Annotated in this window: 51 protein-coding genes and 1 pseudogene; 30 read left to right on the forward strand and 22 right to left on the reverse strand. The window is 72.6% G+C overall.

What is annotated here, in order from left to right; translation table 11 throughout:
- Window positions 1-477 precede the first annotated feature (477 nt).
- On the forward strand, window positions 478-1941 hold the full coding sequence (locus ABZY91_RS18435; RefSeq protein WP_355403537.1) for a DUF6350 family protein: 1464 nt from the start codon (window positions 478-480) through the stop codon (window positions 1939-1941).
- Between the two features lie 195 nt (window positions 1942-2136).
- Here the strand turns inward: ABZY91_RS18435 and ABZY91_RS18440 are convergent, their stop codons facing one another.
- Entirely contained in the window at window positions 2137-2796 is a 660-nt protein-coding gene (locus ABZY91_RS18440; RefSeq protein ID WP_329885328.1) for a hypothetical protein, read from the reverse strand.
- 346 nt (window positions 2797-3142) lie between these two features.
- Here ABZY91_RS18440 and purN point away from each other — a divergent pair, with 346 nt between their 5' ends.
- Complete coding sequence (gene purN / locus ABZY91_RS18445; protein WP_355403539.1) at window positions 3143-3802, forward strand: phosphoribosylglycinamide formyltransferase; 660 nt, start codon at window positions 3143-3145, stop codon at window positions 3800-3802.
- Complete coding sequence (purH, locus tag ABZY91_RS18450; RefSeq protein WP_355403541.1) at window positions 3799-5379, forward strand: bifunctional phosphoribosylaminoimidazolecarboxamide formyltransferase/IMP cyclohydrolase; 1581 nt, start codon at window positions 3799-3801, stop codon at window positions 5377-5379. Before purN ends, purH begins: the two co-directional genes overlap by 4 nt.
- 112 nt (window positions 5380-5491) lie before the next feature.
- On the opposite strand, the gene ABZY91_RS18455 is transcribed toward purH, so the two are convergent.
- The gene (locus ABZY91_RS18455; protein WP_329885325.1) at window positions 5492-6244 is read right to left on the reverse strand and encodes an RDD family protein; all 753 of its coding nucleotides are present in this window, start codon (window positions 6242-6244) and stop codon (window positions 5492-5494) included.
- A 694-nt stretch (window positions 6245-6938) separates the two neighbouring features.
- On the opposite strand from ABZY91_RS18455, the gene ABZY91_RS18460 reads away from it, so the two are divergent.
- The 6 genes from ABZY91_RS18460 (at window position 6939) to ABZY91_RS18485 (ending at window position 12547) form a co-directional block, all read left to right on the forward strand.
- Window positions 6939-7793 (forward strand): bifunctional methylenetetrahydrofolate dehydrogenase/methenyltetrahydrofolate cyclohydrolase, encoded by an 855-nt coding sequence (locus ABZY91_RS18460; RefSeq protein ID WP_329885324.1) that lies wholly within the window; start codon window positions 6939-6941, stop codon window positions 7791-7793.
- Between the two features lie 18 nt (window positions 7794-7811).
- Window positions 7812-8231 carry a DUF3017 domain-containing protein gene (locus tag ABZY91_RS18465; RefSeq protein WP_329885323.1) on the forward strand — a complete coding sequence of 140 codons (420 nt, stop codon included), beginning with the start codon at window positions 7812-7814 and terminating at the stop codon, window positions 8229-8231.
- Window positions 8232-8457: 226 nt separating this feature from the next.
- On the forward strand, window positions 8458-9450 hold the full coding sequence (locus tag ABZY91_RS18470) for a malate dehydrogenase (RefSeq protein WP_329885322.1): 993 nt from the start codon (window positions 8458-8460) through the stop codon (window positions 9448-9450).
- A 149-nt stretch (window positions 9451-9599) separates the two neighbouring features.
- Entirely contained in the window at window positions 9600-10925 is a 1326-nt protein-coding gene (locus ABZY91_RS18475; protein WP_355403544.1) for a hemolysin family protein, read from the forward strand.
- A 30-nt stretch (window positions 10926-10955) separates the two neighbouring features.
- The gene (gene trpS / locus ABZY91_RS18480) at window positions 10956-11996 is read left to right on the forward strand and encodes a tryptophan--tRNA ligase (protein ID WP_355403546.1); all 1041 of its coding nucleotides are present in this window, start codon (window positions 10956-10958) and stop codon (window positions 11994-11996) included.
- Window positions 11997-12058: 62 nt separating this feature from the next.
- Window positions 12059-12547 (forward strand): 2'-5' RNA ligase family protein, encoded by a 489-nt coding sequence (locus ABZY91_RS18485; protein ID WP_329885319.1) that lies wholly within the window; start codon window positions 12059-12061, stop codon window positions 12545-12547.
- Here the strand turns inward: ABZY91_RS18485 and ABZY91_RS18490 are convergent.
- Window positions 12532-15039 carry a CDP-glycerol glycerophosphotransferase family protein gene (locus tag ABZY91_RS18490; protein ID WP_355403548.1) on the reverse strand — a complete coding sequence of 836 codons (2508 nt, stop codon included), beginning with the start codon at window positions 15037-15039 and terminating at the stop codon, window positions 12532-12534. The genes ABZY91_RS18485 and ABZY91_RS18490 overlap by 16 nt on opposite strands.
- 185 nt (window positions 15040-15224) lie before the next feature.
- Complete coding sequence (locus ABZY91_RS18495) at window positions 15225-18800, reverse strand: CDP-glycerol glycerophosphotransferase family protein (protein WP_329885317.1); 3576 nt, start codon at window positions 18798-18800, stop codon at window positions 15225-15227.
- Window positions 18801-18950: 150 nt separating this feature from the next.
- Here ABZY91_RS18495 and ABZY91_RS18500 point away from each other — a divergent pair.
- Window positions 18951-19805: pseudogene (locus tag ABZY91_RS18500) on the forward strand (glycosyltransferase); the annotation flags it as partial.
- Between the two features lie 233 nt (window positions 19806-20038).
- Window positions 20039-21127 carry a YihY/virulence factor BrkB family protein gene (locus ABZY91_RS18505; RefSeq protein WP_355403550.1) on the forward strand — a complete coding sequence of 363 codons (1089 nt, stop codon included), beginning with the start codon at window positions 20039-20041 and terminating at the stop codon, window positions 21125-21127.
- A gap of 21 nt (window positions 21128-21148) precedes the next feature.
- Here ABZY91_RS18505 and ABZY91_RS18510 read toward each other — a convergent pair whose 3' ends face one another.
- On the reverse strand, window positions 21149-22234 hold the full coding sequence (locus ABZY91_RS18510; protein ID WP_355403612.1) for a D-alanyl-D-alanine carboxypeptidase: 1086 nt from the start codon (window positions 22232-22234) through the stop codon (window positions 21149-21151).
- Between the two features lie 336 nt (window positions 22235-22570).
- Here ABZY91_RS18510 and ABZY91_RS18515 point away from each other — a divergent pair, with 336 nt between their 5' ends.
- Together ABZY91_RS18515 and ABZY91_RS18520 are read left to right on the forward strand one after the other, a co-directional pair.
- The gene (locus tag ABZY91_RS18515; RefSeq protein ID WP_355403552.1) at window positions 22571-22828 is read left to right on the forward strand and encodes a hypothetical protein; all 258 of its coding nucleotides are present in this window, start codon (window positions 22571-22573) and stop codon (window positions 22826-22828) included.
- Between the two features lie 108 nt (window positions 22829-22936).
- Window positions 22937-24610 carry a hypothetical protein gene (locus tag ABZY91_RS18520; protein ID WP_355403554.1) on the forward strand — a complete coding sequence of 558 codons (1674 nt, stop codon included), beginning with the start codon at window positions 22937-22939 and terminating at the stop codon, window positions 24608-24610.
- Window positions 24611-24681: 71 nt separating this feature from the next.
- Here the strand turns inward: ABZY91_RS18520 and ABZY91_RS18525 are convergent, their stop codons facing one another.
- From ABZY91_RS18525 to sdhC, 4 genes are read right to left on the reverse strand one after another with little or no spacing between them, the layout of a single operon-like run.
- Window positions 24682-25455 carry a succinate dehydrogenase iron-sulfur subunit gene (locus tag ABZY91_RS18525; protein ID WP_329885313.1) on the reverse strand — a complete coding sequence of 258 codons (774 nt, stop codon included), beginning with the start codon at window positions 25453-25455 and terminating at the stop codon, window positions 24682-24684.
- Window positions 25455-27197, reverse strand: coding sequence for a succinate dehydrogenase flavoprotein subunit (gene sdhA / locus ABZY91_RS18530; protein WP_329885312.1), 1743 nt, complete (start codon window positions 27195-27197; stop codon window positions 25455-25457). Before sdhA ends, ABZY91_RS18525 begins: the two co-directional genes overlap by 1 nt.
- 39 nt (window positions 27198-27236) lie before the next feature.
- Window positions 27237-27728, reverse strand: a complete 492-nt coding sequence (locus ABZY91_RS18535; RefSeq protein WP_329885311.1) for a succinate dehydrogenase hydrophobic membrane anchor subunit — start codon at window positions 27726-27728, stop codon at window positions 27237-27239.
- Between the two features lie 8 nt (window positions 27729-27736).
- On the reverse strand, window positions 27737-28117 hold the full coding sequence (gene sdhC, locus ABZY91_RS18540; RefSeq protein ID WP_093861779.1) for a succinate dehydrogenase, cytochrome b556 subunit: 381 nt from the start codon (window positions 28115-28117) through the stop codon (window positions 27737-27739).
- Window positions 28118-28484: 367 nt separating this feature from the next.
- Here sdhC and ABZY91_RS18545 point away from each other — a divergent pair, with 367 nt between their 5' ends.
- The gene (locus ABZY91_RS18545; protein ID WP_355403557.1) at window positions 28485-29219 is read left to right on the forward strand and encodes a hypothetical protein; all 735 of its coding nucleotides are present in this window, start codon (window positions 28485-28487) and stop codon (window positions 29217-29219) included.
- A gap of 74 nt (window positions 29220-29293) precedes the next feature.
- Here ABZY91_RS18545 and ABZY91_RS18550 read toward each other — a convergent pair whose 3' ends face one another.
- From ABZY91_RS18550 to ABZY91_RS18560, 3 genes are all read right to left on the reverse strand, one after another.
- Window positions 29294-29779, reverse strand: coding sequence for a 2-oxo-4-hydroxy-4-carboxy-5-ureidoimidazoline decarboxylase (locus ABZY91_RS18550; RefSeq protein ID WP_329947748.1), 486 nt, complete (start codon window positions 29777-29779; stop codon window positions 29294-29296).
- Window positions 29780-30135: 356 nt separating this feature from the next.
- A complete protein-coding gene (locus ABZY91_RS18555) occupies window positions 30136-31803 on the reverse strand; it encodes an alpha/beta hydrolase (RefSeq protein WP_355403559.1) in 1668 nt (555 codons plus the stop codon).
- Window positions 31804-31960: 157 nt separating this feature from the next.
- Window positions 31961-32704 (reverse strand): SDR family oxidoreductase, encoded by a 744-nt coding sequence (locus ABZY91_RS18560; RefSeq protein ID WP_329885307.1) that lies wholly within the window; start codon window positions 32702-32704, stop codon window positions 31961-31963.
- A gap of 119 nt (window positions 32705-32823) precedes the next feature.
- On the opposite strand from ABZY91_RS18560, the gene ABZY91_RS18565 reads away from it, so the two are divergent.
- The 8 genes from ABZY91_RS18565 (at window position 32824) to ABZY91_RS18600 (ending at window position 43437) form a co-directional block, all read left to right on the forward strand.
- Window positions 32824-34425, forward strand: coding sequence for a methylmalonyl-CoA mutase family protein (locus ABZY91_RS18565; protein WP_355403561.1), 1602 nt, complete (start codon window positions 32824-32826; stop codon window positions 34423-34425).
- Between the two features lie 231 nt (window positions 34426-34656).
- Window positions 34657-35934 carry an amidohydrolase gene (locus ABZY91_RS18570; protein WP_355403563.1) on the forward strand — a complete coding sequence of 426 codons (1278 nt, stop codon included), beginning with the start codon at window positions 34657-34659 and terminating at the stop codon, window positions 35932-35934.
- A 264-nt stretch (window positions 35935-36198) separates the two neighbouring features.
- Window positions 36199-37257, forward strand: coding sequence for a BMP family ABC transporter substrate-binding protein (locus tag ABZY91_RS18575; RefSeq protein WP_329885304.1), 1059 nt, complete (start codon window positions 36199-36201; stop codon window positions 37255-37257).
- 343 nt (window positions 37258-37600) lie between these two features.
- The gene (locus ABZY91_RS18580) at window positions 37601-39163 is read left to right on the forward strand and encodes an ABC transporter ATP-binding protein (protein WP_355403614.1); all 1563 of its coding nucleotides are present in this window, start codon (window positions 37601-37603) and stop codon (window positions 39161-39163) included.
- 4 nt (window positions 39164-39167) lie between these two features.
- Window positions 39168-40325: an ABC transporter permease gene (locus ABZY91_RS18585; RefSeq protein ID WP_329885303.1), complete on the forward strand. Its 1158-nt coding sequence runs from the start codon at window positions 39168-39170 to the stop codon at window positions 40323-40325.
- Window positions 40322-41587 carry an ABC transporter permease gene (locus tag ABZY91_RS18590; protein ID WP_329885302.1) on the forward strand — a complete coding sequence of 422 codons (1266 nt, stop codon included), beginning with the start codon at window positions 40322-40324 and terminating at the stop codon, window positions 41585-41587. The genes ABZY91_RS18585 and ABZY91_RS18590 overlap by 4 nt, the downstream gene beginning before the upstream one ends.
- Complete coding sequence (locus ABZY91_RS18595; protein WP_329885301.1) at window positions 41584-41982, forward strand: cytidine deaminase; 399 nt, start codon at window positions 41584-41586, stop codon at window positions 41980-41982. The genes ABZY91_RS18590 and ABZY91_RS18595 overlap by 4 nt, the downstream gene beginning before the upstream one ends.
- Window positions 41983-42159: 177 nt before the next feature.
- The gene (locus tag ABZY91_RS18600; RefSeq protein ID WP_329885300.1) at window positions 42160-43437 is read left to right on the forward strand and encodes a thymidine phosphorylase; all 1278 of its coding nucleotides are present in this window, start codon (window positions 42160-42162) and stop codon (window positions 43435-43437) included.
- Between the two features lie 40 nt (window positions 43438-43477).
- Here the strand turns inward: ABZY91_RS18600 and ABZY91_RS18605 are convergent, their stop codons facing one another.
- The 3 genes from ABZY91_RS18605 to ABZY91_RS18615 all read right to left on the reverse strand — a co-directional run bounded on the left by ABZY91_RS18605 (window position 43478) and on the right by ABZY91_RS18615 (window position 46448).
- On the reverse strand, window positions 43478-44032 hold the full coding sequence (locus tag ABZY91_RS18605) for a Uma2 family endonuclease (RefSeq protein ID WP_355403566.1): 555 nt from the start codon (window positions 44030-44032) through the stop codon (window positions 43478-43480).
- Between the two features lie 54 nt (window positions 44033-44086).
- Window positions 44087-44758, reverse strand: a complete 672-nt coding sequence (locus ABZY91_RS18610) for an alpha/beta hydrolase (RefSeq protein WP_329947720.1) — start codon at window positions 44756-44758, stop codon at window positions 44087-44089.
- A 211-nt stretch (window positions 44759-44969) separates the two neighbouring features.
- Complete coding sequence (locus ABZY91_RS18615; protein ID WP_355403569.1) at window positions 44970-46448, reverse strand: MFS transporter; 1479 nt, start codon at window positions 46446-46448, stop codon at window positions 44970-44972.
- 155 nt (window positions 46449-46603) lie between these two features.
- On the opposite strand from ABZY91_RS18615, the gene ABZY91_RS18620 reads away from it, so the two are divergent.
- The 3 genes from ABZY91_RS18620 to ABZY91_RS18630 all read left to right on the forward strand — a co-directional run bounded on the left by ABZY91_RS18620 (window position 46604) and on the right by ABZY91_RS18630 (window position 49385).
- On the forward strand, window positions 46604-47521 hold the full coding sequence (locus ABZY91_RS18620; protein WP_355403617.1) for a LysR family transcriptional regulator: 918 nt from the start codon (window positions 46604-46606) through the stop codon (window positions 47519-47521).
- 131 nt (window positions 47522-47652) lie between these two features.
- The gene (locus ABZY91_RS18625) at window positions 47653-48801 is read left to right on the forward strand and encodes an adenosine deaminase (RefSeq protein WP_355403571.1); all 1149 of its coding nucleotides are present in this window, start codon (window positions 47653-47655) and stop codon (window positions 48799-48801) included.
- Window positions 48802-49034: 233 nt separating this feature from the next.
- A complete protein-coding gene (locus tag ABZY91_RS18630; RefSeq protein ID WP_355403573.1) occupies window positions 49035-49385 on the forward strand; it encodes an ATP-binding protein in 351 nt (116 codons plus the stop codon).
- Between the two features lie 176 nt (window positions 49386-49561).
- Here the strand turns inward: ABZY91_RS18630 and ABZY91_RS18635 are convergent, their stop codons facing one another.
- The gene (locus ABZY91_RS18635) at window positions 49562-49744 is read right to left on the reverse strand and encodes a PspC domain-containing protein (RefSeq protein ID WP_329885295.1); all 183 of its coding nucleotides are present in this window, start codon (window positions 49742-49744) and stop codon (window positions 49562-49564) included.
- A gap of 348 nt (window positions 49745-50092) precedes the next feature.
- On the opposite strand from ABZY91_RS18635, the gene ABZY91_RS18640 reads away from it, so the two are divergent.
- On the forward strand, window positions 50093-50701 hold the full coding sequence (locus tag ABZY91_RS18640; protein ID WP_355403575.1) for a hypothetical protein: 609 nt from the start codon (window positions 50093-50095) through the stop codon (window positions 50699-50701).
- Between the two features lie 81 nt (window positions 50702-50782).
- Here ABZY91_RS18640 and ABZY91_RS18645 read toward each other — a convergent pair whose 3' ends face one another.
- A complete protein-coding gene (locus tag ABZY91_RS18645) occupies window positions 50783-51715 on the reverse strand; it encodes a zinc-binding dehydrogenase (RefSeq protein ID WP_355403620.1) in 933 nt (310 codons plus the stop codon).
- A 98-nt stretch (window positions 51716-51813) separates the two neighbouring features.
- On the opposite strand from ABZY91_RS18645, the gene ABZY91_RS18650 reads away from it, so the two are divergent.
- Entirely contained in the window at window positions 51814-52245 is a 432-nt protein-coding gene (locus ABZY91_RS18650) for a MarR family transcriptional regulator (RefSeq protein WP_355403577.1), read from the forward strand.
- A gap of 120 nt (window positions 52246-52365) precedes the next feature.
- On the forward strand, window positions 52366-52839 hold the full coding sequence (locus tag ABZY91_RS18655; RefSeq protein ID WP_329885292.1) for an Lrp/AsnC family transcriptional regulator: 474 nt from the start codon (window positions 52366-52368) through the stop codon (window positions 52837-52839).
- Between the two features lie 78 nt (window positions 52840-52917).
- On the opposite strand, the gene ABZY91_RS18660 is transcribed toward ABZY91_RS18655, so the two are convergent.
- The 5 genes from ABZY91_RS18660 to ABZY91_RS18680 all read right to left on the reverse strand — a co-directional run bounded on the left by ABZY91_RS18660 (window position 52918) and on the right by ABZY91_RS18680 (window position 54733).
- Window positions 52918-53517, reverse strand: a complete 600-nt coding sequence (locus ABZY91_RS18660; protein ID WP_355403580.1) for a hypothetical protein — start codon at window positions 53515-53517, stop codon at window positions 52918-52920.
- Window positions 53518-53734: 217 nt separating this feature from the next.
- Complete coding sequence (locus ABZY91_RS18665) at window positions 53735-53887, reverse strand: hypothetical protein (RefSeq protein WP_329947716.1); 153 nt, start codon at window positions 53885-53887, stop codon at window positions 53735-53737.
- Window positions 53884-54123, reverse strand: a complete 240-nt coding sequence (locus ABZY91_RS18670; RefSeq protein WP_355403582.1) for a hypothetical protein — start codon at window positions 54121-54123, stop codon at window positions 53884-53886. The genes ABZY91_RS18665 and ABZY91_RS18670 overlap by 4 nt, the downstream gene beginning before the upstream one ends.
- Window positions 54111-54371 (reverse strand): hypothetical protein, encoded by a 261-nt coding sequence (locus ABZY91_RS18675; protein ID WP_355403584.1) that lies wholly within the window; start codon window positions 54369-54371, stop codon window positions 54111-54113. The genes ABZY91_RS18670 and ABZY91_RS18675 overlap by 13 nt, the downstream gene beginning before the upstream one ends.
- On the reverse strand, window positions 54368-54733 hold the full coding sequence (locus tag ABZY91_RS18680) for an ATP-binding protein (RefSeq protein WP_355403586.1): 366 nt from the start codon (window positions 54731-54733) through the stop codon (window positions 54368-54370). Before ABZY91_RS18680 ends, ABZY91_RS18675 begins: the two co-directional genes overlap by 4 nt.
- 289 nt (window positions 54734-55022) lie before the next feature.
- On the opposite strand from ABZY91_RS18680, the gene ABZY91_RS18685 reads away from it, so the two are divergent.
- Window positions 55023-55916 (forward strand): helix-turn-helix transcriptional regulator, encoded by an 894-nt coding sequence (locus ABZY91_RS18685; RefSeq protein ID WP_355403589.1) that lies wholly within the window; start codon window positions 55023-55025, stop codon window positions 55914-55916.
- Between the two features lie 10 nt (window positions 55917-55926).
- Complete coding sequence (locus ABZY91_RS18690) at window positions 55927-56127, forward strand: DUF397 domain-containing protein (RefSeq protein WP_355403591.1); 201 nt, start codon at window positions 55927-55929, stop codon at window positions 56125-56127.
- The last annotated feature ends 12 nt before the right edge of the window (window positions 56128-56139 follow it).

Consider the following 56139-nt stretch of genomic DNA (forward strand, 5'->3'; position numbering starts at 1 on the left):
CGACCGTCGAGGGGGCCGGGATACCGAGGTACTTCGGGAAAACCTCCTCGACGGTCGAGCGCACCACCGGGCACGGAGACTTGCAGTGGGCCAACCTGACCGGCCGGCCGCGAGGTGGGCGAAGGCCTCGGCCTCACGGGCCGTCAACCGGCCGAGCAGCCGGGCGGCCTCCTCCTGCGGCGCGGTTCCCGGGGGCGTCTCCTTCGGCGGGGCCTTGGCGGTCCCGGACCGGCCGCGTCCGGCCTTGGCCTTGCCGGGGCGGCCTTTCGCGCCGGCGTTCTGCGGTGCGGGTGGGGGGGTCGGCTGGCTGGCGGGGCGCTCGGCGGTCGGGGGCTTGGTCATCAGACGCTCCGGGCCGGGTCGGTGGCGGCGGCGTGAGGGCAGGGTCTGAAAATGCGCATAAGCCAATAATCTGGGACACCCCGGCGGTTTGCCTCTTCACGGAGCATGGCGAGTCGCCTTGGCACGATGAGCCGCATGACGCAGCTGATGGGCCGTCCGATTCTCGAAGTGCCGGGCGAACTGGGCGCCAGACCGGTGTTGTCCGCCCTGCTGGCGGGGGTCCGGACCGCCCTGATCGGGCTGGCCGCCGTCGCCGTCCCGGTGCTCGGGCTCTGGGTGGTGACCCCGTACGCGGACGACGGTGCGACCGGGGCGGTGCGACTGGCGGGGGCGCTCTGGCTGCTCGGACACGGGGCGCCGGTGCTGCGCGGGGCGGCCGAGGCGCCGCTGACGGTGACCCCGCTGCTGCTCGGACTGCTGACGACGGTCCAGCTGTACCGCGCGGGTGCGCGGGTGGGGAGGCGGACGGGAGCCGGCGGGGCGGGGCGGAGCCGGCGGGGCGGCGCGTTCGCGGTCTGGGCCGGTTACTGCGCGGTGGCGGTCGGGGTGGTGGCGCAGTGCGCGGGTGCGGGGGAGTTCCGCGCGCGGGTGCTGCCGGATCTGCTGGTCGTCGCGGCACTGGCCGGAGCGGCGACGGCGGCGGGTGCCCGTCGCGGGGAGCCGGTGCGGCTGCCGTCGGGTGCGTGGGAGCGCGTGCTGGCCCGGTTGCCGGGGCCGGTCCGGCCGCCGGCGGTGATTCGTCCGGTGGGGGGAGCGGAGACGGTCCGGGTGGCGGTGCTGGCGGCCGGGGCGGGGCTGCTGGCGGCGGGCTCGGCGGTGCTGGCCGGGGCGGCTCTGTTGGCAGCGATGGACGGCGGCGATCGTCCGGCGGCGGCACTGGCGGGTGGCCCGGCGGCGGTCGCGGGGACGGTGCTGCTCGGCGTGCTGCTGCTGCCGAACGCGGTGCTGTGGGGTGCGGCGTACGCGCTCGGGCCGGGGTTCGCGGTGGGCACGGGAGCGGTGGCCGCGCCGACGCGGACGGTCCTCGGGCCGGTGCCGGAGTTCCCGCTGCTCGCGCTGCTGCCGGACCCGGGGGCGGGCGGTTGGCGGCTGCTGGTCTGCCTGCTGCCCGTGGCGGCGGGGGTGGTGCCGGGGCTCCTGCTGGGCCGGGTGGCGGCGGCCGGCGGACGCCCGGAGGGCCCGGCGGAGGCCGAGGCGGCAGCGGGGGCGCCGGAACGGAGGCGGGGCGAGGAGACCGGGCCGGGTCCGAGGCCGCCGTGGCACGCGTCCGCCACGGTGACGGCGGTGCTGGCGGTCGCACTGCTGACCGGCGGCGGGGCGGCGCTGCTCGGCTGGCTCTCCGGCGGGGCGCTGGCGGGCGGGCGGATGGCCTGGCTCGGCCCGGTGCCGTGGTCGACGGGGTTGGCCGCGACGGTCTGGGTGGCGGTGGTGGCGGGTCCGATCGCGTTGGTGACCCGGGGGCGCGCCCTGCGGGCGTCCGCCGGGCGGACCGGGACCGGCGCGCTCGTCCTCACCGCGCGCCGGGGCGCGCTGCTGCTGCGCGCCCGGTCGTACGCCGCGGTGGTCCGGTTGTCCGGCCGGGCGGGCCGCACGGAGTGAGTCGCGGCAGGGACCGGCCGGAACGGGCCGGTGCCGGCGTCCCGGCATCGACCCCCTGCCGCCGGACGCCGACCGCGGACGGCCGTCCGCCCTCCGACCGCCGGGCCCTCCGACCGCCGGCCCTCGGACCTCCGACCGTCCGACCTCGACCGAGGGCCGCGCCGCAACGAGCGCCGGCCGCCGGCCGGGTGCCGCCTACTCGCTCGTCTTGGTGATGTCCACGTACCACTGCGGTGCGAGCTTGTCGCAGCCGTCGACCGCGCTGGAGGTCAGCGAGTCCTGGACGCAGGTGACGTAGTCGTTGTAGTAGACCGCGAGACCGAGCACCGAGGAGACGAAGACCACCGTCATCGCCCCGGTGAGGATGCCGGCCAGGGCGGCCGGGGTCAGGGGGTTGGGCGTGGAGGGCTCCGACGGCGCCTGACCGGCCGATCCCCCGCCCGCCGTACCCGCGCCGGAGCTCTGCTTGGGGGCCCGCATGGCGGAGACGCCCCAGAAGACGGCGAGCGCGCCGACGAACAGCGCGACGTAGTGCAGCGACGCGAAGGCGCAGACCAGCGAGATCATGCCGGCCAGGGCGGCGTTGCGGGCCCGGCGCTGGGCCGGGTCGTTCGGGTCGAGCTTGGGCGGCTGGGGTGCCGACGGGCGGGGGTTCCGGCCGCCGCCCTGGTAGCCGGGGCTCCACGGGTGCGGCGGCGGGACGAGCGGGCGCTCGTCCGGCTCGCCGTCCTGGCCGTCGGGCCGGTCGGCGCCCCCGTTCGGGCGGGGAGCTCGCGGCCGCCACGGCTGGTCAGGGGCATCCGCCGGCGGCGGCGCGAAGGGGTTGCGCTCGCCGGTGTCGTCTCCGCTGCTCATGGTTCGGCCATTCCTTCTCGGTCGGTGGGCGGATGCCCGCGCCACCCTATGATCCCGCAGGCGTACGCGGGAGGCTTCGGCGGCCTGCCGTCGGAGGCCGACCGGGCCGGGCGGGCGGCCCGGCGAGATCCCGGTCTCAGCTACGCGCGTAGCCCGAGTGGGCGTTTCGGAGGCCGTCCGACCAGCCGTTATCGTGGTGACGGTCAGCAGCTCGCACGGGTTCCCCGGGCTCCCGCGTCGCGGCGGGTTTTCTCGGAGTTCCCCCTCGCTCGACCTGCCGTTCGTAGTGGCCCCACCGCCGGTGGACGTACCAGCGGACGGCGACCGACCTACGGAGAATCGCGCAGTGGCCGCCGCCCCCGCTCAGCTCTTCCCGCCCCGCACGCCCGGACCGGCCCGTCTGGTGGTGCTGGTCTCGGGCTCCGGCACCAATCTGCAGGCCCTGATCGACGCCGCCGCCGACCCGCAGTTCGGCGCCGAGATCCTCGCCGTGGGTGCGGACCGCGACGGCATCGCCGGGCTGGAGCGTGCCGGGCGTGCCGGTCTGCCGGTCTTCGTGCACCGGGTGAAGGACTTCGCGGACCGGGCCGGCTGGGACCGCGCGCTGACCGACTCGGTGCGGGCGTACGAGCCGGACCTGGTCGTCACGGCCGGCTTCATGAAGATCCTCGGCCCCGAGTTCATCGCGGCCTTCGCCGGGCGGATCGTCAACACCCACCCCGCGCTGCTGCCCGCCTTCCCCGGCGCCCACGGCGTCACCGACGCGCTGGCGTACGGGGTGAAGGTCACCGGCTGCACCGTCCACTTCGTCGACGCCGGCGTCGACACCGGGCCGATCATCGCGCAGGGCGTCGTGGAGGTTCTCGACGCCGACCACGCCGATGGCGGCGACGCGCTGCACGAGCGCATCAAGACTGTCGAGCGCAAGCTGCTCGTCGACGTCGTGGGCCGGCTGGCCCGCGAGGGTCACCGCATCGAGGACCGAAAGGTATGGATTCCGGCATGAGCGCCGCTCCCACCACGCCCGTTGTCTCCGAGGACGTCCGTCCGATCCGCCGCGCCCTGATCAGCGTGTACGACAAGACCGGTCTGGAGGAGCTGGCCCGGGGCCTGCACGCCGCCGGGGTCGCCATCGTCTCCACCGGTTCCACCGCCGGCCGGATCGCCGCCGCGGGCGTCCCGGTGACCGAGGTCTCCGAGCTGACGGGCTTTCCGGAGTGCCTGGACGGGCGCGTGAAGACGCTGCACCCGCGCGTGCACGCCGGCGTGCTGGCCGACCTGCGGCTGGAGTCGCACCGTGAGCAGCTGGTCGAGCTGGGCGTCGAGCCCTTCGACCTGGTCGTGGTGAACCTCTACCCGTTCAAGGCGACCGTCGCCTCCGGCGCCACCCCGGACGAGTGCGTCGAGCAGATTGACATCGGCGGCCCGAGCATGGTCCGCGCCGCCGCCAAGAACCACCCCTCGGTGGCCGTCGTGGTCGACCCGGCCCGCTACGCCGACGTGCTCGCGGCCGTGCAGTCCGGCGGCTTCGACCTGCTGACCCGCAAGCGGCTGGCCGCCCGGGCCTTCGCCCACACCGCGGCCTACGACGTCGCGGTGGCCGACTGGTTCGAGACCTCCGGCTACACCGAGACCGAGGACGCGTTCCCGGCCTTCCTCGGCTCCACCTTCGAGCGCCAGAACGTGCTCCGCTACGGCGAGAACCCGCACCAGGGCGCCGCGCTCTACACCGACGGCACCGGCGGCCTGGCCGGCGCGCAGCAGTTGCACGGCAAGGAGATGTCGTACAACAACTACGTCGACACCGATGCCGCCCGCCGCGCCGCGCACGACCACGCGGAGCCGGCCGTCGCGATCATCAAGCACGCCAACCCGTGCGGCATCGCGGTCGGCGCCGACGTCGCCGAGGCGCACCGCAAGGCGCACGAGTGCGACCCGGCCTCGGCGTACGGCGGCGTGATCGCCGTGAACCGCCCGGTCACCGTGGCGCTGGCCGAGCAGATCGCCCCGATCTTCACCGAGGTCGTGGTGGCCCCCGGTTACGAGGACGGCGCCGTCGAGGTTCTGGCCCGCAAGAAGAACCTGCGGGTGCTGCTGGCCCCCGAGGCCCCGGCCGTCCGCCAGGAGGTGCGCCAGATCTCCGGTGGCGTGCTGCTCCAGGACGCCGACCGGGTGCACGCCGAGGGCGACGACCCGGCGACCTGGACGCTGGCCACCGGCGAGGCGCTCTCCGAGGCCGAGCTGGCCGAGCTGGCCTTCGCCTGGCGGGCCTGCCGGGCCGTCAAGTCGAACGCGATCCTGCTGGCCAAGGACGGCGCCTCGGTGGGCGTGGGCATGGGCCAGGTCAACCGGGTGGACTCCTGCAAGCTCGCGGTCGAGCGGGCCGGCGAGCGGGCCAAGGGCTCGTACGCGGCCTCCGACGCGTTCTTCCCGTTCGCGGACGGGCCGGCGATCCTGATCGCCGCCGGTGTCCGGGCGATCGTCCAGCCGGGCGGTTCGATCCGGGACGAGGAGGTCGTCGCGGCGGCCGCCGAGGCGGGCGTGACCATGTACCTCACCGGTACCCGGCACTTCTTCCACTGACGCCCCGGCGCGTGACGCCGCGCCACCGGGACGGCTGACGGAACGGCAGAGCGGCCCGGCCCCCTCCGGTGAGGGGGCCGGGCCGCTCCGTCGTGCGTGGTGCGGGCGCGCGTTACTTCTTGATCACCAGGGTGCCGGCGGCACGGTCGTGCCAGCCCTGCAGCTTCCCGGAGTTGTCGAAGAACGGCGACAGGTAGACCAGCACGGCGCCGATGTAGCAGAGGAAGGCGCCGACGATCGGGATGATGAAGCGGATGAAGCCGCCGCCCAGGCCGGGGACCTGACCGGTGTTCTCCTTGACCACGCGCAGGCCCAGGGCCAGCTTGCCCAGGGTGGCGCCGGCGAAGGAGACCATCAGCCACTCGTACAGCAGGTTGAACACCGACAGCACGCCGATCATGATCATCATGGTGGCGAGGAAGCCGGCGGCGGCGTCCTGGTTCTGCTGGAGGCAGTCGTTGTACGAGGCGCTGCCGTAGCGGTAGGTGCTGCAGTCGTCGGCCTCCTTGGCGATGCCCAGCGCGCTGGCCAGGCCGAGCGCCATCACCAGCGCGATGACCGCGCCGATCGCGAGGCCGTCGATCAGGCGGGCGAGGAACCGCTGGCCCATGGTGGCGAGCTTCACCGTGCCCAGCTGGGCGATGCTGATGTAGCCGTTGTTCGCCTGGAGGGTGCCCGGCGCCGGCGCGTACGCGTACGCCTGCTGCTGCGGCACGCCGTAGGCCGGCTGCTGCGGCGGCTGCTGCGGGTAGCCGTAACCGGCGGCCGGCGGGGCCTGCTGCGGGTAGCCGTAACCGGCCTGCGGCGGCTGCTGCGGCTGCTGGGGCTGGTTGTACGGGTTGTTCGGGTCGGGCGGGTAGCTCATCGATGCCTCCGGGCAGATGGGGACGGTGGGGACGGGACAGCGGAGGACCCGGATCGGACCGGTGGATCGGGTGGCCGGTCGGACGGGACGCTAGCGGAGCGCACTGACACCGGGGGCGTGAACAGCCCGGCGTGCGCCCCGATTCAGGACCGGGGGGACGGTGCGAACAGGGGGCGTGACGGCCCTGCGGCGGGCTGCGGCCCGCGTCGGCGGTAGGTCGTCGTCGGCGCGGTGCGATCTGGTCGGCTCACTCTGTTCTTCCCCCGGGTACGCCCCCGCCGGGTCTGTCCGTCGGCCCGTCACCGGGCCGGATGCGGCGGGGAATGCCCGCTCATCGTCAACCGGGCGGCCGTGCGCTGTCCAGCCGCGCCCGCGCGTCGGACCGGACTGTGGCGGAACCGCAATGTGACCCGCACGTTCCGTGCCCGTCCCGGGCCCGCGGGAGCGCGGGACGGGCCCGCCGCGGGCCTGCCGAGGGGCCGCCCGGGGCCCCGACGGCCCGGGTCCGAGTCACCGGCGGTGCCGCGGCCACGGCGCGGACGGGGCCGGACGGGGCCGGACGGGACCGGACCGGTGCCCGGACCGATGTCAGGGGCGGTGCCGGGGGCGGTGCCGCCGGCGGCTCGGGAGCCGTGGGCCGGACGGCGACGAGGCCGTGGCGCGGACGGTTGCGGGGATCCGGGAGAATGGGGCCATGACTGCGCAGATTCTCGATGGCAAGGCCACCGCGGCCGCGATCAAGTCCGAACTCGCCGCCCGCGTGGCGGTCCTCAAGACGAAGGGCGTCACGCCGGGCCTCGGTACCGTCCTGGTCGGCGACGACCCGGGCAGCCGCTGGTACGTCAACGGCAAGCACCGCGACTGCGCGGAGGTCGGCATCGCCTCGATCCAGCGCGAGCTGCCCGCCACGGCCACCCAGGAGGACGTCGAGAACGTCGTCCGCGAGCTCAACGCCGACCCGGCCTGCACCGGCTACATCGTCCAGCTGCCGCTGCCCAAGGGCCTCGACCAGAACCCCGTCCTGGAGCTGATGGACCCGGACAAGGACGCGGACGGCCTGCACCCGACCTCGCTCGGCCGGCTCGCGCTCGGCATCGAGGGCCCGCTGCCGTGCACCCCGCTCGGCATCGTCGAGCTGCTGCGCCGCCACGACGTGGCCATCGACGGTGCCGAGGTGGTCGTGATCGGCCGCGGCGTCACCGTCGGCCGTTCGATCGGCCTGCTGCTGACCCGCCGCTCCGAGAACGCCACCGTCACGCTCTGCCACACCGGCACCCGTGACCTGGCCTACCACCTGCGGAAGGCCGACATCGTGGTGGCCGCCGCGGGCGTGCCGCACCTGGTCAAGCCGGAGGACGTCAAGCCCGGCGCGGCCGTGCTGGACGTCGGTGTCAGCCGCAGCGAGGGCAAGATCGTCGGCGACGTGCACCCCGGCGTGGCCGAGGTGGCCGGCTGGATCTCCCCGAACCCCGGCGGTGTGGGGCCGATGACCCGCGCCATGCTGCTGAACAACATCGTCGTGGCGGCCGAGCGCCGCGCCGGCAGCTGACCCCGAGGGCGGAGAACGATGAGCGAACCGCGGCGGACCAGGCGCAGGCCGGTCAAGACCACCGGCACCCTGCCCCCCGAGGGCTCGGCGGCCGCGCTGGGCCGTGAGCACGCACTGCCGGTCCGGCAGTGGCCGATAACACTGGTCCTGCTGGTGGTCGGCGCCGGCCTCGCGGTCACCTGGTTCGCGGACTTCGAGGACGGCTTCAAGTACGGGCTGCTGATCATCGGCGGCGGGGTGCTGCTCGGCGCGCTGCTCCGGCTGGCGCTGCCCGAGGTCGGCATGCTGGCGGTCCGCAGCCGGTTCACCGACGTGATCGTGCTGACCTTCCTGGGTCTGTCGATCGTGCTGCTGACCCTGGTGGCCCAGCCCAACCCGTGGCTGGAGCTGCCGCTGCTGGACAACATCGGCCAGCTGATCGGCCGTCCACGACGCTGAGCCGTCCACCGCGCCGAGCCGCCCGCAGGGCGGCGTCACGGCCCCCGCCCGACCCGTCGGGCGGGGGCCGTCGTCGTCCGTGACCCACCAGCCGGGACCGCGACCGCGGCGTACGCTTCCCTTTGCGATACCCTGACGCCGGTTCTCTCGATGTCGAGAGACCGTCCTCGGCTCCGGCGCGCCGAACGTGCCTGGGGCACCTGGCGATTTGCTGGAGAAGGTAGAAATGACCCGCACCCCCGTCAATGTCACCATCACCGGAGCCGCCGGCCAGATCGGCTACGCGCTGCTCTTCCGCATCGCCTCGGGCCACCTGCTCGGTGCCGACGTACCGGTGAACCTCCGCCTCCTGGAGATCCCGCAGGGCCTCAAGGCCGCCGAGGGCACCGCCATGGAGCTCGTGGACTGCGCGTTCCCGCTGCTGCGCGACATCAAGATCACGGACAACCCGAACGAGGCCTTCGACGGCGCCAACGTCGCGCTGCTGGTCGGCGCCCGTCCGCGCACCGCCGGCATGGAGCGCGGCGACCTGCTGCAGGCCAACGGCGGCATCTTCGGTCCGCAGGGCAAGGCCATCAACGACAACGCCGCGGACGACATCAAGGTCCTGGTCGTCGGCAACCCGGCCAACACCAACGCCCTGATCGCCCAGCGCAACGCCCCGGACGTGCCGGCCGAGCGCTTCACCGCGATGACCCGTCTGGACCACAACCGGGCGGTCGGCCAGCTGTCGGCCAAGACCGGCACCCTGGTCTCCGACATCAAGCGCGTCACCATCTGGGGCAACCACTCCGCCACCCAGTACCCGGACATCTTCCAGGCCGAGATCGCCGGCAAGCCGGCCTTCGAGGCCGTCGGTGCCGACCAGGCCTGGCTGGAGAACGACTTCATCCCGACCGTCGCCAAGCGCGGCGCGGCCATCATCGAGGCCCGTGGCGCCTCCTCGGCCGCCTCGGCCGCCAACGCCGCCATCGACCACGTCCACACCTGGGTCAACGGCACCGCCGCGGGCGACTGGACCTCCATGGGTGTCGTCTCCGACGGCTCCTACGGCGTGCCGGCCGGTCTGATCTCGTCCTTCCCGGTCACCACCAAGGACGGCGCGTTCGAGATCGTCCAGGGCCTGGAGATCTCCGACTTCTCCCGTGGCCGGATCAACGCCTCGGTCCAGGAGCTGGTCGAGGAGCGCGACGCGGTCCAGGAGCTCGGCCTCATCTGAGTCCGCCCCGCAGTGCTCCGCGACGGCCCGCCCCCTCCGCACCGGAGGCGGCGGGCCGTCGCGCGTCCGGCCGTCGCGCCTCCGGCCGCCGCCCGGGAGGCGGCGCGACGCGGCCGTCCCGGCGCCGCCCGGTCCTACACTGACCCGCTGTGAACGAAACCATCGAGGACGCCGCGCTCGTCCTCGTCTTCATCGCCCTGGGCGGCCTGTTCAACGTCGCCGAGATCTCGCTGATCTCGCTGCGCGAGGGCCAGATCCGGACGCTGGGGGCCCGGGGCACCCGGCGGGCCGCCCGGGCCGCGCACCTCGCGGCCGACCCGAACCGCTTCCTGGCCGCCGTCCAGGTCGGCGTCACCTGCATGGGCTTCCTCTCGGCCGCGTTCGGCGCCGACACGCTGGCCGGCAAGGTGGCTCCGCTCTTCGTCCGGGCGGGGCTCTCCGCGGGGGTGGCCGACGCCACCGCGCTGGTCGGTCTCACCCTGCTGATCAGCTACGTCTCGCTGGTGCTCGGCGAGCTCACCCCGAAGCGGATCGGCCTCCAGCGGGCCGACTCCATCGCGGTGCTGGCCGCGCCCGTGGTGGACGTCATGTCGGTGGTGCTGCGGCCGGTGATCTGGCTGCTCGGTCACTCCACCGACCTGATGGTCCGGCTGTTCGGCGGCGATCCGACCGCGGGGCGCGGCTCGATGAGCTCCGAGGAGCTCCGTGGCCTGGTCGCGGCCAACACCGAACTCGGCAGCGACGAAAGGACGTTGATCGCGGACGTGTTCGCCGCCGGCGAGCGCCAGCTGCGCGAGGTGATGGTCCCGCGCACCGAGGTGACCTTCCTGGACGCCGAGCGCCCGCTGGCCGAGGTCCGCGAGCAGGCGGGCACCTCCCCGCACTCCCGCTACCCCGTGGTCGAGGGCAGCTACGACGCCGTGACCGGCTTCGTCCACGTCCGCGACCTGTACGGCGCCCGCGGCGAACGGGCCGCCAAGGTCCGTGACCTGGCCCGCCCGGTGAAGCTGCTGCCCGGCACCAAGCGGGTGCTGGCGGCGATGGGCGAGATGCGTCGCGAGGGCCACCACCTGGCGATCGTGGTCGACGAGTACGGCGGCACTGCCGGCATCGTCACCCTGGAGGACCTGGTGGAGGAGGTGATCGGCGAGATCCGTGACGAGTACGACAGCCAGGAGCCGACCACCACCCGCCGGCTGGCCGGCGGCGGCATGGAACTGGACGGCCTGCTGAACCTGGGCGACTTCGCCGAGGAGACCGGCGTCACGCTCCCCGAGGGCCCGTACGAGACGGTGGCCGGCTGCCTGGTGGCCGCGCTGGGCCGGCTGCCCGTCGACGGCGACGCGGTCCGGATCCCGGCCGGTCCGGGGGAGGAGGTGCTGCTGACGGTGGCCAAGGTGGAGGGCCGGCGGATCGCCCGGGTCGGGGTGAGTGCGGTCACACTGACGGAACCGCCGGGGGCAGAGGTTTCCTGACCGGTCGGTGGAACTGGAACAATGGCCCGCATGGTCAACGCAGCGGTCACTGGTCCGGTCAAGGACCGTCCCCGGGTTCTCTCCGGGATCCAGCCCACCTCCGGCTCGTTCCACCTCGGCAACTACCTCGGCGCGGTGCGCCAGTGGGTCGACCTGCAGGAGGACAACGACGCCTTCTACATGGTGGTCGACCTGCACGCGATCACGGTCGAGCAGGATCCGGCGACGCTGCGCGAGAACACCCGGGTCTCCGCCGCCCAGCTCCTCGGCGCCGGGCTGGACCCCGAGCGCTGCACCCTGTTCATCCAGTCGCACGTGCCCGAGCACGCGCAGCTCGGCTGGGTGATGAACTGCCTCACCGGCTTCGGCGAGGCCTCCCGGATGACCCAGTTCAAGGACAAGTCGGCCAAGCAGGGCGCCGCCGGCACCTCGGTCGGCCTCTTCACCTACCCGGTCCTGCAGATCGCCGACATCCTGCTCTACCAGGCGGACGCCGTCCCGGTCGGTGAGGACCAGCGCCAGCACCTGGAGCTCACCCGCGACCTCGCCGAGCGGTTCAACACCCGCTACAGCCCGACCTTCACCGTGCCGAAGCCGTACATCCTCAAGGAGACGGCCAAGATCCTGGACCTCCAGGACCCGGGCGCCAAGATGAGCAAGTCCGCCTCCTCCGCCAAGGGCCTGGTGAACCTGCTCGACGAGCCGAAGGCGAGCGCCAAGAAGTTCAAGAGCGCCGTCACCGACACCGGCACGGTCGTCTCCTACGACGAGGAGGAGAAGGCCGGCGTCTCCAACCTGCTGCGGATCCACTCGGCGCTCAGCGGCCAGTCGATCGACCAGCTGGTCGCGCACTTCGAGGGCAAGATGTACGGCGCCCTGAAGACCGAGCTGGCGGAGCTGTTCGCCGACTGGGTGACGCCGTTCCAGCAGCGCACCCGGGGCTTCCTGGACGACCCGGCCGAGCTGGACCGCGTTCTCGCGCTGGGCGCGGAGAAGGCCCGTGACGTGGCGTCGCGGACGCTGGAGACGGTGTACGACCGGATCGGCTTCCTTCCGGCCACCAAGCGGTGACTCCGCTGACGAGCCTGCCCGGTGGTGGCGGTCTTCCCGGGACCGTCACCATCGGCGTGTCCGTGAGCGTCCCGGATCCGTACGGCTCGGCGATCCAGGACGCGCGGGCCGGGCACGGCGACCCGCTGGCCCGGTCGATACCCACGCACGTCACCCTGCTGCCGCCGACGGAGGTGCCGGCCGAGGCGCTGCCGAAGATCGAGGAGCACCTGGCGGCGGTGGCGGGCGCGCACCGGTCGTTCCGGATGGTGCTGCGCGGCTCCGGCTCCTTCCGCCCGGTCTCCCCGGTGGTCTTCGTCCGGGTCGAGGAGGGCGAGCAGGAGTGCCGGCTGCTGGAGGCGGACATCCGCTCCGGCCCGCTGGCCCGGGAGCTGGCGTTCCCGTACCACCCCCACGTGACGGTGGCCCACGGGCTCGCCGACGACGTGCTGGACCAGGCGTACGAGCAGGCGCGGTCGTTCCGGGCGGCGTTCCCGGTGCCGGGGTTCAGTCTCTCCCGCTTCGACGACGACGAGGTCTGGCGGCCCTGGCGGGCCTACGACTTCGGCTGAGCGCGTCCGAGTCCGAGCATCCGGTCGACCACCCGGCCCGCGGCGCCGCCGTCGTCCAGCGCGCAGTGGACGTCCCGGAAGCGCCGGTGGCGCTCGGCGTGCCCGGCGGGCAGCCCGCCGTCGTCGGCCAGTCCGCGCAGCGCCGCGACCACCTGGTCGGAGTCGTCGAGCAGCGGCCCGGGGGCCTGCGACTCGAAGTCGAAGGTGAAGCCGCGCAGGGTGTCCCGGTAGTGCGCCAGGTCGTAGGTGAAGAAGAGCATCGGGCGGCCGGTGACCGCGAAGTCGAACATGACGGACGAGTAGTCCGTGACCAGCACGTCGGCGATCAGCAGCAGGTCCTGCACGTCCGGGTAGTCGCCGCAGTCCCGCACGAAGCCGTCCCGGTCGCCCGCCAGCGGCTCGCGGACGTGCGCGTGCTGGCGGACCAGCAGGACGTGGTCGCGGCCGAGCGCCTCCCGGGCCCGGTCGAGGTCGAGCCGCAGGTCGAGCCGGAAGCCGTCGCCGTCCGGGCGCTGCTGGTCCTCCCGCCAGGTCGGCGCGTACAGCACCACCCGCCGGCCGTCCGGGACGCCGAGCCGGTGGCGGACGGCGGCGGCCCGTGCGGTGTCGGGCCGGGCCAGCAGGTCGTTGCGGGGGTAGCCGGACTCCAGGATCTCGCCGCGGTAGCGGAAGGCCCGGCGCAGGTGAGGGGTGGCGAAGCCGCTGGGTGAGACCAGCAGGCTCCACTGCGGGGTCTCCCGGGCGAGCGCGTCGAGGTAGCCGTGGTCGGCGAGCCAGGGGTTGTCGACGTCGTGGGCGATCCGCTTGAGCGGGGCGCCGTGCCAGGTCTGGACGACGACCTGGCCGGGGCGGCGGCGCAGGAAGTCCGGGAAGTGCGTGTTGCCGACCAGGTACCGGCTGGTGGCCAGGGCCCGGTACCACTCGGGGCTCCAGACCCGCACCGCCCGGACCCCGGGCGGCAGCTCGGCCTGGCCGTCGTCGATCACCCAGAGGTGTTCCAACGGGGCTCCCCGGCGCACGAGTTCGGCGTGCACGGCCCGTGGCGAGTCGGCGTAGCCGCGCCCGCCGAAGACGTCGTACAGCACGGTCTCGCGCAGTGGCTCGCGGCGGGCGGCGGGGTAGCCGGCGGAGCGCTGGCGGGCCTGGGTCCAGGCGCTGCGCTCGGTGGCGGTGAGGACGGGCGTGGAGTCGAGCAGCAGGGTGTCGTGCCAGCGCCGCTGGAGCAGGACGCGCTTGCCGCCGGCCCGGGCGGCGGCCGGCAGGGCGGCCAGGACGGCGGGGGCGGCGATCAGCGGGCGCGCGGGGCCGGGCCGTCCGACCGGGTGGAGGGCGGCCTCCCAGAGTCCCTTGCGCAGCGGCAGTTCGGTGCCGTCGGAGCCGGTGCGGGTGGCGGGCAGCCGGACCAGGAACCGGTGGTCGGGGCCGAGGTCGACCGGCCGGCGGATCTCGCTGCCGGTGCCGCTGTGCCGCAGCACCAGTTCCAGCGGTCCGGGGGCGGGGCAGTGGCCGGTGAGCTCGAAGCCGCCGCTCCGGACGGCGAGCCGTTCGACGTAGCCGGCGGCGGGCTGGACGCAGAGCTGGAGCCGGCCGTCGGCGAGGTGCTTGAGGTAGAGCGCCCGGTCGTCGGTGCCGGGCAGCCGGTGCTGGCCGGCGACCGGGCCGTGGCGCTCGTCGAGGACGAGTGGTCCGGCGGAGCCGTCGGGGCGGAGCAGCTCCGGTTCCCAGTGCTCCGGCTCCGGGCCGCCGCGCCCGTCGGCGGTGAACGGCCGGTACGGCAGGTGGACGGCGAGGGACCGCCCGGAGGTGGTGACCGGGTGGATCAGGACGGCGCCGCTCTCGCGGTGGCGCAGTCGCAGCACGGTGCCGGCCGGGCAGGGGGTGGTGGTGGCGCCGCGCAGCCGCAGCCCGTCCGCCGCCGGGTCGGCGCCGGTGAGGCGGGCGCCGGGGCGTTCCAGCCGCAGGCTCAGCGGGCCGTCGGCGAAGTGCGGCTGGAGCCGGACGTCGTGGTCGACCCAGCGGGCCGGCGGGTACTCGCCGGAGCCGCACCAGTGGGCGCCGAGGGCGCCGTACTGCCGGCGCAGCCGGGTGGGGCGGGGGCGGGTGAAGAGGGTGGCCTCGACGGTCCAGTCGCCGAGCAGCCAGTCGTCGCCGGGGCGGAGCCGGCGGGGTTCGACCAGGGCGGTGAAGCCGGCCCAGTCGTTGTTGTGGTCGGGGTGGGCGGCGTCGTCGGTGATCTCGGGAATGCGGCGCGGCCGGGTGGGGAGGTGGAGGGGCGGTTCGTGGTCGTCGCGACGCAGGGTGAGCCAGGTCCAGGCCGAGCCGGGGCGGGCGGTGTCCCGGTCGTCCGGGCGGGCGTAGCCGGTGAGTTCGAGGCCCCGGGCGGTCCAGCGGGCGCGCAGCAGCCCGAAGGCGGCGTCCTCGTCGTCCCCGGGTGACGGTTCGCCGGAGCGGGGTGCGGCGTGCGGGAGGACGAGCCGGGTGAGGACAGTCATCTTCCACGAACCTTTCTCGGCAAGAAATCGCGAAGTTACCGGGAAATGATTCCTGAAGTCAATTAAATGTTTACCTGAATATTGCCTGGGAGTTCTCTCGGAGAATGCGTTTTCTGCGGTTCCCACGGAAAAGGGCGCCCGACGCGATGTTCGCGTCGGGCGCCCTTTTCCGCGGACCGCGGCGGCTACGCCTCGCGGCTCAGCATCGCGTCCACCACCCGGGCGGCGGCCTGGCCGTCGTCCAGGTCGCAGTACTTCTCGCGGAACGCCGCGTACCGGTCGGCGTTCTCCGCGGCCACCTCGTCCACCCGGCCCAGCGCGGCGACCAGCTCCTCGGAGGTGGCCAGCAGCGGGCCGGGCGCCTCCTTCTCCAGCGGCAGCGAGAACCCGCGCAGGTTGTCGCGGTAGTGCGCCAGGTCGTAGGTGAAGAACAGGATCGGCTTGCCGGTCGCCGCGAAGTCGAAGACCGACGCCGAGTAGTCCGTCACCAGCACGTCGGCGACCAGCAGCAGCTCGGCGGTGTCCGGGTAGCTGCTGACGTCCCAGACGTAGCCGTTGCCGGCGCCCGGGATCGGCTCGCGCACGTTGGAGTGCCGGCGGACCAGCAGCACCTGGTCGTCGGCCAGCGCGGCCTGCGCCGCCTCCAGGTCCAGCTGCAGGTTCAGCTGGTAACCGCCGTAGTGGCGGCGGCGGTCCTCACGCCAGGTGGGCGCGTACAGCACGACCTTCTTGCCCTCGGGCAGGCCGAGCCGCTCGCGCACCTGCTCGGCGGTCTTCTCCCGGTCGGGGGAGAAGAACAGGTCGTTGCGCGGCAGACCGCTCTCCAGGATCTCGCCCTTGAAGTCGAACGCGCGACGCAGCACCGGAGCCGCCCAGGTGCTCCCCGCGACCAGCAGGTTCCAGTTCGGGACCTCCTTGGCGAGGCCCTTCAGGTAGTGCGCGTCGGTGAACCAGACCTTCTCGAAGTCGTGGCCGATGTTCTTCAGCGGGGTGCCGTGCCAGGTCTGCAGCACGATCTGCCCGGGCCGGCGGACGAAGAAGTCCGGCAGGTGCGCGCTGGTCACGATGTACTTCGCGGTGGCCAGCGTCTCGAACCACTCGGGGCTCCAGAGCCGGACCGCGCCGGCCGTCTGCGGCAGGTCGGCCTGGAGGTCGTCACTGCCCCACAGGTGCTCCAGCGGCAGGCCGCGGCGGACCAGCTCCTCGTGGATCGCCCGCGGCGAGTCCGCGTAGAGCCCGCCGAGCGCCACGTTGTACAGCACCGTGTCGCGCAGCGGCGCCCGGCGGGCGGCCGGGTAGTCGACCTTCCGCAGCTGGCGCTGGCGCCAGCCGCTGCGCTCCTCCGGAAGCAGTATGTTCTCCGACTCCAGCTGCAGGCCGTCGTGGTGGCGGCGCTCCAGCACGATCCGCTTCCCGCGGGCCTCCACCTCCAGCGGCAGCGAGCCGAAGCACTCGGGCGCGATCAGCGCGTACGAGCTCATGTCCGGGTTGTAGACGACGCCGGCCGGGCGGAACGAGATGTTCCAGCCGCCCTGCGCGAGCGGCGCGTTGCCCGCGAACGAGGCCGTCGGCACGGCCGGCAGCGCGGTCCGGAAGCGGCCGTCCGAGATCTCCACCGGGTAGACGTGCTGCTCCTCGCCCCAGTGGTGGCGGACCAGCAGCTCCCAGTGGTGGTTGCCGGGCAGCGGGAAGGTGCCGCTGAGCAGGAAACCGTCCGCGCCGCGCGAGGTGATCTCGTGGACCACCGGCTGCAGCAGCTGGTCGGAGAGCTGCAGGTAGCCGCCGGGGGAGGGCTTGGAGTACAGCGTGCGCTGCGCCGCGACCGGGGCCTCGGGGTTCAGCAGCACGTTGAGCTGCTCCGGGGCGTTGCGGTCGTCCAGGGCGATCGGGACGCTGAGGCCGTTGGCCAGCTCCAGGGAGGCGTCCCAGCGGTCGCGGGCGCGCTCCTCGGCGATCGGGTCCAGCTTCGCCCAGGCCTCGCGGACGGCGGTCAGCTCGGCCGTCGGGAAGGAGATGTGGAACGGCTGGAGCGTGCCGACCGGGGTGCCCTGCGAGAGCGGGAAGAACAGCTCGCGCTCGGACTCCACGTGGGTCAGCCGCAGCCGCGCCCCGGCCAGCCGGACGCCGGCGCGGGCGGCGCCGGAGATCTCGACCGTGTTGCCGTGCGCGGCCAGCCCGGTCACCCGGACCTGGACGTTCTCGACCCTGACGTAGACGCTGCCGTCGCGGACGAACGGCACGATCCGGACGTCCGGCTCGACCCAGTGCGAGGGCAGGTACAGCGCGGTGTCCGCCCAGCCGGCCCAGATGCGGCCCTTGTAGACGCCGCCCTTGCCGGCGCCGGCCACCAGGACGCGCCAGTTGCCGTCCTTCCACTGGCCCCGGTGCTTGAGCTTCGCCGGGTCGAGGGCGACGGTGAAGCCGGCCCAGTCGCAGTTGTACAGGTCGTGGTGGTTGGTGGCGGTGGCCTCGGGGCTGTACTGGGTCTTCATCGGCACGGCGACGACCCGGCGGCCCTTGGTCTCGCGCAGCACCAGCGTGCGGACCATGTCGAGCTTGTTGGCGGCGCCCAGCTGCTCCGGGTAGGCGTGCCCGGTCAGCCGCAGCCGGCCGCCCTCCCACGCCGACCCGTAGAGCCGGCTGCGGATGACGGTGGAGTTGCGCAGGCTCAGCAGGTTCGACGGCACGCTCTTGCGGCCGCCGCGCAGGAACGGGTAGTCGGCGTACGGGCGCAGCAGGCCCTTGGCGACGACGCCGCCGTTGCTCTCGCCCTCGTACTTGATCTGCTCGACGAACTCGTCGACCCGGCCCTGGAGGGTCAGGTGGTACTTCAGGCGCAGCGGCGCCCGGAGCTTCTTCACCGGGTCCGGGCCGATCGACCGGAGGAGGCGGCTGACGCACTTCACGTAGGCGTCCCGGTACTCCTTGTCGCCGTCCACGACGGACCAGAAGAACATCGGGAGCTCCTCGACGAGGGTGTTCTCGTCGTAGGTGCGCAGGTACTCGGCGAAGCGCGGCTCGGTCTGCTTCTTCAGCCAGCCGCGGACCAGCTCGACCGAGGTGACGCGGTCGATCAGGCCCTTCGGGTTGGTGCGCATCTGCGTGATCGACATCTCGCCGACCTCGCGCTCCCGCCAGTGGTAGATCGGCTCGGAGAGCACGTCCACGCTCTTGGCGAGGTAGTGGTGCGGCACGCTGACCGGCGCGTCCTCGTACAGGATGCCCTCGGGGTAGAGGATGCCCGCCGCGTCGAAGAAGGAGCGGCGGTACACCTTGTTCCACGCGGTGCGGTCGGTGACCAGCGAGGGGATCTCGGTGATGTGCGTCTTGAGCACGGTCTTCGCGAACGGGCGGCTGTGGCCGCCGGACTGGTAGTAGCCGATCGCGCGGAACCGCAGCACGTTGCCGGTGGCGAAGTCCGAGCCGGTCTCGTCGAGCGTGTTGATCATCAGCTCGTACGCGCTCGGCGGCATCGAGTCGTCGCTGTCGACGAAGCAGAGGAACTCGGAGTCCGGGTCGATGTGCCGGATGCCCGTGTTGCGGGCCGCGCCGAGGCCCTTGTTGACCTGACGCACCAGGCGGAACCGCGAGTCCTCGGCGGCGTAGGCCTCGGCGAGTGCGGCGCTGGTGTCCTTCGAACCGTCGTCGACCATGACGCACTCGAAGTCGGTGAACGTCTGGGCGGCGATCGAGTCGAGACACTCCACGAGGTAGCGCTCGACGTTGTAGATCGGGACGACGATGGAGAGGCGGGGAGCCATCGGCTACGCAGGCCTTTCTCGGGAAGGAGCGTGGCAGCCCGTTCGGGGTCTGACCGCACTTTGAATCGGTGCGTACGTGCCTGTCGATCCTACCGTCCGGCCCAAGGGGCCCCCGGGCAACCGTGGTCCGTCGGCCACTACCCTGTGCCCATGCCCCGCTTCAGCGTGATCGTTCCGGTCCACAAGGTCGAGGAGTACCTCGTCGAGTGCCTCGACTCGGTGCTCGGCCAGGGTGGTCCGGACCTCGAACTGATCGCGGTGGACGACCGCTCCCCGGACGGCTGCGGCGCGCTGCTCGACGCGGCCGCCGTCCGCGACCCGCGGGTCCGGGTGCTGCACCTGCCGGAGAACGTCGGCCTCGGCCGGGCCCGCAACGCCGGCCTCGACGTCGCCACCGGCGACTACGTGGTCTTCCTGGACAGCGACGACACGATGACCCCCGGCCTGCTCAAGGCCGTCGACGACCGGCTCGCGGCCGGCGGCGACCCGGACGTCCTCGTCTACGACTACGCCCGCACCTACGCCGACGGCCGGATCACCCGGGCCGCCTCCTCGCACGTCTTCGGCGCGGCCTCCCCGGCCGTCTTCGACCTCGCCGCCCGCCCGGACCTCCTCGACCTGCTCCAGGTGGTCTGGAACAAGGCCTACCGGCGCGACTTCGTCACCGCGCAGGGCCTCACCTTCCCGGCCGGCTACTACGAGGACACCCCCTGGACGTACCCGGCGCTGCTCGCCGCGCGGAGCATCACCCTGCTCGACCGGGTCGGCGTGCACTACCGCCAGCGCCAGGAGGGCGGCAACATCCTGGCCACCGCGAGCCGCCGGCACTTCGACGTCTTCGCCCAGTACGACCTGGTCTTCGCCTTCCTGGACGGCCGCCCCGGGCTGGACCACTGGCGCCCGGTGGTCTACGGCCGGATGCTGCACCACCTCAACACCGTGGTCTCCCGGCCCGGCCGGGTCCCGCCCGGCGACCGCCGCGAGTTCTTCCGCCGCGCTGCCGCGCACTGCGCCCGGCTCCGCCCGGCCGGCTACCGCCCGCCCGCCGGGGTGGCCGGGATCCGGACCGAGCTGCTCGCCCAGGGCCGGTACACCCCCTACCAGGCGGTCCGCGCACTGGCCCGGGCCCGCCGGCTGGTGCGGCGCTGACGCTCCGCCCGCGGAACGGGTCGGCGGACCTGCCGGTGCGCCGGGGAGTCTGACGGCCATTCGGGCGACCTGCCGGTATAACCGGACGGGTGGACTTCCTGACCCGCCTTCCGGTGATCGGCCCGCTCGTGGCACGGGTGCTGCACAGCCGCCCGTACCGTGCCTACGAACACTTCACCGCCGTGCGCGGCAACCGGCTGGCCGGTGCGGTCACCTTCTTCGGTTTCCTCGCGCTCTTCCCGCTGCTCACGGTGGCGCTGGCGATCGCCGTCGCCACCCTCAGCGACGCCCGCGTCCAGGACGTCCAGGACCGCATCTCCGAGCAGCTGCCCGGTATCTCGGACGCGCTCAACCTGCCCTCCCTGGTGGCCAACGCCGGCGCGGTCGGGCTGGTCAGCGGCGTCCTCCTGCTGCTCTCCGGGCTCGGCTGGGTGGACACCATGCGCACCTCGATCCGGGACGTGTGGCAGCTGCCCGACGAGGAGGGCAACCCGGTGCTGCGCAAGGGCTGGGACTGTCTGGTCCTGGGCGGCCTGGGCGTGGTCTCGCTGTTCTCGCTGGGGGCCTCGGCCGCGGGGACGACGCTGGCCGGCCGGATCGCCGACTGGATCGGCCTGGGCCGCGGCGGCCCCGGCGGCTACCTGCTCACCGGCGTGGGCCTGCTGGTCGCGGTCGCCTCGGCGATGCTGCTCTTCGCCTACCTGCTGGCGCCGTTCGCGCGGATCGGCGGGCAGCGCCGGCGGGTCGTGCTGCAGGGGGCGCTGATCGGTGCGGTCGGCTTCGAGCTGCTGAAGATCCTGCTCTCCTCCTACCTCGGCTCGGTCGCGGGGAAGAGCCTCTACGGCGCCTTCGGGGTGCCGGTGGCACTGCTGCTCTGGATCAACTTCGTCTGCCGGCTGCTGATGTACTGCGTGGCCTGGACGGCGACGGCCGACCCGGAGGCCGCCCGGGACCGGGTCCGCGAGCGGGCCCGCGCGATGGTCGAGGCCGCCGACAAGGCCGTCGACCAGGCCGCCGACCAGGCGAAGCCCGGAGCGAAGGCCGGAGCGACGAAGGCCGGAGCGGAGGCCCCGGCCGGAGGCGCTACGGACGGCGGCACGGACGGCGGGCGTGAGAGCGGCTCCGGGGGCGGGGGCGAAGCGGACGGCGGCGCGACGGAGGCCCGGCCCCGGACGTGAGACCGGGCCCCGTCACGGGTTTCAGCCGCCGGAGGCGCGTCGCCGGTTGAGCAGCAGCAGCCCGGCGGCGCCGCCCGAGGTGAGGGCGAGCGCGACGGCGATCCAGCCGACCGGGCCGAGCCCGCCGCCGTCGCCGCCGGCGTGCGCGGCGGATGCCGTGTCCGCGGCGGTGGCCGTGGCGGCCGGCGAGGGGTGCGGCGGCGGTGCGGGTGCGCCGGCGGCGCCGCCCGCCTGGCCGGTCGGGACCGGTGCGGCGGTCTCGCCCTCCTCGACCAGCTTCCCGACCGGGGTGACCTTGCCGGCCGCGGCGAAGCCCCAGTCCAGCAGCGCCGCCGTCTCGTCGTAGACCTTCTGGTACGAGGTCGGGTGCATGACCGTCACCAGCAGGGTGCGGCCGTCCCGCTCGGCGGCGCCGACGAAGGTGGAGCCGGCGTTGGTGGTGAAACCGTTCTTCACGCCGATCAGGCCGGGGTACTTGCCGAGCAGCCGGTTGGTGTTGGCGATCCCGAAGCTGCCGCGCTGCCCGGTGTTCTTGTCCACCGCACCGGGGAACAGCGTGTCGCGGGTGGCGCAGTACCCGCGGAAGTCGGGGTTGCGCAGCCCGGCGCGGGCGAACAGGGTCAGGTCGTAGGCCGAGGAGACCTGGCCCTCCGAGTCGTAGCCGTCCGGCGAGACCACCCGGGTGTCCCGGGCCTGGAGCGCCTCCGCCCGGGCCTGCATCTCGGCGACGGTCTGCTGGACGCCGCCGTTCATGTGCGCGAGGACGTGCACCGCGTCGTTGCCGGAGCTGAGGAAGACCCCGCGCCAGAGGTCCTCGACCCGGTACTCCAGGTCCTCCTTGATGCCGACCAGGGAGCTGCCGGCGCCGATCCCCTGGATCTCCGCGTCCGCGACCTTGTGCACGGCGTTGCGGTCGAACTTGGGCAGCACGGTGTCGGCGAAGAGGATCTTGAGGGTGGAGGCCGGGGCCAGCCGCAGATGCGGGTTGCTGGCCGCCAGCACCTCGCCGGACGCCGCGTCGGCGACTATCCAGGACTGCCCGGTGAGATCGCCCGGCAGGGCCGGGGCGCCGGCCAGTGGCGCCACCTGGACCCCGGGGAGGCCCAGCCGTTCGCCGCCGACCGCGGCCGGCGGCGGTGGTTCGGCCGGGGCCGCGACGGCCGCCGGGGCGGCGAGGAGGAGCGGAAGGGCCGCGACGGGCGCGGCGATCACACGTGCGAGCTTCGAGCAAGTGGGCACCAGCAGACGGTACCCAGTGCAGGCCCCCGCCGTCCGCCACTCCGTCGTCCTCCGCCGCAGGAGGGGCCCGCCGTACTCCGAACGGCCGCCCGCGCATACTGGGGAGGCACGTCGTCTTCACCGCTCCGCCGCCTTCACCGCGTCGCCCCACCGCCCCACCGCCCCACCGCCCCACCGCCCCACCGTCCCACCGAGGAACGCCCCATGAAGCTCAGTCGCCGCACCTCCTGGTTCCTGACCGCCTTCGGCGTCTGGTCCATGATCATCTGGACCACCTTCGTCAAGAACCTCTGGAAGGACTCCGGTGGCCAGGCCTTCGTCGACGGCGACCACGGGCAGCCCACCGCCTTCTTCTGGATCCACCTGCTGCTCGCCGTGACCTCCTTCGCACTCGGCGTCGCCGTCGGCGCGGTCGGCGTCCGCGGCCTGCGCGCCGCCCGGCGGGAGCCGGCCGCCGGCTGACGCGATACCCGGTTGCCTGACGGTCCGGCAGGCTGGAAGTATCCCCACCGCTCGATCGCGATCGAATCTTCTTTCGCGTCCTTCATCGCACCAAGGGTGGGGTACTCCATGAAGCCTGCGCACCTCCGTCGGCTCGGCGGGGCGGCTGCCGTCGCCGTGGCGGCAGGTCTGCTCGCCGCGCCGACCGCCGGCGCGGCCGAGACCGGCCTCCGGGTCACCGGGACCACCGCGTCCCCGCGGCCCGGGAACGTTTCCGAGGGCGTCGTCACCGACGCCTGCGACGCCACCACCGCACCCGGCTGGATCGGGCGGACCACCGACGGCCCGACGCTCAGGGCGAGCGTCGCCTCGGACACCGCGGGCACCCTCTCCGCCCGCTTCTCGGTCCGGGACCTCACCGCCGACGGCGCCGCCGTCTTCAGCGCCGTCCGCGAGGCCTCCGCCTGGAACAAGGAGGCGACCACCCTCGTCCCCGGCCTGGTGGACGGCCACGGCTACGCCTGGAACGCCCGCGCCCTCCAGGGCCACAAGATCTCGGCGGCGTCCCCGGACTGCCACTTCAAGGTGGACCTGACCAGCGCCCAGCCCACCGTCTCCTCCCCGGACTTCCCGCCGCTCGGCTCCGGTCAGACGCCCGGCAAGTACGCGGGAGAGACCGCCGCCTTCGTCATCAGCGGTACCGACCCGGCCCCCGCCGGCGGGGGCGAGGCCTCGGGCCTGGCCTGCTACCGGTACGCCCTCAACGACAGCCTCCTGATGTCCGGCGGCTGCGACAGCGGCGCCAGCGTGAAGCCCGGCCCGGGCGGCACCGTCACGCTCGACGTCAAGGTGAGGGAGTGGGGCACCAACGTCCTGTACGTCAAGGCGGTGGACAACGCCGGCAACAGCAGCTTCCACACCGGCTACCACTTCTACGCCCCCTCGGACCCGCGGCCGAAGCCCAGCGCCGTCGGCGACGTGGACGGGGACGCCGTCCCGGACATCCTGCTGCCGGACACCGCAGGCAACCTGCAGATCATCAGCGGCCGGGCGAACGACACCACGCCGTCCTCCGTCCTGCCGGCCGACCTCGCCCCGGGGTCGGTCAAGAACTGGAACGACTACCGGGTGTCGCACCGCGACCGGAACTACTCCACGGCCGACGACCTGCTCGTCCGGGAGGTCGGCGGGCCCGGCAGCGTCTACCTGCTCCGGAACGTCTACGGCACCGGGGAGTTCAGCCGCTCCGGCACCGGCTACGTCGACTGGCCGCGGTGGTGCGCCAACCCCGGCCCCTGCGCGCCGGGCTACCCGGTCGGCTGGGACGGCGTCCAGGACCTCGTGCTGCCCGGTCGGATCGGCACCACCGGCCCGGCCGGGTCGGGCCTGCTCAGGATGCAGGCGGGCGATCTCTGGGTGGCCACGCCCTTCCCCGGCGGAGGGAGCTTCAACGACGCCGAGCGACTCACCACCGGTGGCCTCTGGGCCGGCTACGACCTGGTGACCCCCGGCCCCGACGCCTCCGGAGGTCTCGTGCTGTGGGCGCGTGAGCGGGCCGACGGGGCACTGCACGCCTACGCGATCCCGAAGAAGGCCGACGGCACCCTCGACTTCTCCGCCCTCGCCGACCCGTCGGCCGGCGTGGTCGCCACCGGCTTCACCGTGGACGCCTACCCGACCCTGGGCAGCTCCGGCGACCTCGACGGGAACGGCACCGCCGACCTCTGGGCCGTCACCGCAGACCGTCACCTGGTGACCTACAGCGGCTGGACCGCCCCGAAGGACCTCGGCGTGCTGCGCTGAGCCTTCTCCGGGTACCGCGAAGGCCCCGTCCGATCGTGAGATCGGACGGGGCCTTCGTCAGGGAGCGGGGATCAGAAGCGACGGGTGACCAGCGCCCGCTTCACTTCCTGGATCGCCTTGGTGACCTCGATGCCACGCGGGCAGGCCTCCGAACAGTTGAAGGTGGTCCGGCAGCGCCAGACGCCCTCACGGTCGTTCAGGATCTCCAGCCGCTGCTCCGCACCCTCGTCGCGCGAGTCGAAGATGAAGCGGTGCGCGTTGACGATCGCGGCCGGACCGAAGTACTGGCCGTCGTTCCAGAAGACCGGGCAGGACGACGTGCACGCGGCGCACAGGATGCACTTGGTGGTGTCGTCGAACCGCTCGCGGTCCTCGGCGGACTGCAGGCGCTCGCGGGTCGGGTCGTTCCCCTTGGTGATGAGGAACGGCATGACGTCCTTGTACGCCTGGAAGAACGGGTCCATGTCCACGATCAGGTCCTTGAGGACCGTCAGGCCCTTGATGGCCTCGATCGTGATCGGCTTCTCCGGGTTGACGTCCTTGACCAGGGTCTTGCACGCCAGCCGGTTGCGGCCGTTGATCCGCATCGCGTCGGAGCCGCAGATGCCGTGGGCGCAGGAACGGCGGTAGGTGAGGGTGCCGTCCTGCTCCCACTTGATCTTGTTGAGCGCGTCCAGGACGCGCTCCTTCGGGTCCATCTCCAGCTGGTAGTCGACCCACACCGGGTCCGGGTGCTCCTCCGGGTTGAACCGGCGGATCCGGAAAGTGACGGTGATCAGCTTGACGGCCCCGCTCTCGGCCGCGTCCAGAGCGGCCGAGTGCTTCTCCACGGTCGGAGTGCTCATCAGTACTTACGCTCCATCGGCTGGTAGCGGGTCGTGACGACCGGCTTGTAGTCGAGGCGGATGGAGGTGGTGCCGTCCGCGGCAACCTCCTGGTACGCCATGGTGTGCTGCATGAACTTCACGTCGTCACGGGTCGGGAAGTCCTCGCGGTAGTGACCGCCGCGCGACTCCTCGCGGGCGAGCGCGGAGACGGCCAGGACCTCGGCCAGGTCGAGCAGGTTGCCCAGCTCGACGGCCTCCAGCAGGTCCGTGTTGTAACGGAAGCCCTTGTCCTGGATCGCGACGTTCTTGTACCGCTCGCGCAGCGCGGCGATGTCCTCGACCGCCTGCTTGAGGGTGGCACCGGTGCGGTAGACCATGGCGTTGGTGTCCATGGTCTCCTGCAGCTCCTTGCGGATCACCGCCACGGACTCGGTGCCGGTGGACTCGCGCAGGTTGTCGACCAGGGCCTGGACCTTCTCGGCCGGGTTCTCGGGCAGCTCGGTGTAGCCCACCGTCTGCGCGTAGTCGGCGGCGGCGATGCCGGCGCGCTTGCCGAAGACGTTGATGTCCAGCAGCGAGTTGGTGCCCAGGCGGTTGGCGCCGTGCACGGACACGCAGGCGACCTCGCCGGCCGCGTACAGGCCGGGGACCACGTCGGTGTTGTTGCGCAGCACCTCGCCCTCGACGTTGGTCGGGATGCCGCCCATGGCGTAGTGCGCGGTCGGCTGGATCGGGATCGGGTCCGTGTAGGGCTCGATGCCGAGGTAGGTGCGCGCGAACTCGGTGATGTCCGGGAGCTTGGCGTCCAGCTGCTCCGGCGGCAGGTGGGTGAGGTCCAGGTAGACGTGGTCGCCGTCCGGACCGCAGCCGCGGCCTTCGCGGATCTCGGTGTAGATCGCGCGGGAGCAGACGTCACGGGACGCGAGGTCCTTCATGACGGGGGCGTAGCGCTCCATGAAGCGCTCGCCGTCCTTGTTGCGCAGGATGCCGCCCTCGCCGCGGGCGCCCTCGGTGAGCAGGATGCCCATGCGCCAGATGCCCGTCGGGTGGAACTGGAAGAACTCCATGTCCTCCAGCGGCAGGCCGCGGCGGTAGACCAGGGCCTGGCCGTCACCGGTGAGGGTGTGGGCGTTGGAGGAGACCTTGAAGAACTTGCCGGTGCCGCCGGAGGCGAAGACGACCGACTTGGCCTGGAAGACGTGGATCTCGCCGGTGGCCAGCTCGTAGGCGACGACGCCGGCGGTCTTGCCCTCGTTGAGCAGCAGGTCGAGGACGTAGAACTCGTTGAAGAACTCGACGCCGTGCTTGACGCAGTTCTGGAACAGCGTCTGGAGGATCATGTGACCGGTGCGGTCGGCCGCGTAACACGAGCGGCGGACCGGGGCCTCGCCGTGGTTGCGGGAGTGGCCGCCGAAGCGGCGCTGGTCGATCCGGCCCTGCTCGGTGCGGGAGAAGGGGAGACCCATCTTCTCCAGGTCGAGGACGGCGTCGATGGCCTCCTTGCACATGATCTCGGCGGCGTCCTGGTCGACCAGGTAGTCACCACCCTTGACCGTGTCGAAGGTGTGCCACTCCCAGTTGTCCTCCTCGACGTTGGCGAGGGCGGCGCACATGCCGCCCTGGGCCGCGCCGGTGTGGGACCGGGTGGGGTAGAGCTTGGTGAGCACCGCGGTGCGGCTGCGCTGGGTCGACTCGATGGCCGCGCGCATGCCGGCGCCGCCGGCGCCGACGATGACGGTGTCGTACTGGTGAATCTGCATGGGGGTTCTAACTCGCCTCTGGCCTCTGCCGATTGCCGATTAGATGTTCGGGTCGAAGGTGAAGATCACCAGGGTGCCGAGCAACACGGTGAAGACCGTGGCGGCGCCCATGAGGCCCTTCAGCCAGAGCCGGGTGGAGTCCTTCTCGGCGTAGTCGTTGATGACCGTCCGCATGCCGTTGGAGCCGTGGAGCATGGCCAGCCAGAGCATCAGGAGGTCCCAGCCCTGCCAGAACGGCGAGGCCCAGCGGCCGGCCACGAAGGCGAAGCCGATCTTGGAGACGCCGCCGTCGAGCACCAGCATGATCAGCAGGTGGCCGAGGATCAGCACCACGAGGACGATGCCGGACAGGCGCATGAAGAGCCAGGCCAGCATCTCGAAGTTGGTACGGGTGCGGCGCGGGGTCTTCTTCGTCCGCTGGCGCGCCGGCTCGATCACGAAGTCGTCGGCGGGGTTGCCCGTGCCGAGACCCTTGCCGGTGTGCGCCTGGGCGGAGGGGACCACCAGGGCGTCGGAGATTTCCGTGGACATGTCTCAGATCACTTCCCGAACCAGGAGGTCAGCGTGTGCTGCAGGATCGGGTAGAAGGCGCCGGCCATCAGGACGACCCAGACCCCGACCACGGACCAGAGCATCTGCTTCTGGTACTTCGGGCCCTTCGACCAGAAGTCGACGGCAACGACCCGCAGGCCGTTCAGGGCGTGGAACAGGATGGCGGCCACCAGGCCGTACTCCATCAGGTTCACGAGTGGCGTCTTGTACGTCTGAATGACGGTGTCGTACGCCTCGGGGGACACGCGCACCAGTGCGGTGTCCAGGACATGTGCAAACAGGAAGAAGAAGATGAGGACGCCGGTGACTCGATGAGCCACCCAGCTCCACATGCCTTCCCGGCCGCGGTACAGCGTTCCAGCCGGCACGGAAAAACCCTCCGGAAGCGATTGGGGGCTCGGCCGGCTTCGGTGTCGGTCAGCCCGGCCGGGTACGGTCCACCGGCCGCGAGCATCCTATCGACGCCGTGTCGGGAACCGCCTCCGGGGGCCCGAGGTGTGATCAATCAGGCACGACTGGCCTAGTCGGGCGGGAACCCGGACTTCGGTTGTCACGGAAAGTGACGGGTTGGGCGCGCTACCGTGCGCACCCCCCGAACCCTGCCGCCGACACCCTGCCGAGGCCCCCGTGCTGCCCTCCCCTCCCCGCCCCTCGCCCGTTCCGCCGCCCCGTCTCCCGCTCCGCCTTTCCCCCCGCCTTTCGCTCGGGCCCTCGACCCGCCCGCTGTCCGGCCTGGTGCTCGGCGCCCTGCTCCTCGCCACCGGCTGCGCCACCGTGGACGGCTCCGCCGACCGGGCCCGGGGCGGCGGCCCGGGCCGGGAGCTGTCGGCGGCCGAGCTGCGCGCGGCCGTGGTGACCGACGCCGACCTCGGCCCCGGCTACACGGTCACGGTGATGACGCCGGGTCACGGCGAGACCGGCTCGGGGGGCGGGCGGGAGGTCGCCGACCTTCCGGTGTGCCAGCCGCTGCTGGACGCGGTGACCCCGGCGGTGGCGGCCGGCGCGGCCTCGGCCCCGCCCGGCCCGGCGGCGCCGTACGCGGAGACGGACCTGGGCGTGGCGCGGGCCGCGGACCCGGAGGGGAGCGTCTACGGGGGGCTGCTCGGCTACCGGGGCGACCGGGCGGCCCGGCTGCAGGCGGAGCTGGGGGGCCTGTTCGGTCCGTGTGCGGACTTCACCTCGACGGCGCCGCCGCCGCCGGCGGAGAAGGGACGCAAGGAGGTGCGGACCCGGCACCGGCTGAGCAGGAACGACACGCCCACGCCCGGGGGAGCCGACGCCGTGACCGGATTCACCCTCACGAATGAATCGGGGTCGGTGGTGCTCGCTCAGCGTGCGGTGCTGGCGCGGGTCGGTCCGGCGCTGGTGGTGTTCAGCACGGTCGGCGTGGGCCCGGCTCCGGCCCCCGAGCCGGACGGGCGGATCGTCGGCCAGCAGGTGGCCAAGCTGCGGGCGGCCCAGAAGGGCTGAGCCGCCCGGAGAACGACCGGGCCGCCCGGTCCGGCCGCACCGCCCGGGTGGGACGGTGCGGCCGGACGGGCGGCTCAGCGGGCCGAGGCCCCGGAGTGGGTGGCGACCAGGTGTTCCAGGCGGGTGAGGGCGATCCGGCGCAGTTCGTCGGACGCCACCAGACGCTCCTCGTCCCGGTCGTTGGCGAGCCGGGTGCGGATCGAGCTGAGGACGGTGTCGAGCATCTCCTCGGGGACGACGTTCTCCAGGCAGACCACGAAGACGTGGCCGAACCTGGCCTCGTAGGCGGCGTGGGCCGCCCGGAGCGCGGTGTGCGCCGCCTGGCTGCCGGGTGCGCGCATGCCGAGGAGCGGCTGCGGCATCCAGCTCTCGTCCGCCAGCGCCTCGGCCAGGTCGGCCGGACGCAGGTCGTACGAGGCCTCGCTGGCGGCGGCCAGCAGGGACTCTATGTCGGGGTAGGGCCGGTGCGCGGTGAGCCTGAGGGCCCACCGGTGGCTGCCGCAGCAGGCCAGCAGGGCCTCTTCGGCGGCGCCGGCGTCGGCCTCGTTGAAGCGGTGCAGTCCGAGGAGGGTCGGCTCGGTCCGGGGGTCGAGCCGCTGTGACGGAATGTCGCTGGCCAGCGGGTCCTCCTCGTGAGGGCGGGAAGGGGCCGGTGAAGTGGTGGTGAAGTCAGGTGAAGTATGAGGCTGCGGGGCGGCGTCCAACGCCCCTCCGTCAGCGACTCAAAGGTAGTTGAGCGGTCATCAGTTGGGGAGAGCGCACGCGGATTTCATCCGAACGAGCTATCAAGTTGTGACGTTGACACCTCGGTGTCAGCGCCCTCCCCATCTTCATCTGCTACGACGTGCCGTCCCCCGTGTCCCTTCCGTCAGCACCGCGTTCCACGGGGTCGCTCCGCACGGCGCCCGACAACGCGTCAGGAACACCTGGTCCCGGCGGCCGGGAGCGTTCCCTCGGTGAGGTAGGCGGCGTAGGCCGCGTCGATGCAGCCGTTGCCCTTGCCGAAGGCGCCGTGGCCCTCGCCGACCCGGGTCAGCAGGGTGGCGTTGGCGAAGCCCTTGGCCAGCGACTCGGCGGCGGCGTACGGGGTGGCCGGGTCCCCGGTGGAGCCGACGACCAGGATCGGCGCGCTGCCCTCGGCCCGGACGGTGTGCGGCTTCTCGGGCGACTTGAACGGCCAGCCGGCGCAGGAGCCCTCGGTGAAGTCCTCCGCGGTGACGTCCTTGGTGAGCAGCGGGGCCTCCTGCCGGAGCTTCGCCACGGCCGCCTGGGCCTGCTCGGGCGTCGGGGCCGAGGAGGCGCCGTCGGCGCAGCGGACGGCGACCAGGGCCGCCTCGCTGGGGTCGTAGTGGCCCGTGTCGTCCCGGCCGTTGGACTCGTCGGCGGAAGCGAGCAGGACGTTGCCCTGGCGGGCCTGCATCGCCTCGGCGAAGGCGAGCCGCAGGTACGGCCAGTAGGTCTTCTCGTCGCCGTAGAGCATCTGCGTGACGCCGGTCCAGGCGAGGCCGCTGCCGACCTTGCGGCCGTCCTTGGTGGGCAGCGGCTTGTCGCGCAGCCCGTCGAGGAAGTCGGCGGCCTTCTTGGCGGCCTTGGCTGAGGACTTGCCCAGCGCGCACTCGTCGGCGTGGTTCTCGACGCAGTCGACGGCGAAGCGCTCGAAGGACTTCGCGAAGCCGATGATCTGGCTGACGCTGCTGTCGAGGCTCTCCTGGGCGGGGTCGACGGCGGCGTCGAGGATCAGCCGGCCGGTGTTCCCGGGGAACTCCTCCGCGTAGAGCGCGCCGAGGTAGGTGCCGTAGGAGATGCCCAGGTAGTTGAGCTTCTGGTCGCCGACGGCGGCGCGCAGCACGTCCAGGTCGCGCGCGGTGCTGCGGGTGCCGACGAAGGGCAGCAGCTTGCCGGACTTGGCCTGGCAGGCGGCGATGTACTCGGCCTCCTGCTTGTCCGACAGGGCCTTCGCCTCCTGCGGGTCGAGCGGGTCGTCCTGCGCGTTGAGCGCGTCGCGCTGCTTGTCGTCCAGGCAGACCACCGGGGAGCTCCCGCCGGTGCCGCGCGGGTCGAACCCGATCACGTCGAAGCGGTTGTGCAGGGTGCCGTCGAACTGCTCGGCGCCGAACTTGACCATCTCCACGCCGGAGCCGCCCGGGCCGCCGGGGTTGACCATCAGCGAGCCGATCCGCTGGTCCTGCTTGCCGGCGGGCAGCTTGATCAGCGCGAGGTCGAGGGCCTCGCCCGCCGGGTCGGCGTAGTCGAGCGGGACGTGCAGCTTGCCGCACTTCATCAGGGACGTGTCGATCTTCGCCTCGGCCGCCCTGGCGTCCGGGGCGCAGGCGGCCCAGCTGATCTGCTGGCCGTAGAACGGCTTGAGCGCGGGGTCGGTGGCGCCGGTCGGCTTCGCGGTCGGGGTGGGCGTCGGGGCGGGCGTCGGCGTCCCGGCGGCTGTGGTGGCGGCCGTCGGCGGGGTGGTGGCGGCCTGGTCCTGGGCGGGCTTCTGGTCCCCGCCGCACGCCGTGGTGAGGAGAAGGGTGCCGGCAGCGACCGCGGCCAGCAGAAAGCGCGGGCGGGCGGCCCGATAATTCGTCATCGCACGTATGTACCACCGTCGGGTGACAACCCCGGTGCGCACCCCCCGGGGTACCGGCCCCGGAAGGCCGGTACCGAAGGGCTCGAACGCATGCGAACAGCCTGAACGCCGCCATGGGCCGGGCCGCACCGTGGCGGCCCGGCGGCCGGGGGAGGGGTCAGAGCTCTCGGTGCACCTTGTGGTTGGCGGCCTGGGCGCGCGGGCGGACCACCAGCAGGTCGATGTTGACGTGGGACGGCCGGGTGACCGCCCAGGCCACGGTGTCGGCGACGTCCTCCGAGGTCAGCGGCTCGGCGACGCCCGCGTACACGGAGGCGGCCTTCTCCTCGTCGCCGCGGAACCGGGTGACGGCGAAGCCCTCGGACTTGACCATGCCCGGGGCGATCTCGATCACCCGGACCGGCTCCCCGCACAGCTCCAGCCGGAGCGTCGCGGCGATGGTGTGCGCCGCGTGCTTGGCCGCCACGTAGCCGCCGCCGCCCTCGTACGCGGCCAGCGCCGCGGTGGAGGAGAGGACGAGGATGGTGCCGTCGCCGCTCGCCCGCAGGGCCGGCAGCAGCGCCTGCGTCACGTGCAGCACGCCGAGCACGTTCACCTGGTACATGGCCAGCCAGTCCGCCGGGTCGCCCGACTCCACCGGCTCGGCCCCGATCGCCCCGCCGGCGTTGTTCACCAGGACGTCCACCCGGCCGATCCCGGCCGCGAAGGCGTCCACGGCGGCCCGGTCGGTCACGTCCAGGGTGTGGGCGCGCCCACCGATCTCCTTGGCCAGCTGCTCGATCCGGTCGGTCCGGCGGGCGGTCAGCACCACGTCGAAGCCCTCGGCCGCGAGCCGGCGGGCGGTTGCCGCGCCGATCCCGCTGCTCGCGCCGGTGACGACGGCCACCTTCTGCTCGGTCATTGCCACTCCTGAGATATCCGGTCGGTTCAGCCGATCATCTCAAGGCCGCTCGCCCCCGGGCCGCCGGCGTTACATTGCGAGGGGAGGGGACCGTCCGGCCGAACACCGCGGAGGACACCATGACCCCCGAACCGCCGCCCGAACCGCGCCGCACCGAGTCGGGCCTCCCGATCGCGCCGCTCTACGGCCCCGAGGCCCGGGCCGGCCGGGACCCGGCCGGGCGGCTGGGCCGGCCGGGCGCGTACCCGTACACCCGGGGCGTCCACCCGTCGATGTACACGGGCCGGCTCTGGACGATGCGCCAGTACGCCGGCTTCGGCACCGCGGCCGAGTCCAACGCCCGCTACCGGCAGCTGATCGCCGGCGGCTCCACCGGCCTCTCGGTCGCCTTCGACCTGCCGACCCAGATGGGTTACGACTCGGACGCCCCGCTCGCCGCCGGGGAGGTCGGCCGGGTCGGCGTCGCGGTGGACAGCGTCGAGGACGTGGCCGACCTGTTCGAGGGCATCCCGCTCGGCGAGGTCTCCACCTCGATGACCATCAACGCACCGGCCGCCCTGCTGCTCCTGCTCTACCAGCTGGTCGGCGAGGCCCGGGGGGTGCCGCCGGCCCGGCTCACCGGCACCGTGCAGAACGACGTGCTCAAGGAGTACATCGCCCGCGGCACCTACATCTTCCCGCCGCGGCCCTCGCTGCGGCTGGTCGCGGACGTCCTCCGGTACTGCCGGGCCGAGATCCCGCGCTGGAACACCATCTCGATCTCCGGCTACCACATGGCCGAGGCCGGGGCGACGCCCGCGCAGGAGGTCGCCTTCACCCTGGCCGACGGCATCGCGTACGTGCGCGCCGCACGGGCGGCGGGTCTGGCGGTGGACGACTTCGCGCCCCGGCTCTCCTTCTTCTTCGTGGCCCGGACCACGCTGCTGGAGGAGGTCGCGAAGTTCCGCGCGGCCCGCCGGATCTGGGCCCGGGTGATGCGCGACGAGTTCGGTGCCCGGGACCCCCGCTCGCAGATGCTGCGCTTCCACACCCAGACCGCCGGGGTGCAGCTGACCGCCCAGCAGCCCGAGGTCAACCTGGTCCGGGTCGCGGTGCAGGCCCTCGCGGCGGTGCTCGGCGGCACCCAGTCGCTGCACACCAACTCCTTCGACGAGGCGATCGCGCTGCCCACCGAGAAGGCGGCCCGGCTCGCCCTGCGCACCCAGCAGGTGCTCGCGTACGAGACCGACGTGACCGCCACCGTCGACCCGTTCGCCGGCTCGTACGCCGTGGAGGCGCTGACCGACGCGACGGAGGAGGCCGTGCTCGCGCTGATGGCCCGGGTCGAGGAACTCGGCGGCGCGGTGGCCGCGATCGAGGCCGGGTACCAGAAGGCGGAGATCGAGCGGAACGCCTACCGGATCCAGCGGGAGACCGAGGCGGGGGAGCGGACGGTGGTCGGGGTCAACCGGTTCCGGCTGGCGTCCGAGGAGCCGTACCGGCCGCTCAGGGTGGACCCGGAGGCCGGCCGGCGGCAGGTGGCCCGGCTGGCCCGGGTGCGGGCGGCGCGGGACCGGTCGGCGGTGGACCGCTCGCTGGCCGCACTGCGCCGGACGGCCGGGGGGCCGGACAACGTGCTGTACCCGATGCGGGAGGCGCTGGCCGCCCGGGCCACCGTGGGCGAGGTCTGCGACGCGCTGCGCGGGGTCTGGGGCGGCTACGCCCCGGTCGAGCGGTTCTGAGTGGTGCGGGGCCGGACCGTCGGTGCCGCCGTGCGATTCCGAGCCATCGTCAATTCCCCTGGTGGGAGGGGCGTGACCTTGATCGCCGACGGTCGTTGCACTGGGCAGGAACCTGGGGAAGGCGGCTGAAACAAGATGTCATACCCACCTGCTCGGCCGGTATGCGCCCATCCGGGGACTTCTTTTCCGGAAGTCGGGCCAAATCCCCCCAACGGGCCTACCCTTGTTGAGATGAACCGTCGTGAGTCCGCCCAGTCGGCCGTCACCCTCACCGCTGCCCGTCCCGCCGCCGGTCTCCGTGACCGGGTGAGCGGGCTGGAGCCCGAGCTGATCGCCTTCCGGCGGGACCTGCACCGGCACCCGGAGCTGGGCCGCCAGGAGTTCCGTACCACCGGTCTGCTGCGCGACCGCCTGGTCGCCGCGGGCCTCGCCCCCCGGGTCCTCCCGGGCGGCACCGGAATGCTCGTCGACATCGTTCCCGAGTCCGCACCGCGCGGGGCCGGCTTCCTGGCCTTCCGCGCCGACATCGACGCCCTGCCGATCGACGACGCCAAGACCGACGTCCCCTACCGTTCGACCGTGCCCGGCCGGGCCCACGCCTGCGGCCACGACGTGCACACCTCGGTGGTGCTGGGCACCGCGCTGGTGCTGGCCGAGGCGGCCCGCACCGGCGAGCTGCGCCGTCCGGTCCGGCTGGTCTTCCAGCCCGCCGAGGAGGTCATGCCCGGCGGTGCGCTGGACGTGATCGCGGCCGGCGGGATGGACGGCGTCGAGCGGATCTTCGCGGTGCACTGCGACCCGAAGGTGGAGGTGGGCCGGGTCGGGCTGCGGGTCGGGGCGATCACCTCGGCCTGCGACCGCCTGGTCCTGAGCCTGGACGGTCCCGGCGGCCACACCGCCCGCCCGCACCTGACCACGGACCTGGTCACCGCGATCGCCCGGATGGCGGCCGACCTCCCGACCCTGCTGGCCCGCCGGATGGACCCGCGCTGGGGCGTCTCGCTGGTCTGGGGCCGGATCGCCGCCGGCTCCGCGCCCAACGTGATCCCGCAGCACGCGGAGCTGGAGGGCACCGTCCGCTGCCTGGAGCTGGCCGGCTGGCGGGATGCGCCGGAGCTGCTGCACGAGCTGATCGCCAAGCTCGCCGAGACGTACCGGGCCAAGTGGACGCTGGACTACCACCGGGGTGTCCCGCCGGTGGTCAACGAGGCGGTCTCGGTGGCCCTGCTGGAGGAGGCCATGACAGCGCGTTTCGGCCGCTCCGGCCGCCAGGTGGTGGAGGACACCGAGCAGTCGCTCGGCGGCGAGGACTTCTCCTGGTACCTGGAGCACGCTCCGGGTGCGCTGGCCCGGCTCGGCGTCCGCACCCCCGGCGACACCGCCGTCCGTGACCTGCACCAGGGCAGATTCGATGTGGACGAGCGCGCGATCGCGATCGGTGTGGAGCTGTTCGCGGCGCTGGCACTCGATCCGGACACGGAGCCCGGGGAAGGCTCCGAGGTCCTCTGAGGGCCCTTTTGGCGGTCGTAAACCGGACACTCACCATGAGTGTCCGGTTTGTCGCAATACAGGCTTTATTTACGGTTACGTACACTGGGCTGCGCCAGTTCCGACCGCCGTTCCTGCACGGAAAAGGGGCGTCGGGAGGGCCGTGAGACCACGGTTTGATAACAACCCGAATGCTCCGGCGGCCCGTAACCCAACCGTGTTCTACGCGCGTTACGGTGGCGTCCGACCACGCTAATCGGGTGCGTGTGAGAAGGAGATACTCCCTTGCGCCGTTCTACTAAGCTCGCCGCGGTTGTGCTCTCGGGTTCCCTGGGCATCGCCTCGCTCGCCGCTTGCGGCGCAAAGAGCAACGACACCGCCGCCTCTTCCGGCTCCGCCGACGGCGGCCTGAAGGTCGGCATGGCCTACGACATCGGTGGCCGTGGCGACCAGTCGTTCAACGACTCCGCCGCGCGCGGCCTGGACAAGGCCAAGAACGAGCTCGGCGTCGCCGTGACCGAGGCCGACGCCAAGACCGGCGAGGCCGAGGCCGACAAGGAGACCCGGCTCAAGAACCTGGTCACCGCCGGCTACAACCCGATCATCGCGGTCGGTTTCGTGTACCAGGCTGCGGTCGAGAAGATCGCCAAGGAGAACCCGAACACCAAGTTCGCGATCATCGACTCGGCCTCCGAGACCCAGCCGAGCAACGTCACCTCGCTGACGTTCTCCGAGCAGGAGGGCTCGTACCTGGCCGGTGTGGCCGCCGCCCTCAAGTCGAAGAACAAGCACGTCGGCTTCATCGGCGGCGTGCAGACCGAGCTGATCAAGAAGTTCGAGGCGGGCTACCGCGCGGGCGTCAAGTCCGTCGACCCGAACATGCCGGTCGAGGTCACCTACCTCACCACGCCCCCGGACTTCTCCGGCTTCGCCTCGCCCGACAAGGGCAAGGAGGCCGCCCAGGGCCAGCTCGACAAGAAGGCCGACGTCATCTACACCGCCGCCGGCTCCTCCGGCAACGGTGCGATCGAGGCCGCTGCCAACGCCAACGCCCTGGCCATCGGCGTCGACTCCGACCAGGCCGCCCAGCCGGCCCTGGCGAAGTACAAGAACAGCATCCTCACGTCGATGGTGAAGAACGTCGACAAGGCCGTCTTCTCCTACGTCGAGTCGATCAAGAAGGGCACCCCCTTCACCGGCGTGAAGAACTTCGACCTCAAGGCCGACGGTGTCTCGCTGGCCACCACCGGCAACAAGATCGACGACATCAAGGCCAAGCTCGACGAGGCCGGCAACGCCATCAAGAGCGGCGCCACCACCGTCCCGACCGACCCCACCAAGTAGGGGTTCGACCGGACGTCGCTGCCGCTGCCGCCTGCCCGGCAGCGCCATGATGGACGCAACATCAGGGAGGGGCCCGGAAGGGTGCGCTCAGTGCGTACCCCCGGGCCCCGTCCCGTCCCTCCACCGCTTTTCGCTTTTGGCCCTCCAGCGCAACGACGCGCCTCCAGACCACCAGGAGATCGCCATCACCGCATCCGACCCCGCCCCGCACACGGGCGGTACCCCCAGCGCGGGGACGGCGACACCGGCCGTCGAACTGCGCGGCATCACCAAGCGCTTCCCCGGTGTCGTGGCCAACCACGACATCAACCTCACCGTCCGCACCGGTACCGTGCACGCCCTCATGGGCGAGAACGGCGCCGGCAAGTCGACGCTGATGAAGATCCTCTACGGCATGCAGAAGCCGGACGAGGGCACCATCGCGATCAACGGTGAGCTGTGCGAGTTCAACACCCCGGGCGAGGCCATCGCGCGCGGCATCGGCATGGTGCACCAGCACTTCATGCTCGCCGACAACCTCACCGTCTGGGAGAACGTCGTCCTCGGCGGCGAGCACCTGTACGGCATCGGTGCCAAGGCCAAGGCGAAGATCAAGGAGATCTCCGACCAGTACGGCCTGGGCGTGCGCCCGGACACCCTGGTCGAGGACCTCGGCGTGGCCGACCGCCAGCGCGTCGAGATCCTCAAGGTGCTCTACCGCGGCGCCAAGATCCTCATCCTCGACGAGCCCACCGCGGTGCTCGTCCCGCAGGAGGTCGACGCGCTCTTCGACAACCTGCGCGAGCTCAAGTCCGAGGGCGTCACCGTCATCTTCATCTCGCACAAGCTGCACGAGGTGCTCTCGGTGGCGGACGCGATCAGCGTCATCCGCCGCGGCACCACCGTCGGCGACGCGGACCCGAGGAGCGTCAGCGCCCGCCAGCTGGCCGAGCTGATGGTCGGCTCCGAGCTGCCCTCCCCGGAGAGCCGCGAGTCCACCGTCACCACCGACGTGATGCTGGACGTCGCGGGCCTGCGGATCGCCAAGACCGACGCCGAGGGCATCGAGCGCGTGGTCCTGGACGACATCTCGCTGCGCATCCACAAGGGCGAGATCCTCGGCATCGCCGGTGTCGAGGGCAACGGCCAGGCCGAACTGGTCGAGGCCGTCATGGGCATGCTGCCGCTCGACGCAGGCGCCGTCACCCTCGACGGCAAGGACCTCTCCGGCACCCTCACCCGGGCCCGCCGCCAGGCCGGCATCGGCTACATCCCCGAGGACCGCCACCGGCACGGCCTGCTGCTGGAGGCCCCGCTCTGGGAGAACCGGATCCTCGGCCACGTCACCGAGGCCCCGAACTCCAAGGGCGTCCTGCTCGACCCCGCCGGTGCCCGCAAGGACACCGCGCGGATCGTCGAGGAGTACGACGTCCGCACCCCCGGCATCGAGGTCACCGCGGCCTCCCTCTCCGGCGGCAACCAGCAGAAGCTGATCATCGGCCGCGAGATGAGCCACCGGCCCAAGCTGCTGATCGCCGCCCACCCCACCCGCGGTGTGGACGTCGGCGCGCAGGCGCAGATCTGGGAGCACATCCGGGTCGCGCAGCGCGAGGGCCTCGCGGTCCTGCTGATCTCCGCCGACCTGGACGAGCTGATCGGGCTCTCCGACACCATCCGGGTGATCTACCGCGGCCGGCTGGTCGCCGACGCGGACCCGGCCACCGTCACCGCCGAGGACCTCGGCACCGCGATGACCGGTGCGGCCCGCGGCCACATCGAGTCCGAGCCCGAGGCCGTCGAGGAGTTCCAGGCGACCCGGGTCGAGGGCACCGAGGCCGAGCCCGCCGCCGGGGACGACGCCCCGTCCGTCACCGCCGGGAACGACACCCCCACCGACACCGCCGACGACCAGCAGGCGGGGGAGTAGCCACATGACCAGTCCCAACCCCGCAGCCAAGCGTTCGCTGGCGCAGCGGATCAGCGGCGAGAAGATCGTGCTCGCCCTCGCAGCGCCGGTGCTCGCCGTGCTGCTCTCCGTCGTGATCTGTTCCGTCCTCCTGGCGACCTCGGGCAAGAACCCGTTCGACGCCTGGAACGTGATGATCACGTACGCCACCAAGTCGGACGGCCAGGTGGCCATCCTCAACCGGTCCACCACGTACTACCTGGCCGCCGCGGCCGCCGCCTTCGGCTTCCGGATGAACCTCTTCAACATCGGCGTCGAGGGCCAGTACAAGGTGGCCGCGCTGTTCGCCGCCTTCGTCGGCAGCCGGCTCGACCTGCCGTCGTTCATCCAGATCCCGCTGCTGCTGATCACCGCCATGCTGGTCGGCGGCCTGTACGCGAGCATCGCCGGTCTGCTGAAGGTCCTCCGCGGCGTCAGCGAGGTCATCTCGACCATCATGCTGAACGCCATCGCGGTCGCCATCGTCGGCCTGCTGCTCGTCCCCGGCATCTTCGCGCCGGAGAAGAGCGGCACCAGCAACTCGATCCAGACCGCCCCGGTCTCGGAGTCCAGCCACTTCTTCGCGATCAACACCGACGGCGGCCCGCTCTACGGCTTCCTCTTCATCGCGATCCTGGTCGGCGTGGCCTTCCAGTTCACCCTGACCCGGACCCGCTTCGGCTTCGACCTGCGCGCCACCGGCCGCTCGGAGTCCGCGGCGACCGCGTCCGGCGTGAACGTCAAGCGCATGGTCGTCATCTCCATGGCGGTCTCCGGTGCGCTGGCCGGTCTGATCGGTCTGCCCGAGCTGCTGCAGAACTCGTACAACTACGGCCAGAGCTTCCAGGGCGGCCTCGGCTTCCTGGGCATCTCGGTCGCGCTGCTCGGCCGCAACAGCCCGATCGGCATGGCCTTCGCGGCCCTGCTCTTCGCCTTCCTGGACGCCACCGGCTCCCAGCTGCCGCTCCAGGGCGGCTTCCCGTTCGAGATCGTCCCGGTCATGCAGGGCACCATCGTCATCTGCGTCGTCGTCGCCTACGAGCTGGTGCGTCGCTACGGCCTCAAGCGCCAGCAGCAGAAGGTCGGCGCCGAACTCGCCGCCCAGGCCGCCGCGGCCAACGAGAAGAAGGAGGTGTCCGCATGAGCACGGCCACCGCAGCCCGGGCGAAGGCGCCGGGCGCTCCCGCCAAGAAGCGCAAGATGTCCTGGCCGGTGGTGCTGCTGCTGATCGCGGGCGCCCTGGTCCTCTTCTCGGCCGTCGGCATGATCACCGACAACCACTCGCTGACCTCCTCCGGTCAGGTCACCGCCGCGCTCAGCGCCGCCGTGCCGATCGGCATGGCGGGCCTCGGCGGTCTCTGGTCCGAGCGGGCCGGCGTGGTCAACATCGGCCTCGAAGGCATGATGGTCGCCGGCACCTTCGCCGGCGCCTGGGGCGGCTACCTGGTCAGCCCGTGGTTCGGCCTGGTGGCCGGCATGCTCGGCGGTGCGCTGGGCGGTCTGCTCCACGCGGTCATCACCGTGACGTTCGGCGTCGACCACATCGTCTCCGGCGTCGGCGTCAACCTGCTGATCCCCGGCATCTGCGCGTACGTCAACCGGATCTACTACAAGGACTACATCTCCGCCGGTGCCGGCGCGAACCAGTCCCCGCCGGCCGATCCGCTGCCGTACATCACGATCCCCGGCCTCTCGTCCGGCCTGAAGGACATCGAGACCCACCACTGGTTCCTGGTCTCCGACGTGGCCGGCGTGCTCGGCGGTCTGGTCACCAACATCTCGGTGGTCGTGCTGCTGGCCGGCGCGCTGATCGTGGTCAGCTACTTCGCGCTCTGGCGCACCGTGTTCGGCCTGCGGCTGCGCTCCTGCGGCGAGAACCCGACCGCTGCGGAGTCGCTGGGCGTCAACGTCTACAAGTACAAGTACCTCGCGGTCATCACCTCCGGCGCCTTCGCGGGCCTCGGCGGCGCGTACCTCTCGCTGGTCGCGGCGCACTTCTACAAGGACGGCCAGACCAACGGCCGTGGCTTCATCGGCCTCGCGGCGATGATCTTCGGCAACTGGATGCCGGGCGGTCTCGCCATGGGCGCGGGCCTGTTCGGCTTCACCGACAGCCTCCAGCTGCGTGACCCGGAGTCGGTGCACGTGCTGATCCTGGTGGTCGCCATCGCGATGGTGCTGCTGGCGCTCTGGAACCTGTACCGCCGCAAGATCCCGGCCGCGCTGATCACCTTCGTGGTCGCCGGTGGCCTCTTCACCTGGTACTTCACCACCGAGGAGGTGCAGCGTCCGCTGATCGTCGCGACGCCGTACGTCATCACCCTGGTGGTGCTCTCGCTGGCCTCGCAGCGGCTGCGCCCGCCGAAGGCCGACGGCCAGATCTACCGCAAGGGCCAGGGCAAGTGACGGCCGCGGCCCCGACGGTCGACTGGGAGGCGCTCCGCGAGGCGGCGCGCGAGGCGATGACCCACGCCTACGCCCCGTACAGCAGGTTCCCGGTCGGCGCGGCCGCCCTGGTGGACGACGGCCGGGTGGTCACCGGCTGCAACGTCGAGAACGCCTCGTACGGGATCGGCCTCTGCGCCGAGTGCGGTCTGGTCTCCGCGCTGCACGCCGGCGGAGGCGGCCGGCTGACCGCGTTCACCTGCGTGGACGGGGCCGGCGAGCTGCTGATGCCGTGCGGGCGCTGCCGCCAGCTGCTGTACGAGCACGGCGGGCCGGAGCTGCTGATCGAGCTGCCGTCCGGGGTGCGCCCGATGAGTGAGGTCCTGCCCGACGCGTTCGGGCCGGAGCGGCTCTAGCACTGCCATTTGTTACGCGCGTAGAGTGTCGCGAGTGGGCCCTGACCGGGCCGACTCGCGGCACTCTTCGCTTTTCGGGTGCGGCCTGCGCGCGATGCTTTCCGCGTGCGGCACCCCCGCACGCCGCTTTTGAACGCTGCTTTTCCGAAACCCCCTCCCGGGAGCAATGGAGCAACCATGGACGCCATCTCCGTCATCAGGACCAAGCGCGAGCGCGACGAGCTGAGCGACGCTCAGATCGACTGGGTCATCGACGCCTACACCCGCGGCGAGGTCGCCGACGAGCAGATGTCCGCCCTGGCCATGGCCATCCTGCTGAACGGCATGAACCTCCGCGAGATCAGCCGCTGGACCGACGCGATGATCCGCTCCGGCGTCCGGATGGACTTCTCCTCCCTCGCCCAGCCCACCAGCGACAAGCACTCCACCGGCGGCGTCGGCGACAAGATCACCCTGCCGCTCGCCCCGCTCGTCGCCGCCTGCGGCGCCGCCGTCCCGCAGCTCTCCGGCCGCGGCCTCGGCCACACCGGCGGAACCCTCGACAAGCTGGAGTCCATCCCCGGCTGGCGCGCCCTGCTCTCCAACGACGAGATGATGGACGTGCTGCGCTCGTCCGGTGCGGTGATCTGTGCGGCCGGCGACGGCCTCGCCCCCGCCGACAAGAAGCTGTACGCCCTGCGCGACGTGACCGGCACCGTCGAGGCCATCCCGCTGATCGCCTCCTCGATCATGTCCAAGAAGATCGCCGAGGGCACCGGCGCACTCGTGCTGGACGTCAAGGTCGGCTCCGGCGCGTTCATGAAGAACCTCGGCGACGCCCAGGAGCTGGCCCGCACCATGGTCGGCCTCGGCAAGGCGGCGGGCGTCAACACCGTCGCGCTGCTCACCGACATGTCCACCCCGCTCGGCCTCACCGCGGGCAACGCGCTGGAGGTCCGCGAGTCCGTCGAGGTGCTGGCCGGCGGCGGCCCCGCCGACGTCGTGGAGCTCACCCTGGCGCTGGCCCGCGAGATGCTGGCCGCCGCCGGCGTCCACGGCAAGGACCCGGCCGACGCGCTGCGCGACGGCTCCGCGATGGACCACTGGCGCCGCATGATCACCGCCCAGGGCGGCGACGTCGACGCCCCGCTGCCGGTCGCCCGCGAGCAGCACGTCATCACCGCCCCGGCCTCGGGCGTGCTGACCAGCCTGGACGCCTACGCCGTCGGCGTCAGCGCCTGGCGCCTCGGCGCGGGCCGGGCCCGCAAGGAGGACCCGGTGCAGGCGGGCGCCGGCGTCGAGATGCACGCCAAGCCCGGCGACACCGTGGTGGCCGGCCAGCCGCTGCTCACCCTGCACACCGACACGCCCGAGCGCTTCGAGTACGCGGTCGAGGCCCTCGCGGGCGGCGTCGAGGTCTCCCCGGCCGGCACGGCGTTCACCCCGAACCCGATCGTGCTGGACCGCATCGCCTGATCCCGCCCCGCCCACCGGGGGCCCGCGCACGGACGGCCGCTCAGGCGTACGTGCACGGGCCCCAGGTGTCGAGCGTCCACGGGCCGACGGCGACGCTGTCGCCGAAGGCGGACTCCCTGCGCGAGGTGCAGTCCGGCTCGTCGTGCACGACGCCGGTGCCCTTGCGCGGATCGACCAGCAGGTGGAGCGGGATGCCCATGACCGCGTGGTTGCGGACCTTGGCGTGGTGGTCGTTCTCGGGGTTGGACTTCGAGACGATCTCCACGACGAGGAGGACTTCGTGGGGGAGGAGCGCGCACTCCTCCTCGTCCAGGGCGACCTCGGGGAACACCATCAGGTCGGGATTCCTGAGCCGCCCCAGGCCGACGTCCTCCAGGTCCGCGCTACCGTGGGTGATGTGACCGGGACGGGCCTGCGGGAGCCGGGCGTTGAGCTGCCGGGCGACGCGGACGACCGCGAGCTCGTGCCGCTTGACCGGCGACGTCGTCATGACGATCCCGCCGTCGGCGATCTCGGCCTTCCCCGTCCCGGGAATCCTCGGCAGCCGGTCGGCGATCTCGTGCAACCGGGCGCACGCGGCAGGATCGGTGCTCACGGCCCGGAGCGTATCGACGGTCACCGACGGCCGGGCCGGCGTCGGCCCGTGGCGTCAGCCGGCGGCGGCGAGGGCCGCCTTGAGGAACTCCTCGGGAGCCTCGCGGATCAGGTCGTGGCCGAAGGGGAGGGTGATCACCGTCCAGGTCGGGTCCTCGCTCAGCCGCGCGAAGGTCTCCAGGAGCGGGCTCTCCTCGAAGGCCGAGGCGTGGAGGTAGGTGCGCCGGGTGACGGCGTCCAGGGCGCCGGTCAGGGTGATCGACTGCAGCAGGGACGCCAGCGGGTGGACGCCGGCGCGCGGGTCCAGCGCGGGGTTGCGGCCCGCCGTGGTGAGGCCGTCGGCGGACGCGCCGGCCAGGTACCGCTGCTTCCAGACCTCGTCGACGATCCCGTACGCCGACTCGCCGTCGCGCGGGACGAAGGCGTCCGCGTACAGCAGCGAGGCGATCCGCTCCGGCACCCGGTCGGCCGCGCCGGAGGCGACCATCCCGCCGTAGCTGTGCGCGACCAGCACCACGTCCGTGAGCTGCTCGGCCTCCAGCACGGACACCACGTCCTGGATGTGCGTGTCGAGGTTGACCGTCCCGTTGTTCAGGTGGCCGCGCTCGGCCACCCCGGTCAGCGTCAGCGGGTACACCTCGTGCCCGGCGGCGCGCAGGCCGTCCGTGAGCGGCCGGAACCACCAGCCGCCGTGCAGCATGCCGGGGATCAGGACGAAGGCGGTCATCGTGCGCTCCTCTGCTCGTACGGGTGGGAAGGGCCGAACGGATCGTTCGGGGGTCGTACGGGTCGTTCGGGTCGTACGGGAGGAAAGCTACGGCGGATACCTGACAGCGAACGTCAGGTATCCGCCGGGCGGCGACGGAATCGGCAGGCCCCGGGGCGTGATCCGGTGGCGTGATCCGGTGGCGGCGTCCGACGGGGTGACCCCGGGAGGGCTACCGGGCGGAGAGCCCTCCCGGCAGACCTTCGGCCCGCCGGAGGGTGGCGGCGGTGTGGGCGCGGCGGGTGGCGTAGAGGGTGACCCCGGCGGCGAGGGCCATGGCGGCGAGGCCGACGGTGGCGGCGCCCGGCCAGCCGGTGGAGTGGTAGGCGTCCGCGCCGACGGTGCCGCCGAGGCTGTTGCCCAGGTAGTAGGCGATCAGGTACAGCGCGGAGGCCTGGGCGCGGCCCTCGGTGGCGGTGCGGCCGACCGCCGAGGACGCGGTGGCGTGGCCGGCGAAGAAGCCGGCGGTGATCAGGACCAGGCCGAGCAGCGCGCAGGCCAGCGAGTCGGCGAGCGAGAGCAGCAGACCGGCGGCGGTGGTGCCGATCGCGACGTAGAGCGCGCCGCGCCGGCCGAGCCGGCCGGAGAGTCGGCCGGCGGCGGCCGAGGTGCCGGTGCCGACCAGGTAGACGACGAAGATCGAGGCGGCCACCGACTCCGGCAGGTGGAACGGCGCGGCGATCAGCCGGTACCCGACGGTGTTGTAGACCGCGCCGAAGACGGCCATGAAGAGCATCCCGAGCAGGTACAGCCGGACCAGCAGCGGGTTGCCCAGGTGGCGGCCGACCGTGCGGGCCAGGGCGCGGGCGTCCACCGGGGCCGGGGCGAAGTGCCGGGCGGCGGGGATGAGCAGCCGGAAGGCGAGCGCGGCCAGCAGCGCTAGGGCGGCGGAGGCCGCCAGGCCCCAGCGCCAGCCGAAGCCGGCGGCGACCCAGCCGGAGAGCAGCCGGCCGCCCATGCCGCCGATGCTGTTGCCGGCCACGTACAGACCCATCGCGGAGGCCAGCGCGGAGGGGTGGACCTCCTCGGCGAGGTAGGCCATCGCGGTGGCGGGGAGCCCGGCGAGGGCGGCGCCCTGGAGGACCCGGAGCACGACCAGGGTGGTCAGGTCGGGGGCGAAGGGCAGCGCCAGCGCGAGGGCGGAGGCGGCGAGGACGGACGCCGTCATCACGGCGGTGCGGCCGTACCGGTCGGAGAGCGCGCTGGCGGGGAGCAGGGCGAGGGCGAGTCCGAGGGTGGCGGCGGAGGCCGTCCAGCTGGCCTGGCCGGGGGTCAGGTCGAGGTCGGAGGAGAGGACCGGCAGCAGGCCCTGGGTGGAGTAGAGCAGGACGAAGGTCGCGATACCGGCGGCGAACAGCGCGAGGTTGGCGCGGCGGAAGGCGCGCTGCCCGGGGCGGTGGCGGTCGTCGGCGGTGGCGGCGGCGACGGCCACCGCGGTGGCGGCGTTGGTGGCGGCGTCCGCGGCGATCTTCGGCCCTGCGGCGGTGGCGGCGGGCCTTCGCGCCGCGGTGCTCTGCCGGGCGGCGGCGTCCTGCCGGGCGGTGGCGGTCGCCTGGGCCGCGGCGGTCTTCGGTCCCACGGCGGTCTTCGGGGTCGGCTGGGCGAGGGCGTCCGGAGTGGCCACGGACGCCCCGGTACTGGAGGGCTGCATGAGATCGACCGTAGGCCCGGCCGAATGATGCGTCCAATGCATGAGACGTCGATAATGCATGCCTACGGGTATGAGTCGAGCGTGCGGCGGTGAGGGTGGTGCGTGCAGGCGTGGAGGACGACGGGGGAAGCGGCGCCCCGGCCCGGCTCGCGGAGTTGGGGCCGGACCTTCCGGCGGCGCAACTGGCCCCGAGGCTGGCCCAGTTCGCGGCGGTGGCGCGGTTGGAACACGTGACGCAGGCGGCCGCGGTGCTGGGCATGCCGCAGCCGACGCTGTCCCGGGCGGTGGCCCGGCTGGAGGCCGAGCTGGGGGTGGACCTGCTGGCCCGTCAGGGCCGGACGGTCCGGCTGACCAGGGCCGGCCGGCTGCTGCTCGACTCGGTCGAGCGGGCCCTGGCCGAGGTCGAGCGCGGTGCCGAGGCGGCCCGCGCGGAGGCGGACCCGGCGACCGGCCGGGTGGCGTTCGGCTTCCTGCACACCATGGGGACGGACGCGGTCCCGGCGCTGCTCCGGGACTTCCGGGCCGCGTACCCGCAGGTGCGGTTCCAGCTGGTGCAGGACTACGTCGGCGCGATGCTGGGCCGGCTGCGGGCCGGGGAGCTGGACCTCTGCCTGGTCGCGCCGGTGCCGGACGACGATCCGGCGCTGGTGGCCCGCCGGCTGGACGAGCAGCGGCTGCACCTGGTCGTCCCGGCCGACCACCGGCTGGCCGGCCGCCGCCGGATCCGGCTGGCGGAGGTGGCGGAGGAGCCGTTCGTGGGGCTGGAGCAGGGGTACGGGCTGCGGGCGATCACGGACGGGTTCTGCGCGGAGGCGGGGTTCGTGCCGAGGCTCGCGTTCGAGGGGGAGGAGGCGGAGACGCTGCGCGGACTGGTGGCTGCCGGCCTGGGGGTGGCGCTGCTGCCGCCGGCGCTGGTGCCGCGGCCGGGGGCGGTGGAGCTGGAGGTGACGGCGCCGCGCACCCGCCGGGCGGTCGGGCTGGCCTGGGCGGCGGGGCGGCCGATGACTCCGCCGGTGGCGGCGTTCCGGGACTTCGTGCTGTCGCGGCGGGGGCGGCTGCTGGAGCACGACTGAGGCGGTGGCCGCCCGGCCGGCCGACGAGCAGGTTGCCCGGATCGTCCCTTTGGTGGAATTCCCGGTGGACATTGGCCGATTCGGCCGGTGAACGGTGGCCCGTCTACGCGCGTAGGAGCTACACTCCCGCAATGGAGAAGCAGATCCCCGTCACCACCGCGGGCGCCGGCCCCCGCATCCCCACCGCCGATCAGATCGTCCGCGCTCCGAAGGTGCTCCTGCACGACCACCTCGACGGCGGACTGCGCCCCGAGACCGTGGTCGAGCTGGCCGCGGCCGTCGGCTACCAGGGACTCCCCACCACCGACCCCAAGGAGCTCGGTGAGTGGTTCCGCGAGGCCGCCGACTCCGGCTCGCTGGTCCGCTACCTGGAGACCTTCGCCCACACCTGCGCCGTCATGCAGACCCGCGACGCCCTGATCAAGGTCGCCGCCGACTGCGCCGAGGACCTCGCCGCCGACGGCGTCGTCTACGCCGAGGTCCGCTACGCCCCCGAGCAGCACCTCGAAGGCGGCCTGACCCTCGACGAGGTCGTCGAGGCCGTGCAGGACGGCTTCCGCCTCGGCGAGGCCAACGCCCGCGCCGCGGGCCACCGCATCCGGATCGGCACCCTGATCACCGCGATGCGGCACGCCGCGCGTTCGCAGGAGATCGCGGAGCTGGCCAACCGCCACCGTGACTCGGGCGTCGTCGGCTTCGACATCGCCGGCGCCGAGGCGGGCTACCCCCCCACCCGCCACCAGGCCGCCTTCGACTACCTCAAGGGCGAGAACAACCACTTCACCATCCACGCGGGCGAGGCCTTCGGCCTGCCGTCGATCTGGGAGGCCCTGCAGTGCTGCGGCGCCGACCGGCTCGGCCACGGCGTGCGGATCGTCGACGACATCACGGTCAACGAGGACGGCAGCGTGCAGCTGGGCCGCCTGGCCGCGTACGTCCGCGACAAGCGCATCCCGCTGGAGATGTGCCCGACCTCCAACCTGCAGACGGCGGCGGCCACGTCGTACGCCGAGCACCCGATCGGGCTGCTCAGCCGGCTGAAGTTCCGGGTCACGGTGAACACCGACAACCGGCTGATGAGCGGGACCAGCATGAGCAGGGAGTTCGGCCACCTGGTCGAGGCCTTCGGCTACACGCTGGGCGACATGGAGTGGTTCACCGTGAACGCGATGAAGTCGGCGTTCCTGCCGTTCGACGAGCGGCTCGCGATGATCAACGACGTGATCAAGCCGGGCTACGCCGAGCTCAAGGCCGAGTGGCTGTTCAGCGCCGGCAGCTGACGCCGTCGTCGTTCGTCGGATGAACGCCCCTCCGGGCCCGTCCTGAACGCCCTTTTCGGGCAAGGAATTTGGCGTTCATCCGACTACCCACTCGTGTGGGTGAACCGCCTTTGGTCCTCGTGCGATCCAATCAATACGGTGTGCCAGTCAATGCTGACCGGCCGTGGCGGACGGAACCCGTCGTGCCAGCCGTACCGGTCGGCCACCGACGAGGACCCAAGGGGACCAACCACATGAAGCAGGCCACTCTCAAGGCCGCCGGCACCGCCGCGCTCGGCCTCGCCATCGCCGCCGTCGGCGCCGGCAGCGCGTCCGCCGCCCCCGCCGCCACCGGTGGCCTGGGGCTCCCGACCGGCGCGCTGACCAACCCGGCCGTCACCGGTGCCGTCACCGACACCGCCGCCAAGCTGCCCGGCGGCGACCGGGTCGCCAACACCCTCGGCACCCTCGCCCCGAGCGCGGGCCAGGCCACCGCCCCGCTCGCCGGTGCGGCCGGCAACCGCGCGGGCGTTCCGAGCATCCCGGGCCTCGACAAGACCCCGGTCGGCGGGCTCACCGGGCTCCTCCCGGGCCTCGGCGGCTGACGCTCCGCACCCGCGCACGGCGAACGGGCCGCTCACTCCCCCCGGAGTGAGCGGCCCGTTCGCCGTGGTCGACCTGTGGTGGTGGTCCCGGTGGTCCCGGTGGTCCCGGTGGTCCTGGCCGGTGGTTCTGGTGCTCACGCCGGGGAGGTTCGCGGTGGCCGTCCCCGGCGGGGCGGTCACGGCTCCTGGGGGAGTACCAGCCAGAGCGCCAGGTAGATCAGGAACTGCGGGCCGGGCAGCAGGCAGGAGACCAGGAAGATCGCGCGGACGGTCCACGGGGTGAGTCCGAACCGCTCGGCGATCCCGGCGCAGACGCCGGCGATGACGCGGTTGTGGCGGGGGCGGGCGAGGCGGCTCATGGCGTACTCCGTTGCTGTGGCGCCGGTGGCCGGTCCCTCCGGCTGGCGTACCTCCATGCTCCGCCGGATTCCCGGCCGGTACCTCAGCCCGCAAGCCGATCCGGCCCCTGACGTCCTTCCCCTCGCAGGGCGACCCGGCCTCCGGGTTTTCCTCAGGGTCGCCCCGGAGGTTGGCGTGCGGACGGAGTGGGAAGTCGGCCGGTCCGACGTCTCGTGCGGGGTGCCCGACCGCACGGGGACGGCGCGCCCGCCGTGCCCGGCCGGGCACGGCGTCCCGGGCGATCCGCTGCCGTTCCGCTGCCGTTCCGGTGTGGTTCCGCTGTCGGTCCTCGGCGATAGCGTCGTGCCATGAGCTCCTCCCTGAGTGTGTACCTGTTGGACCCCGAGGCCACGCGCGCCCTGGTCGGCTCCGGTGACGACCAACTGCTCCAGGTCGTCAAGGACCGCTTCGGCGCGGACCTGGCGTCGGACGACGATTGGTTCGAGTCGGAGATCGAGGCCGGCGCCCCGACGGCCTACGAGGCGCTGCACGCCGTGGTGCACGCCGGGCCCTTCGTGGAGAACAGGGAGCACGCGTTCCAGTACGGCTACGCCTACAAGCGTCTCTGCGGCCTGACCGGGTCCTTCCTGGACAACTCCTCCTTCAGCCCGTTCAAGGGCGACTGGCTGTCCGTCGTCGACGAGGGCCTGAAGGCGCTGAGGATCACCGCCGTGTCCGTGTCCGAGTTCGGTTACTCCGGGCTGCCCGCGCCCGTTCCGTCCTCGTACCTGCCGGGTTGCGGCGAGTGGACGCACGAGCAGTGCCTGCGGGCCCTGGAGGAGTTCGAGGAGACCAAGCGGCAGGGGCACGCGCCGCCGCTGGATCCGGAGGTGGTCGAGGCCGTCATGGACGTCATCAAGTGGCTGCGCCACGTCGAGGCGCGTCCGGGCTTCGGCGTCGTGGGCTTCGTGTCGTAGCGGCGTCGGGCTCGTCCCGGCCGCGGGCGGCGCCGGGACGAGGCTCGGGACCACCACTCTCCGGGGGCCCCGTGCCCCCGGCTACGGCACGAGAACGACCTTGCCGAGGTTGCGGCGCTGTTCGACGACGGCGTGGGCACGGGCGGCCTCGGCGAGGGGGATCTCGGCGTGGACGGCCGGGCGCAGGGTGCCCGCGTCGCGCAGCTGCCAGAGCTCGCGGAGCCTGCGGGCGTAGACGTCCGGCTTGCCGAGGGCGACGGCGCGCATCTGGAAGCCGATCAGGGACGCGCCGCGGAGCAGGAGTTCGTGCGCCTCGACGGTGCCGCCGCCGGAGCTGTAGGCCACCAGCCGGCCGCCGGTGGCGAGGGCGCGGACGGCGGGTGCGAGCAGGTCGCCGCCGACGCCGTCGAGGATCACGTCGTACGGGGCGCCCCAGTCGGCGTCGTCGTAGTGGACCACCTCGTCGGCCCCGAGGCCGCGCACGAAGGCGGCCTTGGCGGGGTTGCCGACGGCCGCGACGACACGGCCCGCTCCGCCGGCCCGGGCGTACTGGAGGGCGAGCGTGCCGACCCCGCTCGCGGCGGCAGTGACCAGGACGGACTCGCCGGGCTCCACGCGGGCCGACTCGTAGGCCCCGCACGCCACGAGTCCGCTGCGGACCAGGGCGACGGCCTCGACGGCGGTGGCGTCGTCGGGGATCCGGGAGGCCATCGCGGTGTTCAGGACGGCGAACTCGGCGTAGGCGTCGGCGAAGCAGAGCCCGGTGACGCGGTCGCCGACGGCGAAGGCGGCGTTGCCACCGGGTGCGCCGTCTCCCGGGCCCGTGGCGACGACCCGCCCCGCGACCTCGCCGCCGAGGGGGACCGGCCCGCCGCCCTCGCGGACCTTGCGGACGGTCGGCAGGGTGACGCCGACCGCCTCGACCCGGACCAGCAGTTCCCCGGCTCCCGGGGTGGGGGCGGCGGCCTCCTCGGCGCGGAGCGCGGTGTGGCCGTCGTCGATGTCGTGGCGGATGCGCAGCACAGGACCTCCCGGCCTAAAGTCATTGGATGTCCCAACGATAGGCCGAAAGTCATGGGGAAGTCCAATGAAAACCCGAGTAGCCTGGGACCATGACCTCGCCCCTCCAACACCTCCAGTCCCTGCCGAGCTGGCTCGCCGGTCGCGTCGCGGCGCGCGGCCGGGGCCTGGTCGCCGACGCGATCGCCGGGGAGGGGCTGAGGCTCATGCAGCACGCGGCGCTGGCCGCCACCGCCGAGTACGGCCCGGTGGCCCAGGCCGACCTGGGGCGGCTGCTCGCCGTCGACCCCAAGGACATGGTCGGCATCCTCAACCACCTCCAGCGGGCGGGATACGTCCTGAGGTCCCCGGATCCTGCCGACAAGCGGAAGAACGCGGTGACGGTGACCCCGGAGGGGGCGGCGGTGCTCGCCCGCTGCGCGGCCCTGGCCGAGGCGGCCAACGAGGAGCTGATCGCACCGCTGAACCCGGACGAGCAGCGGCAGTTGATGGCCCTGCTGGCGCGGGTCCACGAGGGGGCGTAGGGCCGCTGGGCGGTGCGGGGCCGCGCGGTGGCGCAGGCTCCGGCCGGAGGGATCTCGGCCTGTCCGGGGGTGGTTCGGCCGTGGATCCGTCGGCAACCGATCCGTCGGTAGCCTGGGCGGATGACCGAGAGCCTTGATGCGACGGACTGGGCGATCCTGGCGGAGCTCCAGCGGGACGGCCGGGTCGCGTTCACGGAGCTGGCGCGGCGGGTGAACCTGAGCGCGTCGGCGACGACGGAGCGGGTGCGGCGGCTGGAGTCGGTCGGGGTGATCACGGGCTTCCGGGCGGAGGTCGACCTGGAGCGGGCCGGGTACCCGGTGCACGCCGTGGTCCGGCTGAAGTACCCGGGGCCTGGGACGCGGCACGAGCCGTTGCGGCGGTTGCTCGGGGAGCGTCCGGAGATCCTGGAGTGCCTGCGCACCACCGGGGACGACTGCTACGTCATGAAGGTGGCGACCACGTCGCTGGCGCATCTTGAGGAGATCGTCGACGAGCTGGCCCAGTTCGGGAGCACGACCACCAGCCTGGTGCTGAGCCGGACGCAGTCGTCCCGCGGCCCGGCCGCACCCCGGGCGGTCGCCGCGTCGTCGTGAGGCGGGGCGCGGGTGGCAAGGATGCAATCCGCGTGCGGTCGGGGCTCGCGTCCGGGCGTTCGCCGTCCTCCGGAGGGGTCAGGGGGTGTCCGGGGCCGGCAGGGGGTGGCCGTCGCCCGCGGACAGGCTGAACACCTTGACGTGCATGTCGGTCGTGACGGTGATCCGGTCGGGGCCCGTCCACGTGGCGGACTTGAACGCTCCGTAGCCCGGGTACTGCCCGGCCATCTCGTGGACGGTCCACCGGCGGGCGCACCAGCCGGTGCCGGCTTCGACCAGGATCGACCAGTACTGGCTCTCGGTCTCGCCTCCCGGATCGGCCTGGAGGCGTACGACGAGCGCCCGGTCGGGCCGGTCCGGGGCCTGCTCGCGGCTCATCGTCTCGGTGACGCGCAGGCCCTGGAGCAGGACGCCGCCGATCATGACCGTGATCCAGACGAGCACGGTGAAGAGCGTCGCGACGATGCGGTCGCGGCCGGGCTTCATGAAGCAGGCGGCGAGCACCAGCAGGGCGAGCGAGCAGCTGATCAGCAGTATCGGGCGGTCGAAGGCGTCGGCGACGAGCAGGTGTCCGCCCGAGCGGCTCTCCCAGATTCCCGCGGCGTACAGGCACACCGGCAGCGCAGCGGCTCTGGAGAGGAGTCGTCGCGTCGTCCGGCGATGTGCGGTGGGGAACATGTGTACGGACTATGGGACTTCGCCCGTAGGCACGTCAAGGACGGTGCACGGGTCGGAGCGGGAAGTCGGTGGTGTCGACTTTTGGTGCGGGTGCGGGTGCGGGTGCGGGTGCGGGTGCGGGTGCGGGTGCGGGTGCGGGTGCGGGTGTGGGTGCGGGTGCGGCTGCGCGGTGGTGGGCGGCGGCTGGGGCGGCAGCCGCCGTGCGGGTGGGGCGGGATCAGCGCGGTATGCGCCTGTCGGGCTCGTCGTCGGCCGGTTCGCGGTGGACCTTGAGGGCGGTGATGACGCCCAGGGCGACGGTGGTGATCGCGAGGGCGAGGAGGACGGCGAAGGCCGCGCCGACCAGGTAGTCGACGGTGCCGGGCCTCACCGCTGGATTCGCAGGAGGCGGTGGCCGAGCCGGGCGGCGAGGGCGTGGAGGAGGTCCTCGGCCTGGTCGCGGGTGAGGGGGACGGCGAGGTGCTCGCCGGGGGCGGCGTGGATGTCGAGGTCGGGGGCGAGGCGGAGTTGGAGGGGGGCGTCGGGAACGGTCTCGACGGTGACGTGGGCGACGGTGGTGCGCTCGGTGTGGACGGCCTCGGTGACGAGGGGGATCAGGAGTCCCACGGGGGGTCGTTCCTTTCGGTGGAGCGGAGGAGGTGGAGGAGGTTGAGGAGGGTGGCGACGGGGGCGTTGCCGAAGTCGACGAGGAGGCGGCCGTCGACGGCGCCGGGGAGGGTGGCGGCGGATCCCCACTGGATGCCGAAGGGGCGGCCGGGTTCGTGGAGTTCGGCGAGGAGGGCGGTGACCTCGGGCTCGGTGTACGTGCGGATGACGGGGTCGTGGGGGGTGAGGGGGGTGCGGTCGTGGTTCACGCGGCGGCGTCCAGTTCGAACCAGACGGATTTGCCGTTCTTGTGGGAGTCGGCGCCGAAGCGGTGGGTGAGGGAGCGGACGAGGTGGAGGCCCCGGCCGGACACCTCGTAGGGGTCGGCGGAGATACGCGGTTCGGGGAGGGCGGGGCTGTCGTCGCAGACGCAGACGCGGAGGGTACGGGGGAGGAGGACGACGATGACGAGGGGAGCCTGGCAGCCGGCGTGCCGCCAGGCGTTGAAGTAGAGCTCGTGGAGGGCGAGTTCGGCATCGTGGACGGCGTCCGGGTGCCGGCCGGAGGAGGTGAGGGCGGCGCGCAGCTCGTTGCGGGCGGCCGACCAGTCGGGCGGGTTGAAGGTGCGCATGGCAGGCCTCCGAGGGGAGAGGCGGGGAGGGGAGGAGTCGACGTGCGTCGCCGTGAGCCAGGCCGGACCGGACCCGGTTGCTCTGCGGTGCGTGAAGGCAGCAGGCGCCTACTGCCCTGGAAGCAGGCGTTACTGACGCTCCGTCGTGTGATCGGTGCAACACTGACAGGAGGGTTGCGAGTCATATTGTTGCAACCAAAACGGCAAGGTTGACCCTTGTGAGTGACGGGCCGCCGGTGGCGGCGGGTCGCGCCGATGCGGAACACTTCGGGGAGAGGGAAGGAACGCTGTGGGGCTCAGGGGAGAGATCAGCCAGCGGCAGCGCCGCTTCGGAGACGAGCTTCGCCGTCTGCGGTCGGCTGCGGGCTTGTCGGCTCCGGAGGCCGGCGCGCTGGTGGGAATGAAGAGCCCGGCGGTCAGCCACACAGAAGCGGGCCGGATCAGCCTCAACCAGGAGCGGTTGAACGTGTGGCTGGACGCCTACGGCTGCGAGGATCCGGCGTATCGCGCCGGGCTCGCGGACATGGGGCGGGGTTCGGGCAAGGGCTGGTGGAGCGCCTTCGCCAACAAGGTCCCGGACCTTGCTCTCGATCTCGCGGAGCTGGAGGACCGGTCCGTTCGGCTGGACAGTTACGACACGCTGTACATCGCCGGGCTGCTTCAACTTCCCGCGTATGCCGAGGCCATCTACGAGGATGCCTACAGGGCCGGCGCCAGTTGGGACATCTCGACAGCGGTCGACTTCCGCATGCAACGGCAGCGGATCCTGACCGATGGCAAGGATCGGCAGTTCCGGTTCGTCATCCACGAAGCAGCTCTACGCATGCGCTTCGCCGGGGATGCCGTGATGAGGGCGCAACTGCGCCACCTCCTCGACGTGGCGGAACTGCCCAACGTCACCATCCAGGTGCTGCCGTTCACCGCCCCGAAGCACGGACCGATCTCGGCTTCGTTCCTGGTCTGCGACCCGGGATGCTCCGACCTCTCCACGATCGTTCTCTCCGGCCCCAAACGGGCCGAACATCTCGGCGATCCGACGGACGTCGGCGACTATCGCCACGCGTTCCAGCGGTTGGCCGACAACGCCTTGCCTGCCGTCGACGGGCGGAGAGACTTGTGTGAACTCCCCTCGCGAGACTCCTGGGGCCTGGTCCAACATCTCCTCTACCTGCTGCAGACCTGAAAGGCGTCCGATGTTCCACCTGTCCTGGCAGAAGTCCTCCTTCAGCGGCGCAGACGGCGCTGACAACTGCCTCGAACTGGCCCGGGGTGCTGGCGGCCTGAGGCATGTTCGGGAGTCCGATGACCCGGGCACAACGCTGACGAGTGATGCCACTAGGCTCCGTGCGTTCCTCCTCGCGGCCAAGGCCGGCGAGTTCGACCACCTGGTCTGACACCAATGTCGG

Origin of the sequence: Kitasatospora sp. NPDC002965 (assembly GCF_040611255.1) — a bacterium.
GTDB lineage: Bacteria > Actinomycetota > Actinomycetes > Streptomycetales > Streptomycetaceae > Kitasatospora.

Bases quoted from the DNA above. Each gene is read 5' to 3' on its own strand.
- ABZY91_RS18435 (WP_355403537.1), top strand. From the start codon at position 478: ATGACGCAGCTGATGGGCCGTCCGATTCTCGAAGTGCCGGGCGAACTG.
- ABZY91_RS18440 (WP_329885328.1), bottom strand. From the start codon at position 2,796: ATGAGCAGCGGAGACGACACCGGCGAGCGCAACCCCTTCGCGCCGCCG.
- purH (WP_355403541.1), top strand. From the start codon at position 3,799: ATGAGCGCCGCTCCCACCACGCCCGTTGTCTCCGAGGACGTCCGTCCG.
- ABZY91_RS18455 (WP_329885325.1), bottom strand. From the start codon at position 6,244: ATGAGCTACCCGCCCGACCCGAACAACCCGTACAACCAGCCCCAGCAG.
- ABZY91_RS18460 (WP_329885324.1), top strand. From the start codon at position 6,939: ATGACTGCGCAGATTCTCGATGGCAAGGCCACCGCGGCCGCGATCAAG.
- ABZY91_RS18465 (WP_329885323.1), top strand. From the start codon at position 7,812: ATGAGCGAACCGCGGCGGACCAGGCGCAGGCCGGTCAAGACCACCGGC.
- ABZY91_RS18470 (WP_329885322.1), top strand. From the start codon at position 8,458: ATGACCCGCACCCCCGTCAATGTCACCATCACCGGAGCCGCCGGCCAG.
- trpS (WP_355403546.1), top strand. From the start codon at position 10,956: ATGGTCAACGCAGCGGTCACTGGTCCGGTCAAGGACCGTCCCCGGGTT.
- ABZY91_RS18490 (WP_355403548.1), bottom strand. From the start codon at position 15,039: ATGACTGTCCTCACCCGGCTCGTCCTCCCGCACGCCGCACCCCGCTCC.
- ABZY91_RS18495 (WP_329885317.1), bottom strand. From the start codon at position 18,800: ATGGCTCCCCGCCTCTCCATCGTCGTCCCGATCTACAACGTCGAGCGC.
- ABZY91_RS18515 (WP_355403552.1), top strand. From the start codon at position 22,571: ATGAAGCTCAGTCGCCGCACCTCCTGGTTCCTGACCGCCTTCGGCGTC.
- ABZY91_RS18520 (WP_355403554.1), top strand. From the start codon at position 22,937: ATGAAGCCTGCGCACCTCCGTCGGCTCGGCGGGGCGGCTGCCGTCGCC.
- ABZY91_RS18525 (WP_329885313.1), bottom strand. From the start codon at position 25,455: ATGAGCACTCCGACCGTGGAGAAGCACTCGGCCGCTCTGGACGCGGCC.
- sdhA (WP_329885312.1), bottom strand. From the start codon at position 27,197: ATGCAGATTCACCAGTACGACACCGTCATCGTCGGCGCCGGCGGCGCC.
- ABZY91_RS18535 (WP_329885311.1), bottom strand. From the start codon at position 27,728: ATGTCCACGGAAATCTCCGACGCCCTGGTGGTCCCCTCCGCCCAGGCG.
- ABZY91_RS18555 (WP_355403559.1), bottom strand. From the start codon at position 31,803: ATGACGAATTATCGGGCCGCCCGCCCGCGCTTTCTGCTGGCCGCGGTC.
- ABZY91_RS18560 (WP_329885307.1), bottom strand. From the start codon at position 32,704: ATGACCGAGCAGAAGGTGGCCGTCGTCACCGGCGCGAGCAGCGGGATC.
- ABZY91_RS18565 (WP_355403561.1), top strand. From the start codon at position 32,824: ATGACCCCCGAACCGCCGCCCGAACCGCGCCGCACCGAGTCGGGCCTC.
- ABZY91_RS18570 (WP_355403563.1), top strand. From the start codon at position 34,657: ATGAACCGTCGTGAGTCCGCCCAGTCGGCCGTCACCCTCACCGCTGCC.
- ABZY91_RS18580 (WP_355403614.1), top strand. From the start codon at position 37,601: ATGGGCGAGAACGGCGCCGGCAAGTCGACGCTGATGAAGATCCTCTAC.
- ABZY91_RS18585 (WP_329885303.1), top strand. From the start codon at position 39,168: ATGACCAGTCCCAACCCCGCAGCCAAGCGTTCGCTGGCGCAGCGGATC.
- ABZY91_RS18590 (WP_329885302.1), top strand. From the start codon at position 40,322: ATGAGCACGGCCACCGCAGCCCGGGCGAAGGCGCCGGGCGCTCCCGCC.
- ABZY91_RS18600 (WP_329885300.1), top strand. From the start codon at position 42,160: ATGGACGCCATCTCCGTCATCAGGACCAAGCGCGAGCGCGACGAGCTG.
- ABZY91_RS18610 (WP_329947720.1), bottom strand. From the start codon at position 44,758: ATGACCGCCTTCGTCCTGATCCCCGGCATGCTGCACGGCGGCTGGTGG.
- ABZY91_RS18615 (WP_355403569.1), bottom strand. From the start codon at position 46,448: ATGCAGCCCTCCAGTACCGGGGCGTCCGTGGCCACTCCGGACGCCCTC.
- ABZY91_RS18625 (WP_355403571.1), top strand. From the start codon at position 47,653: ATGGAGAAGCAGATCCCCGTCACCACCGCGGGCGCCGGCCCCCGCATC.
- ABZY91_RS18630 (WP_355403573.1), top strand. From the start codon at position 49,035: ATGAAGCAGGCCACTCTCAAGGCCGCCGGCACCGCCGCGCTCGGCCTC.
- ABZY91_RS18635 (WP_329885295.1), bottom strand. From the start codon at position 49,744: ATGAGCCGCCTCGCCCGCCCCCGCCACAACCGCGTCATCGCCGGCGTC.
- ABZY91_RS18640 (WP_355403575.1), top strand. From the start codon at position 50,093: ATGAGCTCCTCCCTGAGTGTGTACCTGTTGGACCCCGAGGCCACGCGC.
- ABZY91_RS18650 (WP_355403577.1), top strand. From the start codon at position 51,814: ATGACCTCGCCCCTCCAACACCTCCAGTCCCTGCCGAGCTGGCTCGCC.
- ABZY91_RS18655 (WP_329885292.1), top strand. From the start codon at position 52,366: ATGACCGAGAGCCTTGATGCGACGGACTGGGCGATCCTGGCGGAGCTC.
- ABZY91_RS18660 (WP_355403580.1), bottom strand. From the start codon at position 53,517: ATGTTCCCCACCGCACATCGCCGGACGACGCGACGACTCCTCTCCAGA.
- ABZY91_RS18680 (WP_355403586.1), bottom strand. From the start codon at position 54,733: ATGCGCACCTTCAACCCGCCCGACTGGTCGGCCGCCCGCAACGAGCTG.
- ABZY91_RS18690 (WP_355403591.1), top strand. From the start codon at position 55,927: ATGTTCCACCTGTCCTGGCAGAAGTCCTCCTTCAGCGGCGCAGACGGC.